Raw genomic sequence first — 57,671 nt, forward strand, 5'->3', positions numbered from 1 at the left:
GCGTTGATCAGCATGGGCACGGTCAACCTGATCGCGGTCAAGGCGTTCGGTGAGTTCGAGTTCTGGTTCGCCCTGATCAAGATCGTCACCATCATCGCCATGGTGATCGGCGGCGTCGGTATCATCGCGTTCGGCTTCGGCAATGACGGTGTGGCGCTGGGGATTTCCAACCTGTGGGCTCACGGCGGCTTCATGCCCAATGGTGTGCAGGGCGTGTTGATGTCCCTGCAAATGGTGATGTTCGCCTACCTGGGCGTGGAAATGATCGGCCTGACCGCCGGTGAAGCGAAGAACCCGCAGAAGACCATCCCGAATGCCATCGGCTCGGTGTTCTGGCGCATTCTGCTGTTCTACGTCGGCGCGTTGTTCGTGATTCTGTCGATCTACCCATGGAATGAAATCGGTACCCAGGGCAGCCCGTTCGTGATGACCTTCGAGCGTCTGGGCATCAAGACCGCTGCCGGTATCATCAACTTCGTGGTGATCACCGCCGCGTTGTCGTCCTGCAACGGCGGCATCTTCAGCACCGGGCGCATGCTCTACAGCCTGGCGCAGAACGGCCAGGCCCCGGCAACCTTCGGCACCACCTCGCGCAACGGCGTACCGCGCAATGCGTTGCTGCTGTCGATCGCTGCGCTGCTGCTGGGCGTGTTGCTCAACTACCTGGTGCCGGAGAAAGTCTTTGTGTGGGTCACCTCGATTGCCACCTTCGGCGCGATCTGGACCTGGGTGATGATCCTGCTCGCGCAGCTCAAGTTCCGTAAGAGCCTGAGCCCGGCGGAACAGGCGGGCCTGAAGTACCGCATGTGGCTGTACCCGATCAGTTCCTACCTGGCCCTGGCGTTTCTGGTGCTGGTGGTGGGCCTGATGGCGTACTTCCCGGACACCCGCGTCGCGCTGTATGTCGGCCCGGTATTCCTGGTGCTGCTGACGGTGCTGTTCTATACGTTCAAGTTGCAACCGACCCAGGTTGCCCAAGGCGTCGCGCGCTCGGCGTAACGCTTGTTCAGGGCGGCCTGTGGCGCACAGGTCGCCCTGATGCGCTCAATCGCGCTGCAACGCGTGAAGGGCGGCGTCCGTCAACTGGCCGATGAGGCGGTTGCGCTCGGCGGTCTGCGTGTCGATCAGCGCTTGCAGCTGGTCGAGGTGTTCGTCGGAGTGTTTGTCCGGCAGCTCCTTTTGCAAGAGCCCGATCTTGTAGCGGGTCACGTCCTTGATGGTTAAAAACGGCTCGGGGAAGCGTCGTTCGAGGTAGTCGAGCCAGAAGTCGCGGGTTCTATAGGAGTTCGCCAGCCCTGGTGAGTTCTCCAGCCCATGCAGTATTTGACGGGCCTGCTGGACATCGTTTTCGACCACGCCATATCCCTCCACGGAATACAACATTTGCTCGACCTGGACCGGCAGGTTGAATTCGTCGCGCAACCTCACCCGATAGAACAGGGTGATTTCGGCCGGGTCCGGCGAACGTCCTTGCACGGTCAAGCGGCTGATGTGATCGTCGGCGAACTGGTCGAGCTGCTCCAGGTAATACACCTGTTTGGCCAGGCCGAGCAGTTCGCGGTCGATCCGCTGTTTGTCGTACCGAGCGAGGGTCTGATGCACGCGGTGCATGAGTTCCATGTTGCTGAACAGCAGTATGGCCCCGTCGCCACAGGTGCCTGCGGCACTGGTGTTGAGGAACACTTTTTCGCGCAGCTCGGTGGACTCGCCCATGCCGTTGAGCAACCGCCAGACACGACGCGTCAGTGTTTTGCGTGTTGCGCCGCCCTGCTGGTAGTCCAACGATTTAGTCAGGTCTGCCAACACTCTGAAGGTGTCATCCGGCCGGGCGCCTTCCTGGCTTGATAGCGCGTCCCACAGTTGTTTCGCCGGCGCGTGTTGAGCGCTGTCGAGGGCGCCCAGCCAGGGCGCGACGTTACGTTCTGTCGCGGGCGAGTGAGTGATGCCTGGCACGGTTCTGACCATGATAATGCCGCTGTCGTTGCGGTATTGCTCCAGACGCTCCAGGGCTTGCGCGGACAGCGGGTTGCCATGCAGATAGATACGGCGGTTTCGCATGCGCGCCCTGATGTGAGTAAAGACTTGTTCGGGAATGCTGCTGATCTGATTTTCCTGCAAATACAGCGTGTTCAGATTCCCGTGCTCTGCGGCGCCTATCGGCCATTCATGGAGATCGGTGCCCCTTAGTCTCACGCTTGTGAGTTGGACCATCCGGGTAAGGTCCGGGGTGATGCCCAGGGGGTTGCCGCTCAGATTAAGACTGCGCAGATTGACCAGGTTGGTGAGTCGCCCGGCCGACGCTTCAGTTAAGCGGAGCCTGTTGAATTGCAGGTCCAGGTGGGTCAGTTGCGTCATGTCGGTGATAGCCGTGGGCAGTTCGGTCAGCTGACAGTCGATGTGTAAGGCGCGCACGTTAGGGAAAAGGGCGAGGAACGCGTGGCCTGCGGCGGGGAAGGTGTTCCCGGCGATACTCAAGTGCTCGATGTGTTCGAACCCGGTGAACCCCGTACCAAAGGCGTCTGTGGGGAGGTCATTGTCGTCCAGTCGCAACGTCAGCGAGTGGACGTCGAACAAGCCGGCAACATAATGCAACATCGACTCATCCCGTCGCCACGCCCTGCGCAGTTGGTTCGCGATATAGCGGCGTTGACCCAGATGCACGCCTAACGGGTCGGTCTGGGGGGCGTCGATGGCGCGAGGGGTGTCGCTCCAGCGTGTCAGTTCAGTGTCCATGAAGCTGAATTCGGCCTGGCGTCGGTCCAGTTCGATCAGGGCGGCGGGTTCTTCCAGGCCGAGTCGGTGGATGAAGGCGCGGGCGGCATCGTTGTCAAACCGAGGGTAGAGCTCCTGCACCCGGCTCCTCAGGCTCGGCGCACGATTACCGCCGAATGGCCAGAGCCAGTTCCAGACGGGGTACGCCAGGAACGAGCGATCCAGGCCCATGGGTGGTTGCAGCCAGGGTTGCAGGTGAGGCAGGTCCAACAGACTCTTTATTTGCACACGTTGGGACAAGGCCAGGTTGGCTATCTGCTCGCGCAGTGGCGTGAGGTCGTATTCGGCAGTGATTCCCAACGAGGTCCGTTCGGCAGGGCTCAAGGTCTGGATGATGGCCGGCAGCAGGTGGCTGCCCCTGCCGTCGGGAGTGGCGAGTGCTGTGCCTTGAGGATCATAAGCGTGGTAAACCCGGTGTTGTTTGACCAACACTTTCCGGTTCGTCCCGGCCGGGTTGCCGGCGCCTTCTATGCTGGGGCCGTTGAAATGTCGGTCGCGCACCTCTATTCGAAGGTCCGTTGGCCAGCCGCTGACGGATTGAAGCAGGTGCAGGATGATCCGGTCGCTGTCCGGGTTGATCAGGTTGTCCAGGTACAAGCCCTCGAAGGCTCGATTCAGACGCACCTCGTGGGCGGTCAATCGGGCTTTTTCGCCCAGGCGCAGGCTTACCTTGTCATGCTCGTGCAACTGCTTGAGCTCGTGGGGCGTGGCGTGGCCGAGGATGCCGTCGACCGTGCTGTTGGGTAATTCCGGATGAGCGACCTTGAACCGTTCGCGTAACGCATTGGGGCCGCCGTGCTCGCTCTCCCGGTAGAGTGAGGTGAACAGATCGTTGGTTTCTTTCTCGGCAAACTCGATGATTTTTTTCACCAGTTTGAACAAGCGTTCTTCAGCAGATGCAGGTAACTCTCCGAGCAAGGCGTTGATCAGCGCATCGTGGCGGGCGAGTTGGTTCAGCAGCCGGGCCTCCTTGTACTGCGACTCGGTCACGCGGATCGTTTCAACATGCGGCCCCGAAGTGGCCGGGTGTTGATAGCGCACTTCATTGTGCGGCCCGATGATCTGCAGCCGGTGGCTGTCCGGCCATTCCGGAAACCCGGAGATCACCAGCAATTGCAGGTCTGGATCGGCATCTTGCGTATTGGGGGCCTCCCGCAATGCTGCGATGAAGCGCTGGATCTGTTGTTCGATCTTGAAGCGTTTACAGGTGTCGGCGAGCAACGGCGGGGCCGGGTGACCGGCGCGGTGAACCTGGCGCAATACGTGGTCCGGTGTATCGGTCAGGGCGAGGATTCGATCGGCCTGTTGCCGGGTGAACGCGTAGTCCTTATGGCCCAGTCGATGGAGCAATTGATGGGCGTCCCAGGTCATGGGGTTCTCGCTGGCCAGCCGCCAGGCACCCTGGCCGTTGTGTTCCAGGAGTGGGGTGTCGACGCCGATGTTTTTCGGGTGTTTGAGCCGCCACTTGAGCCGCTTTTTGTCGAAGACGATCCGGTACAGGCTGCCGGACAGCGGTAGGTATTCGTTGCCCTCAATGCTGAAGATGCCGTCGGCCCTGGGTTTTAGGTGCGGTGGCAGCATCAGGTTGTGTTCGTAGGGCGCCAGTGAGCCATTGACCAGGCTGACGAACCCCTCTGGGTTGCGGCGCGCGCTCATGTTATCCCCCAGGGTTTTGCGCAGGCCCTTGGCGTCGGTGGCGCCGTTCATGCCCAGCAGCTGACGTTCGTGAGGGTGGAGCACCGAGGCGATGGCCAGGTAGAAGCTGTCTTGGACGGGGGAGACGGGGATTTCGCCAGCGTTGCGGATGTCGTAGGCGCAGTAACGACCGCCTGGGTATAGGCGCAGGTTTACGGTGAGGTCGTCCGGACCGCTGGGCACGAAGGTCTGCCCCTGGCTGACATCGGTGACCACAAACGGCCGCTTGAGGCTGTCGCGTATCAGCGCGCCGGCGAATTCCCTGGCCCAGAGGTCGGTGTCGGCATTGAAGTCGCGGGGGTTGTACAGGCTGTCGATCACTGCATCGATGCGCAACGCGGTACGTTGATGATCGAGTCGTTCAACAAACGCCACCGGCAGGGTGCCTCCGCTCAGAAACGCCTCCTGCTGGCGTGCTGTCAGCGGGTGCTCGGCGAGTAGTCGCGTCAGGTTGGCGGCGGTCAGGGGCGGGTTCAGGTCGCGCAGTTTTTTCAGCAAGGGCGTGACGGTAATCAAGGCCGGTGAGACCTTGACCGGCAGAAACCGTCTGGCTGCCGGCGCGGCGGCGAGTTCGCCTTTTTCGTAGCCCCAATAATCGAACAGCGCCGAAAACAGCGCGTGGCGCTCGGTGTTTGCCAATGCGCCAACCTGTCGGCGCACGCTGCTGACGCGCGCGTCCTCGGAGGCGTTGGGTTGGTCCTCTTTGCCCAGGGCCGAGTCGCGTGGTTGCTGGCGGATGATCAGTTGAAGCAGGTGCTCGTTGCCCTCGGGGCCGCTGCCGTCGTCGTTGAGGTCTGTGTAGCTGCCATCCTCGTGGCGCTTGAGGTTGATGGCATGGGGGCGTGGGGGTGGTTGCTCGGTTTTGCCGTAGGTCTCCAGCCGCGTGCCTTGTGCATCGTGGATATGCAGCAGGGTGTCGGTCGGCCAGCCGTTGAGTTGGGTCAGCAGGCAGAAGACCGTGCTGTCGGCATGCGCCGGCAGTTGGCCGGGTTGGGGGAACCGCTCGATGATTTGCTGGATGACCTGATCGACCTGCAGACGCCTGGCGCCTTCGATCAGGTTCAACGGTGCCGGTTGGGCCTGCCACACGCGATCCAGTGTATCGCGTGTGGTGGCGGTGCTGCGTAGCATGTGTTCAAGGTCAGCCGACGGGATCGTCGACGCCCCGTCAGGCAGCATGCGTTGCAGCAACTCCTGGTTGGACAGGAGATGGGCGTTGTGCAAATCGAAGGTCCAGGCCTGGAGTTCTGGGACGAATATGATCGCTGGGGTGTAGCCGTCTTTACCCTGTGTGAGTACATAGCGTTTGTGCGCGTCGTCGAATTTGACTTCGACCAGCACGTCCGTCTCGCCCTGGCGCAGTTTGGCGTAGAGGTGCCCCTGGTGCGTGTAAATGCCCAACGCATTGGGGCTGATACCGTTGACCAGGCGCTGGTTGTCGTGGGCATACGGTTGGGCGTCGGCTTTCCAGAGCCCATGGCTGCCGTCGACGCGCGTGATCTTGTACGGGTTGCCGAGTTTTTCCAGGTACTCGTGCATGCGTCGGCGATGAGCCCTTCCGGCGGTTGAGATCAACTTGCCGCTGACTGCCAGGTCGGTGACATCGGCCAGCGCCGAGGCAAATCCGCTGGCTTCGCCCCTGGCCAACTCATTTACGCCCTGGGCGGCGCTGTAGGTCAGGCTGCCCATGGCCGTGAGCTGCATGACCCGGTTCATGCCGGTCACGCCGCCGGGCAGCGGCATAAGCAGCATTTGCAGCACTTCACCGGCAATCGCCGCCGTTGCATCCTTGAGGGCTTGCCAGTCTTTTTCCGCGCGGGTTTGCGCCAGGGTGTCCAGGTCTGACTGAAAGCGCTGGATCTGGCGATAGACACACGCCTGGACCAGGGTGGTTTCACGCCCGGATTTGATGTCGGTGCTGAAGCGGATGTTGTCGAGGGTTTTTGGCGGGAAGGCCAGGTGAAAGCCGTCGTACACATACGCGCCTAACCAACTGAACCCCTTCAGGTGCTGCTCTTTATCGATCAGTGATTTGAACACCGACAGCCCGATCAAGGGTAATTGCCGGGAGAACCAGCCCAAGTCTTTTTTCGCGTGACTGTCAGTGAGTTGTGTGCGAAACGCGCACTCGGCGGCTTGAGCATCGTTGTGGTATTTCAACGCCCCTCCGGGGCGGAAGGGGAAGTAGGACAGCACGCCCAGGCTGGCCACGCGAATCAGTATCAAGGGCACGGGGATGCAGGTATCCCAGGGGACGAAGGGCACCGAGATCAGGGGGGTGATACCGGAGCTCAGGTTCAGCGTGTCGAACGGCAATTGCGCGCCAGTGCCTTCGATGGCGGCGTTGAGCCGCGTGTAGATCTCCAGGGTGACGCCGGTGGTGGCGCGGTTGCGATAGGCTTCGATCACGTCGAACAACAGGCTGGCCTTGGCCGACGCCTCGAACAATGGGCGCAACGCCCCATCCGGCGCCATGGCGGTACGGGTTTTGTCACGCAACTGAGCACCCAGGTCCAGCGCGCGGGCGGCGTCGATGAAGGTGGACGTGCTCAAGCTGCGGTCGTTGTCCGGCCCCACGATATAGCTGGCTTCCACCAGGCTGAAACCCGAGTCGCCGGGGATGGAGTGGGTGAAGCCATAGTTGAGGCAGGCGGCCTCCCACAGTGACAGGTGCTTGAGGTGGTGAATGTAGTGAAAGTCGTATTCGGCTCGTCGCGTGCGATTGGCGCCCTCGGGAATGGGCACATAGCCGATCGGGGTAAGCGGGTCCGACGGGTCCCAGGGAAAGCCCTGCTCTCGTTTTTCCTTGAAACGGGTGAAAAGGGTGTACTGCTCGGGATCGCGCCCGCCGAGCTTTTCCCGCAATTGCGCAAGGCCTTGGGTCTTGAAGTCGCGGGTCAGCGCTTGCTGAGCGGTTTCCAGCGCCGCCAGGGCTTTCAGTGCTTCGCGTTGTAAGCTGACGTAGCGGGCGGTTTGCGCTGGGTTCAAGCTGTTCATGGCTTGAATGACGTTGTGCTGGATCTGCTCAAGGGCTTGTTGGTGTGACCAGGCGTTGCTGGACTGCAAGTTCCCTGACAAACCGTTGAGCAGTTGATAAGTCGACATATGCCATGACCTTTCACGATAAGTGGAAGGGCATGGAAGCACCGCCGCGAAACCTGCCGGGGCTAACTATTTAATGACGCGGTGGGCAGCGCGCGTCGCTCTTGCAACGAGCCGTCCAGGCGCTTGTTGAATTCCAGCCAGCTCGCCAGAAGCGCCATCAACACCATGCCTGCCATCGCGCTGAACAGTTGCATGGCCAACGCATCGCCGGCCAGGGCATTGAGCATGTCCGCCAGCGGCGCCAGCAGCACGCCGAGGCAGAACACCTCCAGGGAATAGCGGCCCATGCGGCAACTCTGTTGCGCCAGCCAATGGCGGGTCCAGCCGGCATGCGGCAAGAGTTTGGCGGTGACATAGGCCAGCGCCAGGAAGTGCACCAGGCGCACCGGCGACAGGTCGGTCTTGCTGATGGGGTACAGCAGGTCGCTGAGCCACGCCGGCATCAGCGCGTCATGCACTTCGGGCCAGCGCCAGGCGAGCGTGATGATCGCCGCCAGCAGCGAGTAGGCCGCCGCCGCGACAAACAGCGGCTGGCGCAGCAGCCCACGGGTTTGTGCCGGGCGTGGCCGGCCGGCATGAATCGCCGCCGCGCCGCCGAGCACAAACAGCAACTGCCAGGTGACGGGGTTGAAGTACCACACGCCATCGGCGATCGCCCGCAGGTTCCAGCCCATCCACGGCGCCAGCAGGTACACGCTCAACGACACGCCCACCACCGCCCAGGTCTGGCGCAGCAGCAATGGCAGCATCAGCGCCAGCCCGCCGAGCAGCACGATGTACAGCGGCAGCGGGTCCATCAGGTTGGGCTTGAAGCGCAGCAGCAATTCATCGGTGAGCGCCTGCTGCGGCTGGGTGACGAAGTGCGTCAGGCCCATTTCCTCGACCAGATCACGGGTTTGCACATGGCTGTTGGCGAAAAACACGATGCCCATCAGCAGCGCTAGCAAAAAGATATGCACCACGTACAGCACCCAGGCGCGCCGCAGGATTTTCAGCGCGGCGATCCAGTAGCCGTCGCGTTGCAGGATCTTGCCGTAGGCCAGCACGGCGGCGTAACCGGCGAGGAACACAAAGACCTCCGCCGCATCGCTGAAACCTAAGTTGCGCAGGGTGATCTGGCCGAGAGGGTTGTGGGGCACGTGATCCCAGAAAATGAAGATCAACGCCAGGCCCCGAAAAAAATCGATGCGTGGGTCGCGTCCGTTCAGCATGGCAGCGGGCTCTTGTACGAAAGGTTTAGTAATGACGGACGAGCGCGGCGGTTGTCTTACGCCGCACGTCGGGCGGGCGCAGGTTGGCGGTATTTATAAGCAATTGCAAAGGCTGGGTATTACTGAATGTCTCAATGGCGCGGCGGCGCTACCTGTTAATTCTGACAGTAGACGGAGCGCGGGCGCCGTGGCTTGCTGGAGCCAGTCGCAACGGGACAACGCTATGGCCAGACTGTGGAAGGGATTCTCCAGCTACACGGTGATTGGCATCGCTAATACGGTGATCCATTGGCAGCTGTTTTTTGTGTTTCGAGCGGTCTTTGAGCTGAGCCAGGCGGTCAGTAACCTCCTGGCTTTCTGCGTGGCGGCGAGCTTTTCCTTCTATGTGAATGCGATCTACACCTTTGCGATGCCGGCCTCGTTGCCGCGCTATGGCCTGTTCATGCTGTGCATGGGTGGCTTGAGCCTGGGCGTGGGCTGGCTGGCGGATCGTTGGCTGGTGCCGGGGATTGTCACCGTGGCGGCGTTTTCGCTGATCAGCCTGGTGTGCGGGTTTTTGCTGTCGCGGTGCGTGGTGTTTCGCGAGCGTGGGCAATGAGGCTCTCGCTGGTGGTGCCGGTGTATAACGAAGAGCAGGCGGTCGGCGTGTTTTACCGCCGCGTGCGTCAAGAGGCTGCGTTGCGCGAGCATACGGTCGAGATCGTGTTTATCAACGATGGCAGTTCCGACCGCACCGCCGAGTATGCCCAGGCGCTCGCCTTGGCCGATAGCCGCGTGGTGCTGATCAACTTCTCGCGTAACTTCGGTAAAGAAGCGGCGCTGTTCGCCGGGCTCGAATATGCCACCGGAGATGCGGTGGTCCCGATGGATGTCGACCTGCAAGACCCGGTCGAGGTCATCGCGCAGTTGTTGACCGAATGGCAAAAAGGCGCCGATGTGGTGCTGGCCAAGCGCAGGGATCGTTCCAGCGATGGCTACCTCAAGCGCCACAGCGCGTCGCTGTTCTATCACCTGCTCAATCGAATTTCCTACACCCACATCGAAGAAAACGTCGGCGACTTCCGGTTGATGGACCGCAAGGTGGTGGACGTGATCAAAGCCTTGCCCGAGCAGCAATTGTTCATGAAAGGCGTGCTGTCCTGGGCGGGGTTTAACGTCGCCATCGTCGAGTACGACCGCGCCCCCCGCGCGGTCGGCCAGAGCAAGTTCAACGCCTGGAAACTGTGGAACCTGGCCCTGGATGGCATCACCTCGTTCAGCACTTTGCCGCTGCGGTTGTGGAGCTATATCGGCGGCGGTATTTCGCTGCTGGCGCTGGTGTACGCCGGGTATCTGGTGGTGGACAAGGTGTTGTTTGGCAATGCGGTGCCGGGGTATCCGTCGTTGATGACGGCGATCTTGTTTTTGGGTGGGGTGCAGCTGATTGGGATCGGGATATTGGGCGAGTATGTGGGGCGCATTTATATGGAGGCCAAGCATCGGCCGAGGTATGTGGTGAGGGAGATCATCAAGGTGAACGGCCATACTGAAGCACATAAAACTGGAGCTGATAATGAATAGATTCGAGTTTTATGAAACAGGACGGCTTGCAGGATGGCTGTCGATCATCGCCTTGGCGGCGGGCGTTCGCTTTTACGCGATCACCGATGCCTATGTTTGGTACGACGAAGCCTTCAGTGTCGGGATAAGTGCGTTATCGCCTGAGGCAATCTGGTTTCATACGGGTAGAGACGTACATCCGCCACTGTATTACTTGTTGCTTCATGGTTGGATGGAGTTGTTCGGAAAAGGGCCATTGGCGATCAGGAGCCTGAGCGCCATTGCCGGCATACTGACCGTCGCTTTGGGTATGGTGATGGCGCGCAGCATTTTCAACTATCGAACTGCGTGGGTCGCCGGGCTGTTTCTGGCGTTGTTGCCGGTGTCTGTTCGATTCAGCCAGGAAGCAAGGATGTATGCATTGTTAGGGTTGTTTCTGATGGGGGCAACACTGGCATTGATCTATTGGATGAAAAAGTCGGAGTGTTACCGTTATTGCCTCATTTACATCGGCTGTATGACCGCGGCGCTCTATACGCATTACTACGCAATACTAGCGGCTATGGCTCATTGGCTATACTTGATTGTGCTTCGACTTCATCCCGCTGTCAGGGCGCGACACGTTACAGGAACGGTGTGGTGGACCTGTAATGTCCTGATCGCGATTGCTTATATTCCTTGGCTGTTCAGCCTGGTGGATTTGCTGAAGAACTACTCAAAAATCCAGGCGGTCGGCAGTGTGGCCTGGTTGTCGCGGGCCAGTCCGTACTCTTTGCCTGATACGGTGTGGCGTTTTTTTACGTTGAACTCTCCGAAGTCGTTTTCAATGGTGGGGTATTGGTTGGTACCCGTTGTTCTATTGGTCATTACGGGATGGATAGTGTCGCTAGACAGAACAAAGTATCGATTTTCTATATTGCTGATGTTTTTTGCGTTTGTTCCTATGTTATCGCTGTTTGTTGTTTCATTGTTTATTCCCGCTTACTTGGTGCGATATGTAGCGTTCTCCGCTCTTGTGCTTCCGTTGATACTGGGCGCTGCGGTGACTTATCTGAGCAGCAGACAGGTTGCAGCAACACTGTTGTTCTTCGCGGTTATCGGGTTGGAGCTATTTGGGTTGCAAGCCAACTATCGTCAGGAAAGTGACATGAGCTATGTAAAAAGCACTGAGGTGGTTCGCATGAGACAGGCGATTGACTACATCTCGGCTCATCGACAAGCAGCAGATATTGTTGTGGTGGGCGGCGGATTTCTTTACTTTAGTGCGGTTTTTTACATGGGTTCTGATCGGAATATGTATCTAGTCGATCAGTCACTCGACCAGCATTCATCGAGTCGGCCAAATGGGTATGGCGCCACTACACTCATGTACGACACTTGGGATGAGCATTTTCTTGCTGATCCAGATCGTTTTCCTGAAGGGGTTCGAAGGGTGTGGTGGGTGACAGGGCGTTCAAGCACGGACCTCTATTACCCATATCAAGGAAAGTGGCGGGAGATTGATTACCTCGCGGCGGGCGAGCTTGAACTTCGTCTTTACCAGGCGCCATAGCACTGTGCGCCGAGACAGAGGTCAACACTCGCCTCGTCAACGCCACTAACCAGGCGCACGGATTTCCAGCTACCGGGCAACTGCCCCGGCTCAGAACGCATTCATCAGCAGCACCCTGCAGGGCTTGGCTTGGTGTTCATTGATCTGCGGCACCAGCCGGGTGAAGTGTTCGGTCTGGCAATGGGTATCGAGTGCCGCCTGATCGGGCCATTGCTCGACAAAGATAAAGTGCCCCGGGTCTTTCTGATCGACAAACAGATCGTAGGCGATGCACAGCGGTTCCTGGCGGGTTTTTTCCACCAGTTCGGCGTACCACGGGCGCACCGTGTCCAGGTGTTCGGGCTTGATGAAATCTTCCGCGATGACTTTCAACATCTGATGACTCCCTTACGCCGCAACGACTTCCTGCGGCTCAAAACTATCCGCCCGCGCCATCTGCCACATGCGCGAATAAAACTCGCCGTTCACTCCCCCGGTCAGCAATTCCCCAGGCTTGAGGAACACATGCAACTGTGAGAACAGCTTGATCTCGGTCGCCGACATGCGTCGCACCAGATGCTTGGCCGACAGTTGCGACGGGTGCTCCAGGCCCGCTGCCGCGAGCATTTCGGCCAGGGCCTTGAGGGTGTTGCGGTGGAAGTTGAACACGCGCTGGGCTTTGTCCGGCACGACCAGGGCGCGTTGGCGCAGGGGGTCCTGGGTGGCGACGCCGGTCGGGCATTTGTTGGTGTGGCAGCTTTGCGACTGGATGCAGCCGATGGCGAACATAAAGCCGCGTGCCGAGTTGGCCCAGTCGGCGCCGATGGCCAGGACGCTGGCGATGTCGAAGGCGCTGACGATCTTGCCGCTGGCGCCGAGTTTGATCTTGTCGCGCAGGTTCAAGCCCACCAGGGTGTTGTGGACGAACAGCAGGCCGTCGCGCATCGGCACGCCGATGTGGTCGGTGAACTCCACGGGTGCGGCGCCGGTGCCGCCTTCCTTGCCGTCGACCACGATAAAGTCGGGGAGGATGCCGGTTTCGAGCATGGCCTTGGCGATGCCCATGAATTCCCACGGATGACCGAGGCAGAACTTGAAGCCCACCGGCTTGCCGCCGGACAACTCGCGCAATTGGGCGATGAAGTGCATCAACTCGATCGGCGTGGAAAACGCACTGTGGCGCGACGGCGAGACGCAATCTTCGCCCATCAGAATGCCGCGTGTCTCGGCGATTTCCTGGGTGACCTTGTGCTTGGGCAGGATGCCGCCATGGCCAGGCTTGGCGCCCTGGCTCATTTTGATTTCGATCATGCGCACTTGCGGGTTCTGCGCCTGCTCGGCGAAGCGCTCCGGGTCGAAACGGCCGTCGCGGGTGCGGCAGCCGAAGTAGCCGCTGCCCAGTTCCCAGGTCAGGTCACCGCCATTTTCACGGTGGTAGGGGCTGATGCTGCCTTCGCCGGTGTCATGGGCGAAGTTGCCCAGCTTGGCGCCCTGGTTGAGCGCGCGGATCGCGTTGGCGCTCAGAGAGCCGAAGCTCATGGCCGAGATATTGAAGACCGAGGCCGAGTACGGCCGCTTGCATTGCGGGCCGCCGACCATCACGCGAAACGAACTCGGGTCGGTCAACGGAGCGGGGCGCATGGAGTGGCCGATGAATTCAAAACCCGACTGGTACACGTCGATCAAGGTGCCGAAGGGTTTGTCGGCGGTTTCGTTCTTGGCGCGCGAGTAGACCAATGAGCGTTGCGCCCGGGAAAAGGGCAGGGCGTCGCTGTCGGATTCCAGCAGGTACTGGCGGATCTCCGGGCGAATGCCCTCGACCAGATAACGGATATTGCCCAGGATCGGGTAGTTGCGACGTATCGCGTGAGGGCTTTGCAGCAGGTCGAAGAGGCCGAGCAGGCTGAGGATGCCGGTGACCAGGGTAATGGGCCATAACCATTCATGTTCGATAAAGGGCAGGCTGGCGAGGGTGAACATCACGCATACGGCAAACACCGCGTAACGGCTTAGCAAGGACAGGCTCATACGGTTACCTTGGGTCGGACTCTTCTGGTCGGTGCGACATTCTGCGCCAGTAAGGAAACCCTGAACAACCTGTAGGTGCATTCGCTTGGGTCGCATAGACACGGCGGACTGGCCCGATATAGACAGTTGGCGGCGCGCCGTGATGCTAAAAAAGCCGGCGGGTTGGCTGTCGATTCTGCCCCACGCTACGTCACTTCAGGGGCACTAAGTGTTTGGCGAATGGGCAGCACCACCCGGAACGTGGTGCCTTTGCCCAGTTCGCTGCTGACGGAGATTTCCCCATGGTGTTTCTTGACGATGCCGTAGGAGAGTGACAGCCCCAACCCCGTGCCTTCGCCCACTGGCTTGGTGGTGAAGAACGGGTCGAAGATATTCTGCAGGGCGTCCGGGGCAATTCCGCAGCCGTTGTCCGCGACTTCCAGCCAGATGCTCTCGCCTTCCACGCCGTTGCTGATGGTAATGGTGCCGCGCTCCGGCCCGATGGCTTGTGCTGCGTTGATCACCAGGTTCATCACCACCTGGTTGAGCTGCGAGGCCAGGCACTCGATTTCCGGCAAGGGCGCATAGTGCTTGATCACGTCGGCTTTGTACTTGAGCTCGCTGGCGACGATGTTCAGGGTCGAATCGATGCCTTGTTGCAGGTTGGCCCACTGCCAGGTCTGGTCGTTGTTCACCCGCGAAAAGTCTTTCAAGTCCTTGACGATTTGCGCCACACGGCCGATGCCTTCCTTGGTTTCGCGAATCAGCGTCGGAATATCTTCCCTGAGAAAGTCCAGGTCCAGGCGACGGCGCAGGGCTTCGAGCTGATCATCGCCGATCGCGGCTTCAGCCTGGCGGTAGGCATCGAGCATCTGCTCCAACTGTTTGAAATAGCTGTCGAGGGTGCCGAGGTTGGAGGAGATGAACCCCACCGGGTTGTTGATCTCGTGCGCCACGCCCGCGGCCAGTTGCCCCAGGGACGCCAGTTTTTCCGATTGCACCAGTTGGCTTTCCAGCTGTTTGCGCTCGTCGATCTCCAGTTGCAGGGCCTGGCTGGCGTGGGTCAGCGCTTGGGTACGTTGTTCCACCAACAGTTCCAGTTGGCTGGTTTGCAAAGACGCGCGCCGGGCCATGTCCCATTTGGCGGTCAGGGTGTTGGCCATTTGCTGGACTTCGATGTTGTCGAATGGCTTTTTCAGGATCAGCAGCCGGTCATGGGCGTGTAGGCGAAACAGCAGATCCTCCCAGGAATAATCCGAGTACGCGGTACACACCACCACTTGCAGGTTCGGGTCGACTTTCCACAGTTCTTCGATGGTTTGCGCACCGTCCCAGCCCTGGGGCATACGCATGTCGACGAAGGCCAGGGCGTAGGGCAGTTGCGCGGCCATGGCCGCCTTGAGCAGGTGTAAACCTTCCTCGCCACCGTAGGCGGAGTCCAGCTCGAACAGCGGGCCTTGCGGTTTGTCGCGGGTGCCGAACAGCGTCGCTTCCATATCGTCCAGGGCCTGGTTCTGTTCCAGGGGCGGCTTGAGGATCTTACGGAAATCTTCGTGAATCGAGGGCGTGTCATCGATCAGCAGAATCCGCCGGTTCGGTGGTTGGTTCATGCGGGGCCTGCTGCATCGTTGAGGGGGATTTGCAAAGTGAACAGCGCACCCTTGCCCGGGCCGTCGCTATGGGCGGTCAGCCGGCCATTCATTTCAATGGCGGCCAGGGCGCAGCTGTGCAGGCCGAAGCCATGGCCTTCTTTGCGCGTGGTGAAGCCGTGGGTGAAGATCCGCGTCATGTTTTCGGCGGGAATGCCTTCACCTTCGTCTTTGACGCTGATTTGCAGGATGCTGTCCTCCACGGTCTTGATCGACAACGTAATCTGCCGAGGCCGGTCGCTCAGGTTGGACATGGCGTACTTGGCGTTGCTGATCAGGTTGACCATGATCAGCAGCAACCGGTGTTTGTCGGCCATGATCTCAGGCACCTGGGCGTATTCCTTGACCACCGTCACATGGTGGCGATTCAGTGCGCCGGAATTCATGCGCAGCGCGTCGTCCATCAGGGCGCTGACCTGCAAGGGCTCCAGCACGCTGGAAACCCCGGCGTAGGATTGCTGGGTGGAGACGATGTCCTTGATGTGGTCGACGCTTTTGCTCAACTGCGCCAACTCATCGCTCATGCCCTGTTGCTCGACGGCGATGGCTTCCACCAATTGGTTGAGGTAGCCGGGCAGCAGTTTGCCTTTTTCGTCTTCGCGCAGGTAAGTGCCCAGGTCATCAGGGTGCTCGTTGATCAACTGCATGGCCTTGCCCAACCCCGATGCTTTGCTGGTGCGCAGCTTGCGCGCGACCAGTTCGGCGGAGATGTTCACGCTGTTGAGCACGTTGCCCACGTTGTGCAACACATTGGTCGCGATCTCCGCCATGCCGGCCTGGCGGGCGCTGTCGAGCAGTTCGCTTTGCGCATCCTTGAGCTGGCGGGTGCGTTTTTCCACGCGCTGCTCCAGGCTGGCGTTGGCGGTGTGCAGGGCGCGGTTGACCCGGTTGATCTCGGCGAAACTGCGCAACAGCCTGATGGCCAGGTACAGCAGCAGCGCCACCAGCAGGGTGGAGAACACCAGTAAGTAGTTGTGATACATCTGGTCGATCAGGTCGGAGGCCTGCTGATCCTGATTGAGGTGGGTGGTCAGCTCGTCCAGGCGCTCGGCCACGGGAACTGCGGCGATCTGTTCCAGCAGGGTGTTGACCAGCGGCTGTTCGCGCAGGATCAGCGCGATGTGGTTGCTGAGAATGTCCACCGGCAGGTGGAAGTCAGCCGGCAAGCGTTCTTTGTTCACGGCCAGCAGGCTCAGGCCCAACTGGATTTCGGCCGCGCGGTCTTCGCTGGCGACCTGGGCGAATTCCATGCTGCTGAGCAATAGGTCATAGGTGTCGGTGGCGACGCCTTGCAGTGACAGTCGGCCCTCGTCGTCGAGCTGGGAGAACTGGGCGAACTGGGCCTGGATATCGTCTTCGGCGGTCGGCAGGAACGCCAGGGAGTTGCGCAGCACCGCGTTATGGGACTTGAACTGGTCGACCAGCCGCGCTTTGTCCCGGATCGCCGCCTCGCCGGCGTCCAGGCTGGCTTGCCAGCCTGGCAGGTCTTTAGGCGCGTGATATGACGCGTGGTGGTGCAGTTCCTCCCAGAGTCGGGTGATCTGCGTCAGTGGCGTCACCAGGGGGTCGTAGTTGTGGGTCAGGGCGATTCTGGCCTTGAGCACTTCACTGTCCCACTGCGCATTGAGCTGCTGCATCTGGCGGATCAGGTCGCGGGACTCGGTGTAGCGGCTGGTCTGGTCGGCGGTTGACTTGATGTACAGGAACACCAGGACCGAGGCCAGCAGCACGGTCGCGGTGGCCAGCAGCAATTGGACGACGTTGTGGCGGGAGAGTCTCATGACCGTTTGCTCATAGAGGTTTGCCCGCCCATTGGCCGGTCAGGGTCTTGAGAAATTTGATGATCTGGTCCTTGTCTTCTGCTGAGGGAACGCGCCCCAGCTGGAATGTGAACATCACATCCACGGCTTCTTCCAGGGTCTTGGCCGAGGCGTTGTGAAAATACGGTGCGGTGACGGCGACGTTACGCAAGCTGGGCACCTTGAACACGTTGCGGTCTTCCTCGTCGTGGGTGACGAGATAGCGGCCCAGGTCGGTCTCGGCGGGGGGACGGTCCTTGAAATAATCCCCCATCACGCCGAATTTCTGGAACATGTTGCCGCCGATATTCATGCCTTGATGGCAGGCGATGCAGCCATATTCCTTGAAGCGTTGGTAGCCGTATTTTTCTTCGCGGGTGAGGATCTCGGTATCGCCTTGCAGGTATTGGTCGAAGCGTGAGTTGGGCGTGAGCAATGTGCGCTCATAAGTCGCCAGGGCATTTTGCACATTGGCCGCCGTTACGCCGTCGGGGTACACCTGGGTGAACTGGGCCTGGTAATGCGGCATGGCCGTGAGGTTGTCGACCACGGTCTTCCAGTCGCTGCCCATTTCCCGCGGGCTGATGACCACCTGTTCGACCTGGGCCTCGAGGGTGTCGACCCGACCATCCCAGAACTGCTTGAAGTTCAGGCTGGCGTTGAACACCGTGGGCGTATTGATCTTGACCGGTTGGCCATCAAAGCCCAGGGAAAACGGCTTGTCGTCGGCCCCGCCCGTCTCCAGTCGATGGCAACCGGCACAGGACAGGCTGCCATTGACCGACAGACGTTTCTCGTTGAACAACTGGCGACCCAGCTCAACCGTTGCCGCATCCAGCAGCGGCACCGGCGGCAGCGGTTTGAGCGGTTCATCCAGCGGCGCGGCCAACACGGGCAGGGCGCCGCCATACCCCAGGACGACGGCAAAGCCGAGTGCCCGAGGGGACAGGCGAGGAGAGCGAGAGGGGAGACGGCTCAAGCGTTCGTTCCTTGATGGACAGTTATAGGTCAGGCATCAGGCTGGGGTGCCCGGCCTGCATCAATTGAGCGAAGTCATCGGCAGCCACGGCTTTGCTGAACAGAAAGCCCTGGCCCTCCTCACAGTGGTGGGCTTTGAGAAAATCCAACTGTTCAAGCGTCTCGACGCCTTCGGCAACGATGTTCAAGTCCAGACTCTTGCCCAGGCTGATGATGGCACTGATCAGTTGCGCATCCTGGCTGTTTTCGCCCAGGCCGCGCACGAAGGATTGATCGATCTTCAGCACATCGATGGGAAACCGTCGCAAGTAACTGAGGCTGGAATAGCCGGTGCCGAAATCGTCGATCGACAGCCGCACGCCCAGGGCCTTGATGCCTCGCAGGGTGACGAGCGTGTCCTCGACGTTTTGCATCAGCACGCTCTCGGTAATTTCCAGTTCAAGCAAACCGGGCGCCAGGCCCGTGCGCTCCAGAATAGCCGCCAGGTTGGCGACAAAATTGCGCTGGCGAAAATCAATCGCCGAAATATTCACCGAGATACACAGCGCAGGCAGGCCGGCGGCGCTCCAGGCATGCGCTTGCTCGCAGGCTTGGCGCAACACCCATTGGCTCAAGGGCACGATCAGGCCGCTGTCTTCGGCCACGGGAATGAAGGCTGACGGGTAGATCCAGCCGTGATCGGGCTGGTGCCAGCGAATCAGAGCTTCGGCGCCGACGATCCGCCCGCTGTTCAAATCCAGTTTCGGTTGGTAGTGCAAAATAAACTCATCGCGCTGCAAGCCCTGCCGGATCGCGCTTTCCAGGCTCTGCTGGGCCTGGGCGCGCAGGTTCATCTCGTTGACGAAGAAACTGAAGTCATTGGGGCCATGGGCTTTGCTGGTGTGCATGGCGGTTTCGGCGTTCTTGATCAGTTCCACCGCGCTGAAACTGTCGTTGGGGTAAATGCTGATGCCCAGGCTTGCGGTGACACTCAAGTCATGCCCGGCCACATAGCGTGTCGCGCTGATGGCACCGAGCAGTTTTTCGGCAATGTACTGGGTTTGCTGAGGGTGCTTGATGTCGTTGAGGACCAGCACGAACTCATCGGAACCGTAGCGAAACACCGAATCCGATGCGCGCACTGTGGCCACCAGGCTTTGGCTGACCTGCTTGAGCATGTCATCGCCGACCGGGTAGCCCAGGGCATTGTTGATGCGCTTGAAGCGGTCCAGGCCGATAAACATCACGGCCAACTCGGTGTCATGGCGCCTGCAGACGGCAATCGCCTGCGTCAACCGATCGCCCAGCAGGGTGCTGTTGGGCAGTTCGGTCAGGGCGTCGTATTGCAGCAGGTGCGAGACCTTGAGCAGTTCCTGCACGCGTTCTTCAATTGTGCGCTCCAGCCCCATCAGTTTGAGCGCTGCGTCCTGGGCCAGCTGCCATTTCCAGGTCAGCGCACTGGCCATCTGGCGGATTTCCAGGTTGTCGAACGGCTTTTTCAGGATCAGCAACTGGTCGCTGTATTGGATGCGCGCTTCGATGGCTTCGAAGGAATAGTCCGAGTAGGCCGTGCACAGGGCGATCTGCAGGTTTGGGTCGACGTTCCACAGCTGTTCGATGGTCTCCAGGCCGTCCCAGCCCGGCGGCATGCGCATATCGATGAACACCAGGGCGTAGGGCGCCTTGTCTGCCACGGCCTGGTTGACCAGGGCCAGCGCTTCCTGGCCCTGGTAGGCAGAGTCCAGCTCAAAGGTCTGGCGCACGGTGGGGGCGGTGCCGAACAGGGTTTCTTCGATGCTGTCCAGGGACAGGCCGCCATTGGCATCGGCGCACAGGATCTTGCGGAAATCCTCGTGGATGGAGGCCGTGTCATCGACGATCAGGATTCGTCGGTTGGCCCGTCCCGAGCACGGGTTCATGACTGACACCGGGGCGCGGGCAACTGGAGACTCTTACGCATCGGGCTTCCTTACCTTGAATGCTTCGGTAAACGGGGCGAGTCATGGCTTCATGCTACTAGCATAGTCGGATCCCTTGAATAAGTACGCCAGTTGGCGTCAAATCAACCCCAATTACCCCGCGAGCATCTAGCGCTCATTGCTTGCGCAAGTACAGCGATGGATCACGCGGGGGTGCAATGAAGCAACTGTGTGCCATTGTCAGGAGGTGTCGCCATGGATGAACAAACAACTGCTACGACGTCCCCTTACAAACCTACTATTTTGCTGGTCGACGATGAAGAGTCGATCCTCAACAGCCTGCGCCGCCTGCTGCGGGGCCAGCCTTATGATGTGCTGCTGGCCGGCAGTGGTGCCCAGGCCCTGGAAATCATGGCTGCCCAGCCCGTCGACCTGATCATGACCGACGCGCGCATGCCGTCGATGGACGGCGCGATGCTGCTGGCCGAGACCCACCGCCTGTACCCGGCCACCACGCGCATCCTGCTGACCGGTTATGCCGACATGACCATGATGATCAAGGCGATCAACGAAGGTCAGATCCACCGCTATATCAGCAAGCCCTGGAACGACGAGGAAATGCTCCTGACGTTGCGCCAGTCCCTGGAGCACCAGCATTCCGAACGCGAGCGCGTGCGTCTTGAGCGCTTGACCCGTGATCAGAACGAGCAGTTGAAGGCGCTCAACGCCACCCTGGAAAAACGCGTCGAAGCCCGCACCAGCGAGTTGCAGCAAACCGCCGACATGCTCGACCTGGCCTACGACGAGCTAAAGCGCAGCTATGTGACCGGCACCGAAGTGTTTTCGCTGCTGGCCAACCTGCGCCTGCCCAAGCATAAGCAGACCAATCGCCAGTTGATCGAGCTGATCCGCGTGTACTGCAAAGCCCAGTCGGTGGACGAAGCCAGCGCCCGTGACCTGGCCATGGCTGCGGCGCTCTACAACATCGGCAAGTTGAGCTGGAGCGACGGCATGATGGCCGCCCCGTCGGATCTGCTGCACAGCAACGACCGCGAACGCTATCGGGTCTACCCGACCCAAAGCGAATCGTTATTGATGACCCTGGAACCGATGAAGGACGCCGCCCGGCTGATCCGCCATCACCAGGAACGCTGGGACGGCACCGGGTTTCCCGATCACCTCAAGGGCGATGCGATTCCCGAAGGCGCGCGGTTGCTCAAACTGGCGGTGGACTTCATCGAACTGCAGAAAGGCCTGATCCTGGAGCGGCAGATGAACAGCGGTGAAGCACTGCTGTACATCCGCAAGTACGCGGGGCGGCTCTATGATCCGGACATGGTCGAAAACTTCGTCCTGGCCTGCGCCACGTTCCTCAGCGACGTGACCCTGGGCGACCCCAACGTCAAAGTGCTGAGCACCCGCGAACTGGCCGAAGGCATGGTCCTGGCGCGCAATCTCAACGCCGATAACGGCATGTTGCTGCTCAATGCCGGCAAGGTGCTCAACCTGCCGCTGGTGGACAAGCTGATCGCGTTTGAAGCGATGGAGGGCGCCAAGTACAGCGTGTTTATCAAGGAGCCGGAAGAGCCGCAGCTTTTAGGCTGAGGCGCTTCATGGGATTATTGTGCCTTTGCATTCAAGGTGATTTTGTCCATGCCAACCACTATCCGTATCGCCGCCGCTCTCTTGATCGGCGGCGACGGCCAGACTTTACTGGTGCGCAAGCGCGGCACCCAGGCATTCATGCAACCGGGCGGCAAGATCGATGCCGGCGAACAACCGGTCGAGGCGCTGGCCCGTGAGCTGCACGAAGAGCTGAACGTGCGCATCGAGCCGAGCCAGGCGGTCTACCTCGGCCGCTTCTCGGCCCCGGCCGCCAACGAGCCGGGCTTCACGGTGCAAGCTGAACTGTTCCGGGTGCAGATCGATGTGCCGGTGACGCCGGCCGCCGAGATCGAAGAAGTGCGCTGGATCGACCCTGCCGGTGACGGCGGCCTGCACCTGGCGCCCTTGACGCGTGAGCTGATCCTGCCGTTTTATCGCCAATCGCTGACCACCACCGCCTGATTGGCGCGCTCCAAGGACTGAGCCGTGCGTCCCTCAACGCACGGCGCTGACCCCATCCAATGTGGAAAACGACGTGTCCTTGGCCGTGAGCAGAAAGTCGCGCATGTACGGCGCGTCCAGCATGTCTGCACGAATCCCCGCATACAGCGTTGCAAACAGACCTTTCTCACCCAGGCGCTTGGCCTTGACGTAACCGCGCGAGCTGTATTCATGCAGCGCCCAATGCGGCATGCCGCACACGCCGCGACCGCTGGCGACCAGTTGCATCATCATCACCGTCAGCTCCGAGGTGCGCACCTGGGCCGGTTCCACATCGGCGGGTTCGAGGAACCGCGTGAAAATGTCCAGGCGGTCGCGTTCCACCGGGTAGGTGATCAGGGTTTCGCTGAGCAGGTCTTGCGGCACGATGTACGACTTGTTCGCCAGCGGGTGCTGGTTGGCCACGGCCAGCATGGCTTCGTAGGTGAACAGCGGCACATACGTGATGCCCGGCAGTTCCAGCGGGTCGGACGTGACCACCAGGTCCAGGTCGCCACGGGCCAGGGCCGGCAGCGGGGCGAAGGCGAAACCGGACGCCAGGTCCAGCTCGACTTCGGGCCAGGCGTCGCGGAACTGGTCGATGGTCGGCATCAGCCATTGGAAGCAACTGTGGCATTCGATGGCCATGTGCAGGCGCCCGGCGGTGCCGCCGGCCAGGCGCGCGATGTCACGCTCGGCGCCGCGCAGCAGGGGCAGGGTGGCGTCGGCCAGTTGCAGCAGGCGTAGGCCGGCGCTGGTGAAACGCACCGGTTTGGTCTTGCGCACGAACAACGGCATGCCCAAGCGCTCTTCCAGCTCTTTGAACTGGTGGGACAGGGCGGATTGGGTCAAATGCAGGCGTTCGGCGGCTTCGACCAGGCTGTCGGCTTCGCGCAAGGCGTGCAGGGTTTTCAGGTGGCGGATTTCCAGCACCGTGGTCTCCATGAGCAATATTGATGAGTAATGCGAATGGGGTGAGTTTGTCTCATGTTGTGCGGGCTGTCGACACGCAGGCCTGGGCGTGATGTTCATATCCGGCCATACATTGCCAAAGGGCGCTGATCCGGAGTCCTGGCGGGCCTCGCGCATGTGGACATAGTCAATTACGCATTTCTTATTTCACCGTAGGGATGAGTGGGTATTTTGGCCGCGAGATTCGTCCCGAAAGGCACTTTATGCGTCGTTGGGACGACACCGTATTTCCATGCCAAGGATGTGCCCCATGACCGCTAGCACCGCTGCCACGCCCTTTATCCCTCGCCTGTACCTTGCCGCACCACCCGTCAATCCGACCCCTTCATCCACGGCATTCGCGACCACCGCCCTGGGCCGCGCCAGCGCCGCCGTGCATCCCTTACCCAGCGCCACAAACCTCGCCGCCCACGCCGTCAGCAGCCAGTTCGCGACGCGGCCCGACGTGTACTCGGTGGTCAGGGACATGCTCGGCGAGGCGATCAAAAGCCTGTACCCCACGCTGGAATTCGACGTCGCGCAGACCTCGGTGGCAGAGCCGATCGCGGAGAACCCGGTTCAATACCGCTTGACCCCGCTGTTGGATGTCGCGCTCAACCACCTGGCCACCGGAGCCGACATCGATTTCACCGACAAGTATTCATGGCCGCAGAAACTGGTCAAACAAGGCACCGGTACCACCCTCAGAGTCCCCGACGCGTCAGGCAACCGGCGCGAAGACATCGACATGTCGGCCATCGAGCTGGTGATCCGCAGCCTTCGGCCCAGCCTCAAAGACGGTTTTGCACGAGCCTTGACGCGGTATTGGGGACAAACTGCTTCCGGGGCGGACAATCGCTGGTTGTGGCTCAGCGGCATGCTCAGCGACAACCTGCGCAGTGCGGCGCTGAAACAGCCCGGCCTTAGCGCTGCGCAACGCGCCACCCTTGACCAGGTGGTCACCTGGCCCGAGCGTGCGCAACGCGTGAGTGCCAACGGTGACGACGCGGCCCGGGTCTTCGTGCTGGACACCAGCGTCCGCTACGCTGGTGGTGCCTCCACGCAGCTCAGCCCGGATCTTTTGATCACCCGCCAGATCGGCGCCAGCACCCAGGTTCTGCATGCCGCTGCCAACGGCCAGATTACCCCTTACGACTCCCTGGAAGCCTTCGGCAAGGCCTGGGGCGAGACGCTGGAAAACGACTTCGTCTTCGACCACTTGACCTGGAAACGCCAGGAGCCGGACGCGAATATCTTCGATGCGCAAGCGGGCATCCTTCTGAACAACCAGTTGCAGGCGATAGACGCCCTCGAACTCCCACAAGCCGGTGGCCTCAACGCTCTGGAGCAGCGCTTGCGCGTGCTCAGCGATCCGAGCCCGTGGTTTGTCGGCGCCTATGCCCCGGATTCCGCACAACTGGCGCGGCTGCAGGAAAAACTGCCGCAGTGGCTGCGCAACGCCGACCCGGCCGATCGCCTTGCCTACCACCGCCACGCCCTCGAACTGGCCAGCGATGTCCAGCGCAATCAGGGGCGTAACTTTTTTTCGGACGTCCCCGATATTCGCACCTATACCCAGCAACAGCTGCAAGCGCAGTTGCAGGACACCGGGCTGCTCGCGGACCACCTCGAAGTCACCTTCAAGGTACCGGTCGGCACGTTGGGCGGCGGCTATATCGAGCGCGTCACGATGAGCCTGACCGACATGGCCTTGCGCAATCTGGCCGGGCTGCCCAAGGGGGAAATCGAAGTGCGTCACTTAGGTCAACCGATCAGCGACCCCGCAATGCCCCAGCGGCTGAAAGACATCGTCAGCCAGGTGGACATCGGCAAACACTACCCCGCGCTACTGCGCACCCACCTGCTTGGCGACAGCGATGAATCACGTCGACGCAGCGCCTTGTTCGCCCAACAGGTCCCGCGCCAACTGGCCATGCGCGCACTGGAACTCAAACTCAAGGGCGAAGCGGGCATCACCGCGCACGGCTACCGGTATGTGGAGGCGGTGCTGACCCCCGGCGCTGGAGCGAAACCGGTCGACGGGCAAGACATCGTCATGCGGCCCCTGGCGTTTTTACGCAAGCCCGGTGCGACACCCGATGTGGTCCAGAATATGTTTGTCATCGAGCCGGCCGATTCGGCTGTCGGCCCGCACCTGCTCTACCGTCCGATGTTGTCTCCGGTGCTGCAGGAGTTTCCCTCTCGCCAAGCGCTGCTGGAGGCGGTGCAACAGCCCGGCCCTTTACAGCAAGGCGTACTGGCCTGGTTGCCCGACGACAGGACGCGCGCGGTGTACGGCAACGGCGGGTTCAAGACCCCCAACATTGCCCGCTACAGCGTCTTCAACGAGTTCGACGCGCCCGCCCAGCCGGCACCGACGGCGCTGGCCGTGGACGGCTATGACGCGGCACGCACATTACGCCAGGACCTGGAACAAGGGCGCCTGATGCAGCACTTGTACCAGAGCAATACCCACAGCCTGGTGAGCCTGGCCGAGGGGCAGTCGGTATCGGACGCACAAAGTCGCTGGGCCTCCTTCAAGGAGCTGGGCGGGTTGTTGTTCAACACCTTGCTACCCGTGTTGCGCGGGCCTGGGGCGATGGCGGGGTGGTTGTTGCAGTTGGCCGGCAGCGAGGACGACATCCGCAAACTGTCCAACCCGAACGCTCAGGACGACAGCACGGCGACCGTGGTGAACCTGTTGCTCAATATGGGCATGGTCTTGACCCACGCCGCGCCCGCCGATATCGCACAACCGCCGCTGACGCTCGACGCGCTCAAAGCCATCCCGAAGCACGATGGACCGACGCGCCGCACGCCAGGCCAGGCGCCGAACGCCCATCGCGCGACCCTGCGCCAAAGCAGAATAGAGCCCTCTGCGGGCGTCGTCGGCGATAATACGAGCATGCTGGATTTTGCGTTCTCCAGCCCGCGCCGGTTGACCCCCGGCCAGCTTGCACTGGTCGAGTCATTCCGGGTACCCGCGCCGGGCGATGTCGGTGCCGCGATTGCCGAGGGGCAAAAACAGGGCTTGTACCTGAGCCAGGGCCGGCTGTACGCCAACATCGACAACCAGTGGTTCCGGGTGGCCAACGACCTCGACGGGGTGTTCATCATCGACGCGAACAACCGTGCGCGTACCGGCCCGCCGATCAGGCGTGACGCACAGGGCCGCTGGAGTTTCGACAGCAGCCCGCGGTTGCGCGGTGGCATGCCGCGCAAGAACGGTGTCGCCGAGCGGGTCAAACAGAATCGGCAGGCGCAACAAGAGCGGGGGGAGCTGTTCAGCCAAGCCGTCGAGGATGCGCTGCAGTTGGAAGTGCCCAGGGTCGAGGCGCATAACCAGTTGGTCGTGAGCATTAATGACTACGTCGAGGCCCGCAAAAAACTGCGCACGCTGTGGGGGCTGTCCACCACCGGTCAGCATCAACAGCGCTTCCTTGCGCCGTACCTGACGCAGCTGGAACTCACGAACAACCTCAGGCAAACCAGCGAACAGCAACTCGTGCAACTCAAGCAACGCACTGAGGCGCACAGTGCGGCCGTTCAGACCGCCATCGACCGCCTGGCGCCGAAAAAACTCGGCGCGGTGGACGATCTTTCCGAGGAAAAACAGGCGCGCTCCAAGCTCTACGGCGCAGTGCTCGACAACTACCGTCAAATCGAACGTTTCTACACCGTGCTGGCCGAAGACAGCAATCAACACGTCTCCAGCGGACGGTCGATGGCGGAAGTGGTCAGCGAGGCGAGGTCTGGTTCGAAAAGCGCCTATATCGAGCTGATGGACAACTACGCCAGGGTCTACAAAAACCTGGAAAACGTGCGCGAAGCGGCCCAGGCCTCCGCCGCCGTACTGGAAAAGTGGACCCGCGATTCATCGTTCGGCAAAACCAAGGCCGCATACTTTCTCAAGCAGCAAGACAAGCAGCCACCTGCGATTACCGCCCTGCGCATGAAGCTCGCCACGCTGTCCAATCTCAAAGAACTGAGCCTTGATCGCTATGTCCGAACGGCTGACCCGGTGGAGTCTTTCTACCTGGAGCGATTCAGTTCAACCAACCTGATCCCGGTCTATAGGGCGCACCTGGACCTGCGGCAGTACACCGGCTACAGCTTGAGCGAACGCAAGGCGACGTTGCAAACCGTCATTGGCACGTACCAGCGAGTGCTCAGCGATAGCCTCGCCTTGCAAGAGTCCAACCCCGGTCTTCAGCGGGCCGAGTATCAGCAGCTGTTTACCGAACGCCTGCGCGCGGTGATCAACGATGCCCAAACCGACCTGGGCGAAGTGATTCGCGAGGAACAAGCACTGGTGCCGGCCACCGTCGCGCAAATCGATCAACAACAAAAGCCGGCGGGCCAGCGCACCTTCAAAACCCGCGACAAGGAAACCTTGATCGGCACCGCGCGTCCTCACGCGGCAGGCACCAGCGCGATCATTGATGTACTGGACCCGCAGTCCGGCCAGCCGGTCGCCAGCTACAGCGAACACCCCAGCGACGGCGAGTGGGTGAAGATCGTTCCCGCGCAACCTGCACGGCCCGCGCAGTCGCCCAAGTCGCTTTCAACGCTCAAGTCCGACGCCAGAAAACTGCTCGAAGAAAGCGCCGGCATTGAACGCACGATCGCGTTCCAGAAACGCAAACTCAACGACCCGCAACGCCGCGAGGGCATCAACCCGCTGGACTGGAACGACATGCTGCAAGCCCAGGCCGAGCGGCTGCGGGCAACGGCCCTGCAAGCTGAAACCAGCCACAGCGGCAGGCCCGAAACCGAACAACTGGTCAAACAGTGGCGCACGGCGGCGGACGAGCTGCTCATCAAGGCCCGCCAGCACTGCGCCGATGGCTACAAGCTCCTCCCCCCCAAACCGGAAAACATCGACTACCTGTGGAAGCACGGGTTCGTCGACATCAACCTGGTCCAGCGAGACACCGCGACCAAAAGCGGCGATGTCTTCACCGAATACGCCGTGCGTGAAAAAGGCAAGGTCGACGTCTTGTGGTATGCCCATTTCCACTACCCGGCCAAAGGTTCGCCGCGCAATCTCTACACGGCGGCGCACCTGAAGATCCCGTCGCAGCGCACCAAGACCCAGAAAGACCTGGTGGCCGAGGCGGGCAATAACCGCGTGGTGGAACAGATCGTCAGAGCGCGGATCGGCCCGCCGCTGGATGAAAAACTGTTTTTGACGCTGTGACCGCAGCGTTCCGCTGACAGCCGCAGGCCTGCGCGACTATTGGGCGACCCAGAGCGGCCGGATATGCGGCAACGCGGCGGACTGCCTGCCAATGTCCGAGAACGGCAGCGAGGGGTCGTCGGCATGGGTCAAGTAGCGATGCTCCGGCAGTTTCAAGTGGGCCTTTTCGAACTCGTCGAAGGTGGCCGTGCGGCGGTTGTAATGAAAGTGCGCGTACCACACGGGGCGCGGTGGGGTGGCGGTCAGGTCCCAGACTTCATACTCCTGCATGAAGTCGCGGTGCCCGTTCGCACGCCGCGCCAGCTCGGTCATCGACGCGGTTCGACGCACCTCGACCACGTGGTGCCTGACCAGATCATCGAGCATGCCGTCGGTGGGTTGGCGGCTGGCCAATGCTTGGCGGGTGCGCAGGGTGCGGCCGGCGGCGCTCAGCTCGGTGGCGGTCGCGCGCAATGGCTGGATGCTCGGCTCCGTGGGGTCAAGGCGCGCGATGCGGTTTGCGCGCAAGGTGAGTTCGGCGGCTTCGCTGACCAGCATGTGTTCAAGGTCCACCGGCAACATGCCCTGGCGGGCGTAGGCTTCGACTTTGGCCTGGTACGCCGGCACGGCGCGCAGGCGGTTCTGGGCTTCGCTCACCATCACCGACTTCACGTTCGCCTCCGCCGGGAACTCCACGGGCGGCGCCGGTTGGCGCTGGGCCCGACCGTTCGGGCGTTGCTCCCAGGTCTCGGTGTGGCCGCTGAGGTTGTCGATGGTATAGCGCGTGGTGTTGGTGCCAGGGTCGGTGCTTTTTATGCCGATCAGCAGCCGGTTGTCTTCGCTTTCAAACACCGTCCCTTGTGGTTCGTCGGGTCGTGGGCGCCGCAGGCGAGCGGGCGTGCCGATGCGCTGACGGGCCAGTTGAGTCATGCGCTCAAGGTTGTTCAGCAAGGCGTCCAGGTTATCCAGGTCAAAATGTTGCGGGTAGCCTGCACTCAAGGTTTTAACGCTGAGGCTGAAACGCGCGTAGGCATCGATACATTCGTTGAGGATTCGCGTGCGTTGGCTGACGGTGGTGGGCGTCTTTGTCAGTGCGAAATGCGTGTTCAGGGCCAGGTGGGCGTCGAGATAGACGCGATTGACCTCACTTTGCAAGTACAACCAGGAAGGATCGGTGACGTGATCGTAGCGGTTGAACGTATCGATGCTGTGGACGGTGCGCAGGTGCGTGCGAAAGTCTTCATCGTAGAGTTCGTTCCAGCGCGCCGCGTCGTCGCGAGCCTCGCCCACCATCGTGCGCGTGTTGTGCAGATCCGCGTCGATCTGTTGCGCGGTCCTGCGGGGGCTTCTGCCCTGCAGGCGCATATCGGCTTCCTGCGCTATAAGGTTGATCTTGGCGCTCCATTCGTTCATGACCAGAAAGATGCGGTCGATCCGGTCGAGTGCCTGCACGATGTTCTGGCTGAGACCTTTGCGGGTTTGCAGAAACTGCAGGATGGCGGCCGGACTCGTCGGCGGCACCTGGAGGTCAGCGAATTGCCCGGTCAATTCCTGCAGCGCGGCCGCGGCGACTTTCAAGCGCTCCACGGCTCGGCTGGTGACAATCAGGGCGGCGCGGCTCTGCATGCCTTTGAGGGCCAGGTGCTCTCTGTTGGGGGTGAAGGCGATCACGTCCTGAACGGCGTTGGCCTGCTCAATCGCCAGCTCGATGTCTTTGGCGTAGGCCTGATCCAGGGTCGGCTGCAAGGTCTTGCGGGTGGCGATGTCGCTTTGGTTGGACAGGTGTTGCAGGTTGCTGGTCGCGGCCAGTTGAGTGTCGAACCGACTGCTCAGCGTATTGATCGCATCGTTGAGCGCCAGTTGGCGGCGCAGCACATGATCGGTCCACCAGATCGGCAGCCGTTGTCGAATCGCCATCGGCCAGAGCGGTTCGAGGGTGTCCGCCAGGTGCCCGAGCACGCCGCCGCCGCCCGCCAGGCCGACCGGTTGCGCGGTGCCGTAGACGCCGAAGTGGGTGTCCCATTGGCCGGCTTCATCCAGGGCAATCGGTTGTTTGTAGGTCTTCAGCGTGTTGCCGCTCAAGCGCCAATGCCCGTTCTGCAGTTCGACCTGATAGACGTTGCCCTGCCGCACAATGAAGTCGCCGTCGGCATGGCGGTAGACGTTGCGATAAACACCGTGGCTCGCCGGGGTCAGATGGGCCAGGGCGATCTCCTTGGCATACTCATACCCGCTGAAGCGCTCGGCGATGCGGCGCGCCTTGCGGCTCATGGGCGGTTGCAGGTAGCGGGCACCCTTGAAGGCATTGCGCAACTGGCGCCCAAACGTGCGCGTGCGCGCTGCATTGGGTGTGATCAGCACCCCGCCGGCCACGTCGATGCCGGCGTCGATCAATGATTGCAGGACTTGGGTGATGGCGTGCATGCCTTGGGCATGATCACCGCGTCGAAACGCAGCCACCGCGTCATTGGCGCTGACCCAGCCATCGTAAAGGCCGATCACGCTGCCCACCACGGGGACCACGCCGAGCGCCATCTTGATATAGCTGAAGGCCTGCACGCCTTTGATGGCATAGCGTTCCAGGTACAGATCGCTGTTGGAACGGGAGCTGGCGCGGTGGGCCTCCTTGACGCGGCCCATTTGCGCGTTGAGCAAATGGCTGGCCAGCGACGTGGTGACGGGCCAGGCGGTGCCGACGCCGATCAGCGCGTCGAAATGCCGGAGTACCGCTTGATTGATCCGGCTGACGTGGTTGGCCACGTTGCCGAGCAAGGCGCGGCCGGCCAGGTAGTTGACCATCGTGGTGTTCAGACACAGGCGGAACAGCGCCAGTCGTGCCGCTTCAAGGCTGTTGTAACTGCGCAGGGCCTGGCCGTCCGGGCTCTCGGGCAGGTAGAGCAGGGTGCTCCCGGTGTTTTTCTGACGGATGAAGGTGACGCCGGACAAGGTGCTTGGGCCGTCCTGGGTGTCTGGCCCGCCGACGCTGAGGTGGGCCGGAAGCAACTCAATGTCATTGCCATCGGCGCGCCAGGCTTGGGCGGTGCTGGCATTCACGGCGATGTTGAAGGTGTTCAGTTCGGTGGCGGTGATGTGCTTTTGCAGGAACGCCAGGCGCCCCTGAAGGGTGAGCAGCAGGCGATGAGGGTCGAGCAGGCATTCGAGGCGATACTCACGGCTGAAGTCCGCTTCGCGGTCCGAGCCTTGGTAAGCCTCGACGATCAGGTCTTCATACGCTTGGGCCAGGTCCAGTTCCGGCACCAGCCGGCGCAGGTAGTTGGCGCTGAGCCCGGCGGTGAGTGCCAGGCCTTCGGTGGCGTCCTGGGTGCTGACCTCGACCTTCATGAACGTCAAGCGCTCGGAGGTTGGCGTATCGATGTTGCTCAGCGCCAGCTCATCCAGGCTCATTTTGACCCGGGTGGCGCTGGGCACCGGGACGGTCTTGGTCGGGGTGCCCGGTGCGCCGGGGGCTTCGACGAAATGCTGTTGCTGCGTGACCGATTCGGGGACGTCGAGCTGAACGTGGAACGGTTGTTTGAGCGAGAAGTCCCGGGACAGCCGTGCGTGCAGGCGTTGTTTGCAAAAGCTGCTGATCAGCGGCAGCTTCAGGTTCAATGCCTCGTCGGCGCGCTGGAACGCGAGGATGTAGCGCTCCAGCAGGGCCTTGAGTTCGGCCCTGTCGGCAGCCGACACCTGGCCGAGCCAGGCCGGCAGTTGCGCGGCCAGGGCGCCGCTCTGGTTCTGCTCCAGAAGCTGCGCATAGGCCAGTTCGCGCACGCTGTGGGTCGATACGCCCAGTTCCTGGATCGCTTGCACGCGCATGGGTTCCAGTTCCCGGGCTTGGCGCTCGGTGTCGTCCGGGGAGCGCCGAAGCATCGCTTCGATCTGGGTGACCCAGCCATCGAGTTGTACGGTGAGGCTGTACTCGAACGGGGTCTGATTGAGCAGGGCCAGTTCCAGCGACGCAGCGTCCGACGGCGTTACGCCAAGCCACTGTTCAAGCGCCTGCAGCGAGGCGAAGTGCTGCAGCCCGCCCTGGCTGCCTGGCCAGTACAGCAACAGGTCCTGAGGCGTTGACGCATCGAGCAGCGCCGCTTCCAGGGTGATCAGCAGCACGCCGTCCAGCTCTTTGCGCTGGATGTTGACCGCGCCGTTGCTGCGCTCGCTGATCGACAGCGTCAAGGTTGCCACCGACACCTTGAGTTCGGGGTCTGGCGCGTTGAGCGGGTCAAGCGCGGTCAGGAGCATGTCGTGCCCGGCCTGGCTGATCTGGTTGAGTTGACGCTGCAGGCTGGCCTCGGCAAGCAGCCCGTTCAGGCGTGCCTGGAGCAAGGTGTGGTAGTCGGGGTTGGCTTGCTGGGACAGCTCCAGCAGTTGGTGCTGGGGTTGATTCCACAGCGCGGTGGCCGCTTCATGGGCCTGCTGTTGCGCCTCGTGCAAGCGGTTGAGTTGGCTGCGCAATGTGGCCAGTTGCTCATCGTTCGGCGGCGGCAGCAGGGCGGACGCGTGCTCGGCACCGAAGAGCGGCTGCTGTTGCCGCGACAGCGCGTGGCGGCGCTGGGCCAGGGGCAGGTCGGCGGTCAGTCCGGCGAAGAGCATGGGTGGGGTGTCGCGGGCGACATCGCTCGCAACGGCAGTCAGTTCGGCAGCCGGCGGCAAGGCGAAAAAACCCTGGCTTTGCTGTTGCCGGTCAACCTGATCGGCCGCATCCAACGCTCTGTGACCATGCTCGGCGAGGTCTCTGCCGTGGGGGTAGGCCAAGCTCGCCTGTTTTTCTTTGAGGCGATGTTCCAGCAGGTGCGTCACGCCGGCTTGCAAGGGGTCGCTGACCTCGCGGTAGTCGATCTGGTGGTCTCGGGTGATCGCCGTCACGCCGGGGAACAGCGTGGGGTGATCGAGCAACCATTGCTCCATGCTGACGCGGCTGTTGAACAGGTTCAGCGCCGGTTCTTCAGAGGGCAGGTACAACAGCTGGAGGACGATCTCGGCATCCAGGGTGATGACCAGCGCACCGGGTATCTCGGCATCGGCCAACCCCGTGCGCTTGAGCAGCAGTTGCTCGGTGTAGATCTTCTGACCGTCGAGCTGCAACGCGCCGCTCGGCGGGTCGAGGACCGTCAGTAACGGTTTCAATTGATCGGCCGTGATCGCCCCGCAGGCGCAGGCCAATTGAGCGGCCGCCTGGAGGTGGCTGCTGTACTGCGCGACCGCGTGATCGCGGCGCGAGACCGACGTGCCGGGTGCGCGCGTGAACCACCAGTAGCGCACCCAGGCGGTTCGCAGGGCCTGTTGCACGTTGAGCTGGGTAAAGGGTTTTAGCAGCTCGAACGGTTGCGCCGCATACTGCGTTTTGCCCGCCGGCAGGCCGATGACCCGGCAGCGTTGCTCGAGCGCGCTGGGGACGGGGATTTGATGAACAAAAGCGCAGGCCTGGGTGAGCGTGACGTGACGTTGCGGCTGGTCGGCGGTTGCCGCGAAATGCAACTGCACGCTGTCGCCGTCCAGTTCCAGTTGCTCTTGGATGAACGCCGTGAGGGCGGCACGAATGCTGGGGGCGGCGGCGGTGAGCGTGAGCATGTGTTCCCGGCTGGCGTGCCAGCGGGCCGTGGCTTCCAGCAGCAGGCTTTCATTCACCGGGCGAACCTGGGCGTGGGCAAGCGGCAGGAAATCGCGCACGGCAAGGGGGGACAGCGGGTTGGATGTATCGGTCATGGGACGGCACTCGAAAAATAGGGGCAGAACGGTGCTTTACCGGTCGGTGCCCTATTTAAAGGTGGAGAACGAGGCGCGCAGGGATAGATAGTTAGTGGGCCGACCGTTGAGCGACATTCATCAAACTGTCACGCAACTGTGGCAGCGCCCTTGAACAAACTTCATCAGACTCGCGCTCTACTGGGGTTCTGCGTTTCGGTGTTTTTCATGCGCGTGTTGCTGTTATTGGCCGCTCTACTGTTCGGCCTGCCGTCTTTTGCGGCTTCTCGATGTGATGTCAATGTCCCGACCCAAACGGTCGACCTGGCTCAGGTAAGCATCGCTTACCAGAGTATCGGCCGTGCGTCCGATCCGGCCTTGCTGCTGGTGATGGGCCTGGGCGGGCAACTGATCCACTGGCCGGATGAGGTCGTTGTTGCGCTGTGCCAGCAAGGTTTCCGGGTGATCCGCTACGACAACCGCGACGTCGGCCTGTCCACCTGGCGCCAGGCCCCGGCCAGCGCCAACCTGACCTTTGAAGTGCTGCGCTACAAACTCGGCCTGCCGGTGGCGGCGCCGTACACGCTGACCGACATGGCCGATGACGCCCTCGGCTTGATGGATGCGTTGCAGGTCCAGCAATTCCACGTCCTCGGCGCGAGCATGGGCGGCATGATTGCCCAGCACTTGGCCGCGATGGCGCCGCAGCGCGTGGAAAGCCTGACGCTGATCATGACCAGCTCCGGCGCCGAAGGCCTGCCGGCGCCGAATGCGGCGCTGGTGCAATTACTGTCGCGGCGCAGCGCCCCCAATCGTCAAGTGGCCCTGGAGCAACAGGCCGATTTGCTGGCCGCGCTGGGCAGCCCGAACGTCAAGGATGATCGTCAGGTGTTGCTGCACCAGGCGGCGCTGTCCTACGACCGCGCATTCAACCCCGACGGCGTGAAGCGCCAGATCATGGCGATCCTCGCCGAACCGAGCCGTGTGCCGTTGCTCAACCAATTGCGCGTGCCGACCCTGGTGGTGCATGGCACGGCTGACCCGTTGTTGCCGGTGATGCATGGTGTACACCTGGCCGCGCATATCCAGGGCAGCCAGTTGAAGCTGATTCCCGGACTGGCCCATCGTTTCCAGGAAGCGTTCAAGGCGCCATTGCTGGCGGCGGTGTTGCCGTACTTGCAAGCCCATCGCGAAGACGCCGCCCATTGGGCGCAGATTGAGCCCCAGGTCTCGGCGAAGGTGTTGTGACATTGGTGTATCGTGCAACCTTTGCGGCGCATTAATGCCAGCGAGGTTGCCTACCATGAGTACTGCCCTGAAAATCGATTTCGTCAGCGACGTGTCCTGCCCCTGGTGCGTCATCGGCTTGCGCGGCCTGACCGAAGCCCTCGACCAGCTCGGCAGCGAGGTGCAGGCCGAGATCCATTTCCAGCCGTTCGAACTGAACCCGAACATGCCCGCCGAAGGCCAGAACATCGTCGAGCACATCACCGAGAAATACGGCTCCACGGCCGAAGAGTCCCAGGCCAACCGTGCGCGTATCCGCGACATGGGCGCCGAGTTGGGCTTTGCGTTCCGCACCGACGGCCAGAGCCGTATCTACAACACTTTCGACGCCCATCGCCTGCTGCATTGGGCTGGGTTGGAAGGCTTGCAGTACAACCTCAAGGAAGCGCTGTTCAAGGCCTACTTCAGCGATGGCCAGGACCCGTCCGATCACGCGACCCTGGTGCGCATCGCCGAGAGCGTCGGCCTGGACCCACAGCGCGCCGCCGCGATTCTCACCACCGATGAATACGCCGCCGACGTGCGCGAGCAGGAACAGCTGTGGGTGTCCCGTGGCGTGAGTTCGGTGCCGACCATTGTGTTCAACGGCCAGTACGCCGTCAGCGGTGGCCAGCCGGTCGAAGCGTTTGTCGGGGCGATTCGCCAGATCATCCGCGAATCCCAATCCTGACGCGGGTCCCATGTGGGAGGGGCTTGCTCCCGATAGCAGTGTGTCAGCCAAAACATGCATGACTGATCCACCGCTATCGGGGGCAAGCCCCCTCCCACATGGGGGCTCATTGTCTTCAAGAGAGTCCCTGGCCCGTCCCTTGCATTGACCCCCTAAAGCCCATCCGCAATCCGGCTGGGTGCTGCCATTAGGGGTGAAACACTACCTTGAATATTCTTGACCTCGACCACAGCCTTACGGGCCAGGCGCCGATTGCCCGGCGTTTGGCCAGTGGTCATGCCACCCGTCTCGACTTGTTGGACCTGGGCCCGAAACTGCGCCTGTGGTCCACCGAAAAAACCTGGAAGCGCTTCACCGAACGCCTGGCGGCACGGCCCCGGCCCACGGATGCGCGGCCGGAAATCCTGTTTGTCGGCTCCGGCGATTATCACCACCTGACGCCGGCATTTCTCGCCGACCTGAAAGAACCCATCAGCCTGATCCACTTCGACAACCACCCCGACTGGGTCCGCTTTGCGCCCAAGCGTCACTGCGGTTCGTGGGTCAACCGCGCGCTGAAGATGCCGGCGGTCAAGCGCATCGTCACCCTTGGCCCGTGCAGCGATGACCTGCATAACCCGCAGTTGCGCGGCGGCAACCTCGGCGCCCTCAAGCGTGGGCAATTGCAGCTGTTCCCGTGGCAGCACCCGCCTTCGAAAGTCTGGGGCCGGGTCGGCGATGGCGCCGGCCACCAGCAGCAGGAAAACCACCTGTACTGGCGCAATCTGGCGGAGCTGGACTGGGCCGCATTCCTTGAGCAAATGATCACCAGCCTGCCCACCGAAGCCATCTGGATCACCATCGACAAAGACGTGCTGGCCAGCGAAGACGCGGCCACCAACTGGGACCAGGGCGGCATGCGCCTGAGCCATCTGCTCCAGGCTCTGCGGGCCTTGGCGGCGCGCAAGCGAATCATTGGCATCGACGTGTGCGGCGAGTTCGCCAAGCCCGTGTTCAGTAACGCCTTCAAGCGTTGGGAGGCCAAGTCCGACCAGCCGCCGGCCGAGCGCTGGAGCGCCGAGGACTTGCAGCGCAATGCCGCGACCAACGAAGCCCTGATCAACCTGTTTGAGGAGCTGTTTCCGTGACGTTGACCGTGGTGTTTCTGGTGGCCTTTTCCATCGTGCTCGATGTGGTCGGCCAGCTGTGTTTCAAGATGGGCCTGGACCGTTTGCCGGAGTTGGAGGGCGGCTTTCGCCTGAACGCCTTCTGGGGCCAGGTGTTCAATGCACCGTTGTTGTGGGCGGGGCTCGGGGCCTACGCCATTGAGTTTTTCGTCTGGCTTGAAGCCTTGTCCCGCGCGCCGCTGAGCCTGTTGTTTCCGGCGGCGGCCCTGGCTTATTGCGGGGTGGTGCTGGCGGGCAAGGTCGTGCTGGGGGAAACCGTCAGCCGCAGGCGTTGGATGGGCACGCTGGTGATTACCTTCGGCGTGATGTTAGTCGCGATTGGAGGGGGTCAGGCATGAGTACGCAGAATATCGACCAGGGCTGGTTGCACGAACGCCTTGGCACCGTGGTGCTGTGGGCGTTGCTGATCTGCACCGAGAGCGCCGGGCAGCTGTTTACCAAGGTCGCCGGGGACCAACTGGGGCAGATGGATTTCAACTGGCTGTGGTTGTCCGAAGTGGCGCGCAACCCGGGGATTCTGGCGGCGATTGCCAGTTACATCGGCGCGTTTTTCGTGTGGATGCTGATCCTGCGGCGCAGCAGCCTGTCCCTGGCGTTTCCGCTGAGTTCGCTGGTGTTTGTGGTGGTGTTGCTCGGTTCGTGGCTGGGGCTGGGGGAACACATCAGCCTGCTGCACTGGGTGGGCGTTGGGGTGATTATCGTCGGGATCGGGTTGTTGGCCGAAGGCGAAGAAAACTGAAAGTATCGCGATGAAATACTGGCTCCATGTGGGAGGGGGCAAGCCCCCTCCCACATGTTGAGCGATGTGCATCAGTCGAACTTGTAGCTGATCGCCGTCTGCACCTGGCCCTGGTTCACTTCGCCGGTCTGCTTGACGATGCTGCTGTCCGCCGCCGAACCCACCAGGTGTACCCAACTGGCACTGGTCAACAGCGACCATTTCGCCGCCAGGGGAAATTCGAAGCTCTGCGTTAACGTCAGGTTCTGGAAACCGCCGCCGGCGTTGTAGGGCCGGAAGCCCGAGGCGGCGGCTTCGCTGTCGCTCACGCCGAAAAACGTGTGGGTCTGGCGTGCGTCGGCAAAATGCGCCATTAGGCCGCTGCTGCCAATGATCCCGCCACCCAGCGGATAGCCCAACTCGCCGCCGACCTTGCCCAGCACGCCGCCTTGGCCCTGCGCGCCACCCACGGCGCGGCCCAGTTGGGCATAGACCCGCCAGAAGTCGGCCGGCGCGTACTGCACGAACCCGCCGACCTCGGCCATGCTCGACACTTCGCGCAACCCCGACAACGCGCCGTTGGCCGTGCGGCCCGAGAGGTAGTTGAGGTACGGGCCGGCGCTGAAACCGTTGGCTTTCAGCGCGCTCCAGGTCAGGCCGTCATCGGTGCCGAGGCTGACGTTGCCCCAGTCCAGGTCGAGGTACGGAATGGCCGCGGTTTCATAGCGGCTGCCGGTGGGTTCCTTGGGCTGGTAGCTGACACCCGCACCTGCTTCACCGGTGATGCCGTCGGCCTGCGCGGCTTGTGAAACGCTCCCCAGCCCCAGTAATCCGGCGAATACAGCGCAGGTGATCCTGAACATGGTCACAGTTCCTTGATTGACTATGCGCGCATGAACGCGCAAAGCGCGGCGTTGGCGCAAGCACTCATCTTGTTTGTAGCAAGCTACAAAAAATGTAGCTCCCACGACACAAAATCCTCTGACATCCGCGCGAAGCCCCAGCCCCATTGGGTGCTGGCCAGTTGGCACAGTCCCTGCTCTAGCACCTTTTGCAAGCGCACACAGCGCGCTCCTCCTCAAGGTAAACGCAGATGATCCACTGGCATATCGTGTGTGACTTCGACGGGACCATTACCCCCACCGATGTCATCGACAACGTCCTCCAACGCTTCGCCGGCCCCGAGTGGGAAACCATCGAGCAGGAATGGCTGGACGGGCATATCGGTTCACGCGAATGCCTGAGCCGCCAACTGGCGCTGATCAAGGCCACACCCGCTGAACTGCTGGCCTATTTCGACAGCGTCGAGATCGACCCGGACTTCCCCGATTTCGTCGATCACGTCATCGGCCTCGGTGCGTCCATCGAAGTGGTCAGCGACGGTATCGAGCAAGGCATCGCGCGGATTCTGTCGCGCAACTACGTGAGCTTGCTGCCGATCCTCGCCAACCGCCTGCGTCAGGTCGACCAGAACAGCTGGCGCATTGATTTCCCGTATGCCAGCGATGCCTGCCGCGCCGCTTCCGGCAACTGCAAGTGCAAATCCACCCCGCGTAACAAGCGCGTGCTGGTGATCGGCGACGGTAAGTCCGACATGTGCGTGGCCTCCACCGCCGACTTCGTTTTCGCCAAGGGCAGCCTCGCCCAGTACTGCGAGGCCAACCACATCCCGCATGCGCGCTTCGACACCTTCGCCGAAGTGAGCGCATTGCTGGCCAGGCTGCCACAGGGCATCGCTGCCAACGCCACCACCTTTGCTGCTACTGACCTCTCTATTGAAAATCAGGAACTCTTCCACCATGTCTGATATCCGCATCGCGAGCGCCGAAGACCAGATTCTTCTGGATAAAGAAGCCAAATACTGCTCCTACGGCGACACCGTTCACTACATCGAGCCACCGCGTATTTTCAGCCGTTGCAAAGGCTCCTACGTGTGGGACACCGAAGACCAGGCCTACCTCGACCTGCAAATGTGGTACTCGGCGGTCAACTTCGGCTATGCCAACCCGCGCTTGAACAATGCGCTGAAACAGCAGATCGACACCCTGCCGCAAATCGCCAGCCAGTACCTGCACAAAGGCAAGATCGAGCTGTCGGAAATGATCGCGGTCGACGCCAAGAAGAAATTCGGCCTCGACGGTCGCGTTCACTTCAACGTCGGCGGTTCGCAGTCCATCGAAGACTCGCTGAAAGTGGTGCGTAACGCTACCAACGGCAAGAGCCTGATGTTCGCCTTCGAAGGCGGCTACCACGGGCGCACCCTCGGCGCCTCGTCGATCACCTCCAGCTACCGCTACCGTCGCCGCTACGGCCACTTCGGCGAGCGTGCGCAGTTCATCCCGTTCCCGTACCACTTCCGCGGCCCTAAAGGCATGACCAAGGAAGAATACGGCAGCCATTGCGTGCAGCAATTCGCGCGCCTGTTCGAGACTGAATACAACGGCGTGTGGGACCCGAAAGTCGGCCAGAGTGAATACGCCGCGTTCTACGTCGAGCCGATCCAGGGCACCGGCGGCTACGTGATCCCGCCGATGAACTTCTACCGCGAGCTCAAGCAGGTGCTGGACCAGCACGGCATCCTGATGGTGTCCGACGAAATCCAGATGGGCTTCTACCGCACCGGCAAGTTGTGGTCGATCGAGCACTTCGACGTACAACCCGACGTGATCGTGTTCGGCAAGGCGCTGACCAACGGCCTCAACCCGCTGGGCGGCATCTGGGCCCGTGAAGAACTGATCAACCCGAAAATCTTCCCGCCAGGTTCGACCCACTCCACCTTCGCCTCCAACCCGTTGGGTACGGCGGTAGGTCTGGAAATGTTCAAAATGACCAACGAAGTCGACTACGGCGCAATGGTCATGGCCAAGGGCAAGTTCTTCCTGGAAGGCCTGCAGGACCTGCAGAAACGCTTCCCGATCATCGGCGACGTCGACGGTCTGGGCCTGGCCCTGCGCTGCGAAATCTGCGGCCCGGATGGTTTCACGCCAGACAAGGCGACCCTGGACTACATGGTCGAAGAAGGCATGAAGGGCGACATGGTCGTGGACGGGCGCAAACTCGGCCTGATCCTCGACGTGGGCGGCTACTACAAGAATGTGATCACCCTGGCGCCGTCCCTGGAAATCAGCTACCCGGAAATCGAGCTGGGCCTGAAGCTGCTCGAGCAACTGCTGGTGCGAGCGACTAAACGGTGAGCAACGTCGGGATCGACCTCGGTGAGGGTGATGCCGGCTTCGTTCTCGGTGAAGGGCCGGTCGGCATCCTGTTGATCCACGGCCTGACAGGCACGCCGACGGAACTGCGCCAGGTCGCCAAGGGCCTGGCCAAGGTGGGTAATTGCACGGTGTACGTGCCCACCCTGGCCGGGCACTGCGGCGACAACAGCGACCTGCAGGCCACCGGCTGGCTGGACTGGTACGAAGGGGTGCGTAAAACCTTCGTCCAGGTCCGTCAGCGCCATGAACAGGTGTTTGTCGGCGGTTTGTCGATGGGCGCGGTGATGTCGATGTACCTGGCCTCGGAACATCCGGGCCAGGTCGCCGGGCTGCTGATGTATTCGACCACCTTGAAATACGACGGCTGGAGCATCAACAAGCTGGCGTTCCTCACGCCGTTGTTGATGAAAATCCCGTTCGGCGTGCATATCTGTCGCTTCGAAGAGAAGCCGCCCTACGGCATCAAGAACGAACGCCTGCGGGCAATCGTCGAGCGGCAGATGAAGGAAGGGCAGAGCAGCGAGGCCGGTCTGTTGACCATGGAAGGCATCACCGTGCGCGAGTTGCACCGGATGAACGCCGTGGTCAAGAAGCGCATGCCTCAGGTGAGGGTGCCGGCGCTGGTACTGCATTCGATTGAGGACGATATCACCAGTCGCTGGAACGCCGATTACGTGGAACGCCACCTCGGCGGGCCGGTGACCAAGGTCCTGCTGGACAACTGCTACCACATGATCACTGTCGACCTGCAATACCGCCGGGTGATCGAGTTGAGTGCCGAGTTTGTCGAGCTGCACGCCGGTCTTTTCAGATCCAAACAGGCTGATGGGGGAGCTGTAGCGCTTAAGCGAGGCGGCGATGCAGGTGTCGCGGTTTATCCGTTACACCGAGGTGATGCCATCACCGCCTCGCAGGGGCTCGAAAGCTCACACAGTTGATCGGCGGCTTGCGATAGAAATAAGGGAAACATGTGATTACCACCCAAGCCTTCCCGACCATCCGGGACATTCGGCGCAGTGCCTGGAACGACTGTTTTCCCGGAGCGTTGGAGGACTGGGACTACTACGTCGCCGTGGAAAACGCCGCCATCGACGATTTTCAATGGCGCTACCTGGCGGTATTTGAAGACGGAGCGCTGGTGGCCGTGGCCGCCGCGTTCATCACCCATTACCGCCTCGACACCACGGTGTCGGGCGCCGGCAAGCGCTTGACCGCACGCCTGGAGCGACTGTGGCCGGGTGTTTTGCAGGTGGGGTTGTACGCCATCGGTTCGCCGGTGGCCGAGCGTTGCGACGCCGGGTTTGCCAGTAGCGTGCCTGAGGGGCACCGCCCGCGGTTGCTCAAACACCTGCTGCTGGCGGCGCGCCAGGACGCCGATGAGTTCGGCATCGGCCTGGTGGCGGTCAAGGATGCGCCGACGCAGGACCGGCACTGGGCCGACAGTTGCCGCGTGTCAGGCTTTCAAAGCATGCCGAGTTTGCCCACGGGCGTATTGCCGCTGCCTTACGGCTCGGTGGACGCCTACCTGGGCTCGCTGGGCAAATCCACACGCAAGGACTTGCGTCGCAAACTGCGTGCGCCTGGCCCACGGGTGGAGTGGCGGCGCAACATCGACGATGTGCTGCCCGAGGTCATGCGCCTGTATGAATCCACGTTGACCCGTGCCGAACTGCAGTTCGAACGCCTGCCCGCCAGCTACTTCACCGGCGTACTTGAACGCCTTGAACAGCGCGCGGTCTGTGCTCTTTACTGGGTGGACGAGCACTTGGTGGCGTTCAACCTGATGCTGGTGGACGAGCATCGGCTGGTCGACAAGTTCTTCGGGCACGACGTGGAGTTTACCCGTGACTACAACCTCTACTTCCGCAGTTGGTTAACCAATGTCGACTACTGTATCCAACACAATATTGCGCTGTATGAGTGCGGACAGGCCGGGTATGCCAGTAAGCTGCGGCTGGGGTGCGAGTTTGAGGGCAACAGCCTGTTCTTCCGCCACCGTAACCGGCTGGTCAACGGCCTGCTCAGACTCGCGAAAATGTTTCTTCGACCGGATCGTTCCGACCCTGCCATGGCTGCTGTGATAAGCGAAACCCGATGATCACCAAGACCCGCCAAAAAGCCCGCCCCTTTGCCATTTCGCGCTGGAGCGTCCAGCGCAAGCTGGTGCTGGCGTTCTGGCTGGTCAGTGTGATTCCGACCATGATCGCGGCCGAGCTGGCCGCCACCACGTTGTCGCAGATTTTCGACAGCAACGTGCGTATCTGGCTGCAGGAGTCGACCAAGATCGTCAAGGACGAGATCGGCGACATCCTGCATGACAACGCGCGCATGGCGCAATTGTTCCTGCGCTACACCGGCCCGGCCTCCAATCGGCAGGCGGCCAAACACGACAGGCTCACCGCCGATATCGCCCAAGCCACGGATATCGACGTGGTGGCACTGATTCGCAGCAGTGATCACAAAGTGGTGTTCAGCACCGCGCCCGATGACATCGTCAAGCAGATCAACCTGACCAGCAACGCCGCATTGCAGACCGTCCAACTGGCGGGGGTGAGTACCGGTATCGTGGTCTCGACCTTCGAGACCAGCCAGGAAAACGTTGACTACGTGCTGCTGGTGGCCACCTACCTGGACAGCAGTTTCCTCACCAGCGTGGCTGATGTGCATTCCCTCGACCTGCGCCTGTACCTGGCCAATCCCGGTGGTTTTTCGGAAATTTTCTCGACCCAGCGCTTCAAGGATCACCCCTCGCACATCCCGAAAAACATCGAAACCGCGATGCGCAGCACCAAGCAGCCCAGCGAACAATTCACCAACGACTACAGCGGTTTGTACTGGCCGATCTTCAACGATGGCGGCGAGCTGCAAGGCGTGATCTTCAGCGGCCTGCTGCGGCATACCAGCCTGGTAGGGCTGGTGAACCAGAGCAACCTGTTCGTGCTGATTTTCCTGGTTAGCTCGGCACTGTCCCTGGCGGCGGGGCTGCTGGTGTCGCGGCGCTTGACCCAGCCGTTGCGCGATCTGTCCCAGGGTGTGAGCGCGGTGATCTCGGGCAATTATGCGCACCGTGTGGTGGTCAGCGGCGGCGATGAACTGGCGCAATTGAGCAGCACCTTCAACCATATGACCGAGCGGCTGGGCGAGTTGCATCACCTCGAAGCCCAACTGCGCCGACGCGACCGCCTGCACGCCCTGGGTGAAGTCGCCATGGGCCTGGCCCACGAAATCCGTAACCCGCTGGGCATCATCAAGACAGCCACCCAACTGCTGCACCGTCGCGCCGACTTACCGGAAGCCGACAAGCGCCACCTGGAATACGTGATCAGCGAAGTCAGCCGGATCAACGACCTGATCACCGAGTTTCTCGACTTCGCCAAACCCAACCCGCCGTTGCGTGTGTTGCTGCCGGCTCGCGCGCTGGTGGACGAAATTCTGGGTTTCTGCGGCCCCGAGCTGGCCAGCCACAACATCGATGCGCACATCGACGACCAGGCGCCCGGCGCGACCATCTACGCCGATGCCAAGCAACTCAAGCAGGCCTGCCTTAACCTGATTCTCAACGCCATCGATGCCATGCCTGAAGGCGGCCGCCTGACCCTGGGCATTCGTTCGGTGGGCGACAATACGGTCATCAGCATCGCCGACACCGGCCAGGGTATTGCGGCGGATATGATCGAGCGCATCTTCACGCCGTTCGTCACCACCAAGGCCTCCGGCACCGGCCTGGGCCTGGCCAAAGTCTATTCGATCATGGAAAGTCACGACGGCAGCATCGAATGTGCCAGCGAGAATGATGCCGGCGCCACGTTCAGCCTGTACATTCCGGCGATTGGCGAAGACGATGAGGACAGTCATGACGCATAACATATTGGTGGTCGACGACGAGCCCAAGCTCTGTGACCTGCTGTCGTCGGCCCTCAGCCAGAACGGCATCCAGGTATTCACTGCGGGGAACGGCCTGCATGCGCTCAAAGTGCTGGAGCAGGAAGACATCGACCTGGTGATCAGTGACTGGCGCATGCCGGGCATGGACGGGCCGGCACTGCTGGCCGAGATCAAGGTGCGCTGTCCCCAGGTGCCGGTGATCGTGATGACCGCCTACAGCACGGTGAAAAACGCCGTGCAGTCGATGCGTAACGGCGCCTATGACTACATCGCCAAGCCGTTCGATATCGACGAGCTGGACATCACCGTGGCCAAGGCCCTGCAGTTTCGCGACATCATGCGCGACAACGCACGCATGCGCGCCGAGCTGGACGAGCAGGCGCAGTTCGACAGCCTGGTGGGCGACAGCCCGGCGTTTCGCAAGGTGCTGCAGGCGGTGGATTCGGTGCGCGACAGCAGTGCAACGATCCTGCTGACCGGCGAAAGCGGCACCGGCAAGGAAATGGTCGCCCGCGCCATCCACAAGCACGGCAGCCGGGCCGACAAGCCATTCGTGGCGGTCAATTGCGCGGCGATCCCCGAAGGGCTGCTCGAAAGCGAAATGTTCGGCCACCGCAAGGGCGCCTTCACCGGCGCCGTGGCCGACCGGGTCGGGCGCTTTATGCAGGCCGACAAGGGCACGCTGTTTCTCGACGAAGTGGGTGACATGCCGCTGGCGCTGCAGGCCAAGATTCTGCGCGCCTTGCAGGAGCGGGTGATCGAGCCGGTGGGCGACCCCCGCGAGCGCAAGGTGGACGTGCGGGTGATCGCCGCCACCAACAAGAACCTGCTGGACGCGGTGGCCAACAAGGAGTTTCGCGAGGACTTGTATTACCGCCTCAACGTGTTCCCGATCCCGCTGCCGCCCTTGCGCGAGCGCGTGGAAGACATCGCGCCCCTGGCCCGGCACTTCGCCCAGACCCTCAGCGCCACCGCCGGCAAACGCATCACCGGTTTCAGCCCAGAGGCCTTGCAGGCCATGACGGCGTATCACTGGCCGGGCAATATCCGCGAGCTGCAGAATTGCGTGGAGCGCGCGACCATCGTGGCGTCGTCGCCTGTGATCGAAGATATCGACCTGCCGGGTTATCTGTTCGCGTCGAAGCCCCGCGAGGGCGGTGTGACGGCGATCCTCAGCGACGGGCCGGGCATTCCCCAGGACCTGGATGCGGCGCTGGCGGAGGTGGAGAAAGCCTACATCCAGGCGGCGTTGCTGGAGAGCAATGGCGTACAGGCGGCCGCAGCGGCGAAGATCGGAATTTCCGAGCGCAGCTTCTGGTATCGCCTGAAAAAGCTGGGGATTCAGATCGACAAAATAGTCCGCTGAGTTGCCTGGCACAGCACTGTTCTAGATGTGGGAGGGGGCTTGCCCCCTCTCACATTTGGATTGTGGTGTGTCAGGTCTGCAGGCGTACCCAGACGCTGACCAGAACAGTCGCTGCCATCAACCACGCTACCGCTGCTACGGCTAAAGAGGCCTCTAGCCGCAGGCGGTCGACCATCACGTAGAGCGTCGCCAGGTACACAAAGTACGGAATGATCGACCACATCCCGAACAGGATGGTGGTCTTCAAGTCGTCCACCGAGCGGCCCTTGCCGACGATGTAATGGGCGATCAGTGCAAAGGTCGGAAATAGCGGCACCAGCCCGGCGATGTAGTAATTGCGGGTCTTGGCCAACGCGGCCAATATCAACACCACCGCCGCGCCCAGGGCGGCCTTCAATACCAGATCCACACGCAGCTCCCTAGTGGCTTAAACCGTATTTCTTGACCTTGTCGAACAGGGTGGTCTTGGCCATTCCCAGTTCCTGGCTGGCCTGTGTCAGGTTGCCGCCGCTGCGTTGCAGGGCGTCGTTGAGCAGGTTGCGTTCGAAGGCTTCCACCGCCTCGGTGAAGGCCACGCCCTGGCTACCGCTGCTGGCGCCGCTTTTCTTGAAGGCCGGCAGGCCCAGGGCGAAGCGTTCGGCGACGTTGCGCAGTTCACGCACGTTGCCCGGCCAGTCGTGGCTCATCAGGTTGGACAAGGTCTGGTTGTCGAGGTCAGGCACGCTGCGGTCGAAGCGCAGGGATGACTGCTGCAGGAAGTGTTCGAACAGTTGCAGGATGTCTTCGCGGCGCTCGCGCAGGGGCGGCAGTTCCAGGGTCACGACGTTGAGGCGGTAGTACAGGTCGCTACGGAACTGGCTGGCGCGGCTCAATTCGTCGAGGTCGGACTTGGTGGCGGCGATCACCCGGCAATCCACCGCCACGCTCTGGTTCGAGCCCAGGCGTTCCAGGGTGCGTTCCTGCAACACGCGCAGCAGCTTGATCTGCAGGTTGATCGGCATGCTTTCCACTTCATCGAGAAACAGCGTGCCTTCGTGGGCGTGTTCGATCTTGCCGATCCGCCGTTTGCCGGCGCCGGTAAAGGCGTTGGCTTCGTGGCCGAAAATCTCGCTTTCGAACAGGTTTTCCGGCAAGCCGCCGCAGTTCAGTGCGACGAACGGGTGGTCGTGGCGTCGGCTGAAATCATGCAGGCAACGCGCGACCAGTTCCTTGCCGGTGCCGGTCTCGCCTTCGATCAGCACGTTGGCCGAAGTATCGGCGACGTTGGCGATCAAATCGCGCAAGTTCTGCATTGCTGGCGAGCGGCCGATGATGCGCCCTTCCAGGGAATCGCGCTCGGCCAACTGGCGGCGCAGCGACCAGACTTCCCGCGCCAGCCCGCGTTGTTCCAGGGCGCGGCGCGCCACTTCGACCAGGCGTTCGGGGGAGAAGGGTTTCTCCATGAAGTCATAGGCGCCGTTGCGCATGGCGCCGACCGCCATGGAAATATCGCCGTGCCCGGTAATCAATACCACCGGCAGGCTTTTATCCAGGCTCTTGAGGCGGGTGAGCAGTTCCAGGCCGTCGATACCCGGCAGGCGGATATCGCTGATGACGATACCGGCAAAGTTCTCGCCGATGCGGTTGAGTGCCTCTTCGGCGCTGCCCACGCCAACGCTGGGGATGTCTTCCAGTGCCAGGGCCTGCTGGCAGCCGAGCAGCACATGGGGGTCGTCTTCGACGATCAGGACGGTGAGGTCAGGGTTTTTTTCTACGTTCATGACGACTCAGCTTTTTGAGCGCCCACCAGTGGCAGGCTCAGGACAAAGGCAGTACCACCGCCGACGGGGTGCTCCACGGCGAGGTTGCCGCCGGTGGCTGCGGCCAGGCTGGCGGACAACGTGAGGCCAAGGCCCAGGCCTTGCTCGCCGGGTTTGGTGGTGAAGAACGGTTCGAATAGATGCTTGCGCGCCTCGGGGTCGATGCCATGGCCATTGTCGCGCACCTGCAGGCGGTACTTGCCATCGGCTTCATGGCCTTCCAGCCACAGCTCCGGCGCCGATTGTGCTTGCATGGCATCGAGGGCGTTGCCGATCAGGTTGACCAGGATCTGCTCCAGGCGCGTCTGGTCGATCTGCAATTGGGCCGGGGCAAAGTCGCGGTGCAGCGTCAGCGGCAGGCTGTCGAGGCGCGCGCCGAGCACTTGGAACGCTGCATCCACGGCCTTGCCCAGGCTGGCTTCGCCCTGGTCGTCGCCGCGTCGCGCGAAGGAGCGCAGGCTGGCGGTGATGCGGCCCATGCGGTCGATCAATTCGTTGATGGTCTTGAGGTTGGCGCTGGCGGTATCCAGGGCACCGCGCTCCAGGAAGCGCACGGTATTGCCGGACAAGGTGCGCAGCGCGGCCAGGGGTTGGTTCAATTCGTGGGCGATGCTGGTGGACATCTGGCCGATGGCCGCCAGCTTGCCCGCCTGCACCAGCTCATCCTGGGCGCGGCGCAGGGTTTCCTCGGCCTGGCGGCGCTCGCGAATCTGCCCCTTGAGGCGCTCGTTGCTGGCGCGCAGGTCGGCGGTGCGTTCGGCAATCCGCCGTTCCAGTTGGCTGTTGGCTTCCTGCAAGGCTTCCCGGGCGGCGAGGCGGGTGGCGATGACTTTGCGTCGTTCGTTCCAGGCAATCAGCAGGAACGCGACCAGGCCAAAGGCGACGGCCACCAGGATGCCCTGGTTGATCGCCGCCCGGCGCAGGTCGTTGAGCGGGGTGAGCAGGGTGAAATTCCACGGTGTGTCGCTCAGGGGCCGGGTCTGCGCCAGGTAGCTGACTTCGCGCTCGTCGGCCACCACTTCGCTGTTGGCCGGAAAGGTCAGTTTTTCCGTACCCTCGTTGAGGCGCTCGCGGGCCAGGGGCTCCAGCTCGTTCAGCGTCGCCCAGTAATATTGCAGGCTGTGTGCCAGGCGGTCCTTGGTCTCGTCGCTCAGGGGGCGCACGGCTTTGAGGCGGCGGGCCGGGTCGCTGGAGAGGATGATGATGCCATTCTCGTCGCTGACAAACGCTTCGAGACGCGCGCGTTTCCAGCGATCTTCCAAGGCTTCGAGGCGGACCTTGACCACGGCGACGCCGATGATCTTGCCGTGTTCTTCCAGGCCATGGGCCAGGTAGTAACCGGGTTCGCCGTTGGTGCTGCCGATGCCATAGAACCGCCCGGGCTGGCCGCGCACGGCGTTTTGGAAATAGGCGCGGAAGGACAGGTCTTCACCCTGGTAACTGTCGGCATCGCGCCAGTTACTGGTGGCCAGCACACGGCCGGTGGTATCCATCACATAGATGGCCCGACTGCGGCTGCGCCGGTTCAGGCCTTCGAGGTAGTCGTTGACGGTCTTGCGGGTGTCCTGGTTCGGCTCGGCCAGCAGCGCGGACACGCTGGATTCCAGTTCCAGCAGGCTGGGCAGGTAGGTGTATTTGCTCAGCTCGCTTTCGACGGTGCGGGCATGCAGCTCCAACTGGCGTTCGCCGGTATCGCTGAGGGTGCGGATGCCATAGTACTCACTGATCCAGAAGCCGATGTAACCCAAGCCGATCATCAGGGCGATGGTCAACGGCGGCAGGAACAGTTGGCGAATCAGACGAGGCTTCACGGCAAGTGATGGCGGCGCGGCGCGATAGAGGTTGGGGTCGCATTTCATCACAGATGCCTTGGGTCAGCTACCGCTCACCCCTTCCTGTAGGAGCGAGCTTGTTCTCGCGAAAAAACCAAGGGCACCGCGTTCATCCAGGATGTGCGCGTCATCGTTGCCGTTTTTCGCGAGCAAGCTCGCTCCTACAGGAGGAGCAAGCTGTGGCTTTTTTAGTGCTGCAGGATTTTCTCGAGGAAGTGCTGCGCGCGTTCGGAGCGGGCGCTGATGTCGCCGAAGAACTCTTCTTTCGGGCAGTCCTCGATGATCTTGCCGGCGTCCATGAAGATCACGCGGTCGGCCACTTTGCGGGCGAAGCCCATTTCGTGGGTCACGCACATCATGGTCATGCCTTCCTGGGCCAGTTGCACCATCACGTCCAGCACTTCGTTGACCATTTCCGGGTCGAGGGCCGAGGTCGGTTCGTCGAACAGCATGACGATCGGGTCCATGGCCAGGGCGCGGGCAATCGCCACACGTTGCTGCTGACCACCGGAAAGCTGGCCAGGGTGCTTGTGGGCGTGCGCCGACAGGCCGACGCGTTCAAGCAGTTGCAGGCCCTTTTTGGTGGCTTCTTCCTTGCTGCGGCCGAGCACCTTGATCTGCGCGATGGTCAGGTTTTCGGTGATGGTCAGGTGCGGGAACAGCTCGAAGTGCTGGAACACCATGCCGACGCGCGAACGCAGTTTCGGCAGGTTGGTCTTCGGGTCGGCGATGGACGTGCCGTCGACGATCACGTCGCCTTTCTGGAACGGTTCCAGCGCGTTGACGCACTTGATCAGGGTGGATTTACCCGAGCCAGACGGCCCGCACACCACGATCACTTCGCCTTTTTTAACCTCGGTGCTGCAATCGGTCAGCACCTGGAAGTCGCCATACCACTTGTTGATGTTCTTGATAGAGATCATACGGCAAACCTTTTTTGCAGACGCTTGACCAGCAGCGAGGCGGAAAAGCTGATGATGAAGTAGACGACACCGGCGAAGATCAGGAACTCATTGGAGCGGCCGATGATGTCGCCGTTGGAGCGGGCGGAGTTGAGGAAGTCCACCAGGCCCACGGTGTAGACCAGCGAGGTGTCCTGGAACAGGATGATGCTCTGTTGCAGCAGCAACGGGGTCATCTTGCGGAACGCCTGGGGCAGGATGATCAGACGCATGGTCTGGCCATACGTCATGCCCATCGCCTGTGCGGCCGCCATCTGGCCCTTGGGGATCGACTGCACGCCGGCCCGCACGATTTCACAGAAGTACGCGGCCTCGAACATCATGAAGGCCACGACGCAGGAAGTGAATGCACCGATCGGCGTGTCTTCGCCGGTGATCCAGCGCAGCACGAAGGGCACCGCCAGGTAGAACCAGGTGATGACCAGCAGCAACGGAATCGAGCGGAAGTAGTTCACGTAGGCGCCGGCCAGGCGCGATAGCAGCTTGCTGGACGACAGGCGCATCAACGCCAGGATCGTGCCGAGGACAATACCGCCGACCACGCCCATGACCATCAACTGCAAGGTCATGACCATGCCGTTCCACAGGCCGGGGATCGCGGGGATGATGCCGCTGAAATCGAGTTCCATTATTTACCCCCCACGGAGATCAGGCCGGGCACGGCGACTTTCTTCTCGACCAGGCGCATCAGCAACATCAGGCTCATGTTCAGGGTGAAGTAGATCAGCGTGGCCAGGGTGAAGGCTTCAAACAGGTTGGCCGAGAATTCGGCGGTCTGCTTGGTTTGCGCCAGCAATTCCATCAAACCGATCAAGGACGCCACGGAGGAGTTCTTGAACACGTTGAGGAATTCCGAGGTGAGCGGCGGAATGATGATCCGGTAGGCCTGGGGCAGCAGCACGTTCCAGTAGATCTGCGGCAGCTTGAAACCCATGGCGCGAGCGGCGGCTTCCTGGCCACGCGGCAGCGCCTGGATGCCGGTGCGTACTTGCTCACAGACACGGGCGGCGGTGAACAGGCCCAGGCACACGACAACGCTCAGGTAGGCCGAGGTGGTCGGGTTCAGGTCTTGCTTGTACCAGTCCTGCAGGTTTTGCGGCAGCAGGTCGGGTATCAGGAAGTACCAGATGAACAGCTGCACCAGCAGCGGCACGTTACGAAACAGTTCCACGTAGCAGGTCGCGATGCCCGATACGAGGCGGTTTGGCACGGTGCGCATGACCCCCAGAATGGAGCCCAGCAGCAAGGCGATAATCCATGCCACGACGGCGATGGCAATGGTCCAGCCCAGGCCGGCGATGTACCAGTCGAGATAAGTCTCGCTGCCAACGCCAGTGGACTTGAAGAACACGCCCCAGTCCCAGTTGTAATTCATTAGGGTCTCCCCTCGAGATCGATCGATGTACAAGCACCCGCTTGGGGAAAATCCATTCCCGCCTGACGGTGAACGCCAGGCACACGCGATCGGCTCGAAAACCGCCCGGTCGAGTGTTCCAAAATAAAGCCAGCAGGTAGTAACAGACGCCTGAGGGAGGGTTGGCTCCCTCAGGAGATAAGGTTAGTCAGGATTTAGATCTTTACTTCCGGAGCCGGCTTGTCGGTCGGGTTCTTGATCAGTGCCTTGACCTTGTCGCTCATTGGGAAGCTCAGGTTCAGGCCTTTGGGTGGGATCGGGCTTTCGAACCACTTGCTGTAGATCTTGTTGATTTCGCCGGATTTGTACAGGCCAACGATGGCGTCATCCACGGCTTTCTTGAAGGCAGGGTCATCTTTGCGAACCATGCAGGCGTAGGCTTCAAAGGACTGTGGAGTGCCGGTAATGACCCAGTCATTCGGCTTCTTGGCCTTGGCTTCTTCACCGGCCAGCAGGGCGTCGTCCATCATGAAGGCAACGGCGCGGCCGCTTTCCAGCATCTGGAAGGACTCGCCGTGGTCTTTGGCGGAGATGACGTTCATGCCCATCTGCTTGTCGGCGTTCATCGCCTTGATGATGCGCTCGGACGTGGTGCCGGCGGTGGTCACGACGTTCTTGCCTTTCAGGTCGGCGAAGTCGCTATAGGACGGCTTGCCATCCTTGTCTTTCTTGACCAGCAGGCGGGTGCCGATTTCGAAGATGTTGGTGGTGAACGCGACTTGCTGGGCGCGTTCGGCGTTGTTGGTGGTGGAACCGCACTCGATGTCCACGGTGCCGTTCTGCACCAGCGGGATACGGGTCTGCGAAGTGACCAGGTTGTACTTGGCCTGCAGTTGAGGTTTGTTCAGGTCTTTTTTCAGGGCTTCGACGATAGCCAACTGAATGTCGTGGGAGTAGCCCACCGGTTTGCCCGAACCATCCGCGATGTAGGAAAACGGGATGGAGCTGTCGCGGTGCCCGAGGGTGATGGTGCCAGAGTCGTTGATTTTCTTCAGCGTGCCGGTGAGTTCGGCAGCGAAAACTGGAGTGCTGATCAGAGCGGCAGCGATAGCTGCGCCCAAGATATGGGGAACGATGCGCATCAATACTTCCTCGACATTTGTTTTTTTTATGAAGCCGGTTAAGCGGCTCTCTTATACAGCGAATGCCCATGACGGCTCCTGAGGCATCTCAGGCAATCGTCCTGAAGTGTAGAGCATGAGTCGTGCCAGACCATGAATAAAGTACTAACTATATGATTTATATAGGTATTAACTTTGTGTGGCGGAATATTTATAACGGCTGGGTCCGGCAAACCGAATCAGGCATTGAGTGGCGTTCGGAAAACCGAATGGGCGAGCCGATATAACAAAGCCCCTGGACCTTACGGCGCAGGGGCTTTTGTGAGAGCGGTCTGTCAGGCCGCCTGGATCTTGCTGCGGCTCAATTCAACCTTGGACAGGTAACGCTGCACGTTGGCCTGTTCTTCCGGGGTGGTGGACAGGCCGAGCTTGGTGCGGCGCCACAGCACGTCCTCGGGCTGGGTCGCCCATTCTTCGGTACACAGGTAGTCGACTTCGCGGGTGTACAGACCGCCACCGAGGTGGTCGCCGAGGTCGGCCAGCGATTGCACGCCTTCCAGCAGGCGCCAGGTGCGGCTGCCGTAGGTGGTGGACCAGCGGCGCGCGATGTCGCTTGGCACCCAGTCGAACCGGGCGCGGATAGCCGCAGCCAGGGCTTCTGGCGTGCTCATGTCTTCGCCGCCCGGCAGGCTGGCGGTGGCGGTCCAGCTTGGGCGCATGTGGGTGAAATAAGGCGCCAGGTGGGCCATCGCCGACTCGGCGAGCTTGCGGTAGGTGGTCAGTTTGCCGCCGAACACCGACAGGATCGGCGCCTCGCCAGTGCCGCCGGAGAGCGACAGGGTGTAGTCGCGGGTGATGGCCGACGGGTTGTCTGACTCGTCGTTGCACAGCGGGCGCACGCCGGAGTAGGTGTGGACGATGTCATCGCGGCTCAGTTGCTTCTTGAAGTGAGCGTTGACCACCTTGAGCATGTAGTCGGTTTCACCTTCGGTAATCGCCACTTTCGCCGGATCGCCGGTGTATTCGCGGTCGGTGGTGCCGATGATGGTCAGGTGGTCCAGGTATGGAATCGTGAAAACGATGCGCTGGTCTTCGTTCTGCAGGATATGCGCGTGGGCGCCTTCGTAGAGTCTTGGCACGATCAGGTGGCTGCCCTGGATCAGACGGATGCCGTAGGGCGAATCCAGCTTCAAGTCTTCCTTGATGAACTTGGCGACCCACGGCCCGGCGGCGTTCACCAGCGCCTTGGCGCGGATCGAGAACAGGCTGCCGTCGGCGCGTTCCATGTTCATTTCCCACAGGCCCTTGCTGCGATGCGCGCTGACGCACCGGGTCTGGGTATGGATGTGTGCGCCTTTTTCGCGGGCGGCCATGGCATTGAGTACCACCAGGCGTGCGTCATCGACCCAGCAGTCGGAATATTCGAAGCCTTTGGTGATTTCGCTTTTCAGCGGGCTATCGGGGCCGAACTTGAGGCTTTTCGAACCGGCGAGTTTTTCGCGCTTGCCCAGGTGGTCATATAGGAACAGGCCTGCGCGGATCATCCACGCAGGCCGCAGGTGCGGGCGGTGCGGCAACACGAAGCGCATCTGCTTGACGATGTGCGGGGCCTTGGCCAGCAGCACTTCGCGTTCGGCCAGGGCTTCGCGCACCAGGCGGAATTCGTAATGTTCGAGGTAACGCAGGCCACCGTGGATCAACTTGCTGCTGGCGGAGGACGTGTGGCTGGCCAAGTCGTCCTTTTCGCAAAGGAATACCGACAAACCGCGACCGGCTGCGTCTGCTGCAATGCCGACGCCATTGATCCCGCCACCGATCACGGCAACGTCATAGACTTCGGCAAGCGGTGGAGCAGGCAAGGTAGAAGGGTTCATCGGCTGGCCTCGTGATCTTTTCGTATTGGAATTCGAACATTAATGTTCATTTTCGAAAATGGTAGCTGATAAACGCGCCTACAGCCACCCGAATTCGATTGAAAAAACTCATCGAAGGGTGAGGAAAGGAAAATTTGTGAACATGTGCCTGGGGAAGGCTCAAGGAAATGGGGGTTGGATCAATCGCTATCGGGGGCAAGCCCCCTCCCACATTTGAATGGGTTCACACATCAAAGTGTGGGAGGGGGCTTGCCCCCGATAGCGTCAGTGCAGGCGCTAGACGACTTCCAGCCGAACCTTATGCTGGTTCAACAACTGCACCAACGCCGGCACCGGCTGCTGGTCTGTCACCAGGCAGTCCACCAGGCTGATCGGCCCCAGGCGAATCATGGCATTGCGCCCGAATTTGCTCGAGTCGGCCGCCAGAATCACCTTGCGCGCATTGGCGATGATCGCCTGGGAAACCCGCACCTCCTGGTAGTCGAAGTCGAGCAGGCTGCCGTCTTCATCGATGCCGCTGATGCCGACCAGGGCGAAATCGACCTTGAACTGGTTGATAAAGTCGACGCTGGCCTGGCCCACCACGCCGCCATCACGCCGCACATTGCCGCCGGTCAGCAGCACGTCAAAGTCGTCCTTGGCGCTGAGCATGGTGGCGACGTTGAGGTTGTTGGTGATGATTTTCAGGTGATTGTGGTTGAGCAACGCACGGGCGATGGATTCGGTGGTGGTGCCGATGTTGATGAACAGCGAGGCGTGGTCGGGGATTTGTGCGGCGATCGCTTCGCCGATGCGCTGTTTCTCGTCGCGCATCTGGTCGGCCCGCATGGCGTATGCGGTGTTTTCGACGCTGGAATCATAAGCCGCGCCGCCGTGGTAGCGGCGCAACAGATTGGCGTCCGCCAACTGGTTGATATCGCGGCGGATGGTTTGTGGGGTGACAACGAACAACTGCGCCATTTCCTCGATACTGACGTAGCCGCGTTCGCGGACCAGTTCGAGGATTTGTTGCTGGCGGGGAGGCAGATTCATGGGGCGTCCTTTGGGCTGCCATACAAAAGTGGCCCATGATGACGCAGGAATCTGCTCCCTGCCAGTTACAACCCTAAGTGGTTCCGGCGGATGGCTTATTCAGCGCCTTCGTGAGGTTCCCAATCACGGGTGCGGCTCACCGCTTTTTGCCAGCCGGCGTAGAGTTTCTCCTTGGCCGTTTCTTCGAGCTGGGGTTCGAAGAAGCGCTCGATTACCGCCTTGCCACGCAATTCCTCCAGGCTGCCCCAGAAGCCGCAGGCCAGGCCTGCCAGGTAGGCGGCGCCGAGTGCTGTGGTTTCGCGCATTTGCGGGCGCTCGACCTGGGTGCCGAGGATGTCGGCCTGGAACTGCATCAGGAAGTTGTTGGCCACCGCACCGCCGTCCACGCGCAGGGATTTGAGGCGTTCGCCGGAATCCTGCTGCATGGCGTCCAATACGTCGCGGGTCTGGTAGGCAATCGACTCCAGGGCTGCGCGAATAATGTGATCCACGCGCACGCCACGGGTCAGGCCGAACAGTGCGCCACGGGCATACGGGTCCCAATACGGCGCGCCCAGGCCGGTGAACGCGGGCACCAGGTACACGCCGTTGCTGTCCTTGACCTTGCCGGCGAAGTATTCGGTGTCATGGGCGTCGTTGATGATTTTCAGCTCGTCGCGCAGCCACTGTACGGTGGAGCCACCGTTGAACACAGCGCCTTCCAGGGCGTAGGCCACTTCGCCACGCGGGCCGCAGGCGATGGTGGTGAGCATGCCGTGCTTGGATTTCACCGCTTTGTCGCCGGTGTTCATCAACAGGAAACAGCCGGTGCCGTAGGTGTTCTTGGCCTGGCCCGGTTCCACGCACATCTGGCCGAACAGCGCCGCTTGCTGGTCACCGGCGATGCCGCCGATGGCAATGCCGCTTTTGGTGCGGCCGTAGATTTCCGACGAAGATTTTACTTCTGGCAGCATTTCGCGCGGCACGTCGAGGATGTCCAGCATCTTCGCGTCCCACTCCAGGGTGTGGATGTTGAAGAGCATGGTGCGCGAGGCGTTGGTGTAGTCGGTGACGTGGGTCTTGCCGCCGGTAAATTTCCAGATCAGCCAACTGTCGATGGTGCCGAACAGCAGCTCGCCGTTGCGCGCACGTTCGCGGCTGCCTTCGACGTTATCGAGAATCCACTTGAGCTTGGTGCCGGAGAAGTACGGGTCGGTGACCAGGCCGGTGGTGTCGCTGATGTATTGCTCGTGGCCATCACGCTTGAGCTGCTGGCAGATTTCGGTGCTGCGGCGGCACTGCCAAACGATGGCGTTGTAGATCG

39 protein-coding genes (2 of these 39 only partly in view) are annotated in these 57,671 nt (G+C 61.5%); 18 read left to right on the forward strand and 21 right to left on the reverse strand.

Translation table 11 applies throughout. From position 1 onward, the window contains the following. Positions 1-999 carry the 3' portion of an amino acid permease gene (locus J2Y83_RS05055; protein ID WP_253393564.1) on the forward strand. The gene continues 420 nt to the left of window position 1, outside the view, so the window shows 999 of its 1,419 coding nt (coding positions 421-1,419); its start codon lies beyond the left edge, outside the window; its stop codon occupies positions 997-999. A 45-nt stretch (positions 1,000-1,044) separates the two neighbouring features. Here the strand turns inward: J2Y83_RS05055 and J2Y83_RS05060 are convergent, their stop codons facing one another. Both J2Y83_RS05060 and J2Y83_RS05065 read right to left on the reverse strand, forming a co-directional pair. Beyond that, a complete protein-coding gene (locus J2Y83_RS05060; protein WP_253393565.1) occupies positions 1,045-7,572 on the reverse strand; it encodes an NEL-type E3 ubiquitin ligase domain-containing protein in 6,528 nt (2,175 codons plus the stop codon). Positions 7,573-7,634: 62 nt separating this feature from the next. Beyond that, complete coding sequence (locus tag J2Y83_RS05065; RefSeq protein ID WP_253393566.1) at positions 7,635-8,783, reverse strand: OpgC family protein; 1,149 nt, start codon at positions 8,781-8,783, stop codon at positions 7,635-7,637. A 223-nt stretch (positions 8,784-9,006) separates the two neighbouring features. Here J2Y83_RS05065 and J2Y83_RS05070 point away from each other — a divergent pair, with 223 nt between their 5' ends. From J2Y83_RS05070 to J2Y83_RS05080, 3 genes are read left to right on the forward strand one after another with little or no spacing between them, the layout of a single operon-like run. Then, positions 9,007-9,381: a GtrA family protein gene (locus J2Y83_RS05070; protein ID WP_253393567.1), complete on the forward strand. Its 375-nt coding sequence runs from the start codon at positions 9,007-9,009 to the stop codon at positions 9,379-9,381. Beyond that, positions 9,378-10,343 (forward strand): glycosyltransferase family 2 protein, encoded by a 966-nt coding sequence (locus tag J2Y83_RS05075; protein WP_253393568.1) that lies wholly within the window; start codon positions 9,378-9,380, stop codon positions 10,341-10,343. Before J2Y83_RS05070 ends, J2Y83_RS05075 begins: the two co-directional genes overlap by 4 nt. Then, the gene (locus J2Y83_RS05080) at positions 10,336-11,874 is read left to right on the forward strand and encodes a glycosyltransferase family 39 protein (RefSeq protein ID WP_253393569.1); all 1,539 of its coding nucleotides are present in this window, start codon (positions 10,336-10,338) and stop codon (positions 11,872-11,874) included. The genes J2Y83_RS05075 and J2Y83_RS05080 overlap by 8 nt, the downstream gene beginning before the upstream one ends. A 90-nt stretch (positions 11,875-11,964) precedes the next feature. Here J2Y83_RS05080 and J2Y83_RS05085 read toward each other — a convergent pair whose 3' ends face one another. The 6 genes from J2Y83_RS05085 to J2Y83_RS05110 all read right to left on the reverse strand — a co-directional run bounded on the left by J2Y83_RS05085 (position 11,965) and on the right by J2Y83_RS05110 (position 20,184). Next, a complete protein-coding gene (locus tag J2Y83_RS05085; RefSeq protein WP_253393570.1) occupies positions 11,965-12,249 on the reverse strand; it encodes a putative quinol monooxygenase in 285 nt (94 codons plus the stop codon). Positions 12,250-12,261: 12 nt separating this feature from the next. Then, positions 12,262-13,881: an FMN-binding glutamate synthase family protein gene (locus tag J2Y83_RS05090; protein WP_253393571.1), complete on the reverse strand. Its 1,620-nt coding sequence runs from the start codon at positions 13,879-13,881 to the stop codon at positions 12,262-12,264. A gap of 185 nt (positions 13,882-14,066) precedes the next feature. Next, the gene (locus tag J2Y83_RS05095) at positions 14,067-15,470 is read right to left on the reverse strand and encodes an ATP-binding protein (RefSeq protein ID WP_253393572.1); all 1,404 of its coding nucleotides are present in this window, start codon (positions 15,468-15,470) and stop codon (positions 14,067-14,069) included. After that, positions 15,467-17,290 carry a DAHL domain-containing protein gene (locus J2Y83_RS05100; RefSeq protein ID WP_253393573.1) on the reverse strand — a complete coding sequence of 608 codons (1,824 nt, stop codon included), beginning with the start codon at positions 17,288-17,290 and terminating at the stop codon, positions 15,467-15,469. The genes J2Y83_RS05095 and J2Y83_RS05100 overlap by 4 nt, the downstream gene beginning before the upstream one ends. Positions 17,291-17,300: 10 nt before the next feature. Then, entirely contained in the window at positions 17,301-18,257 is a 957-nt protein-coding gene (locus J2Y83_RS05105; RefSeq protein ID WP_373423735.1) for a cytochrome-c peroxidase, read from the reverse strand. 52 nt (positions 18,258-18,309) lie between these two features. After that, positions 18,310-20,184 (reverse strand): putative bifunctional diguanylate cyclase/phosphodiesterase, encoded by a 1,875-nt coding sequence (locus J2Y83_RS05110; RefSeq protein WP_253393575.1) that lies wholly within the window; start codon positions 20,182-20,184, stop codon positions 18,310-18,312. A gap of 255 nt (positions 20,185-20,439) precedes the next feature. Here J2Y83_RS05110 and J2Y83_RS05115 point away from each other — a divergent pair, with 255 nt between their 5' ends. Beyond that, positions 20,440-21,789 carry an HD domain-containing phosphohydrolase gene (locus J2Y83_RS05115; protein WP_253393576.1) on the forward strand — a complete coding sequence of 450 codons (1,350 nt, stop codon included), beginning with the start codon at positions 20,440-20,442 and terminating at the stop codon, positions 21,787-21,789. A gap of 48 nt (positions 21,790-21,837) precedes the next feature. Beyond that, on the forward strand, positions 21,838-22,251 hold the full coding sequence (locus J2Y83_RS05120) for an NUDIX hydrolase (RefSeq protein ID WP_253393577.1): 414 nt from the start codon (positions 21,838-21,840) through the stop codon (positions 22,249-22,251). A 33-nt stretch (positions 22,252-22,284) separates the two neighbouring features. Here J2Y83_RS05120 and metR read toward each other — a convergent pair whose 3' ends face one another. Then, a complete protein-coding gene (gene metR, locus J2Y83_RS05125; RefSeq protein ID WP_017844590.1) occupies positions 22,285-23,202 on the reverse strand; it encodes a transcriptional regulator MetR in 918 nt (305 codons plus the stop codon). A 289-nt stretch (positions 23,203-23,491) separates the two neighbouring features. Here metR and J2Y83_RS05130 point away from each other — a divergent pair, with 289 nt between their 5' ends. Beyond that, positions 23,492-28,420: a dermonecrotic toxin domain-containing protein gene (locus J2Y83_RS05130; RefSeq protein ID WP_253393578.1), complete on the forward strand. Its 4,929-nt coding sequence runs from the start codon at positions 23,492-23,494 to the stop codon at positions 28,418-28,420. Positions 28,421-28,456: 36 nt separating this feature from the next. Here the strand turns inward: J2Y83_RS05130 and J2Y83_RS05135 are convergent, their stop codons facing one another. Continuing rightward, complete coding sequence (locus J2Y83_RS05135; RefSeq protein ID WP_253393580.1) at positions 28,457-34,108, reverse strand: dermonecrotic toxin domain-containing protein; 5,652 nt, start codon at positions 34,106-34,108, stop codon at positions 28,457-28,459. Positions 34,109-34,315: 207 nt separating this feature from the next. Here J2Y83_RS05135 and J2Y83_RS05140 point away from each other — a divergent pair, with 207 nt between their 5' ends. The 5 genes from J2Y83_RS05140 to J2Y83_RS05160 all read left to right on the forward strand — a co-directional run bounded on the left by J2Y83_RS05140 (position 34,316) and on the right by J2Y83_RS05160 (position 37,949). Beyond that, positions 34,316-35,335, forward strand: a complete 1,020-nt coding sequence (locus J2Y83_RS05140; protein ID WP_253393582.1) for an alpha/beta fold hydrolase — start codon at positions 34,316-34,318, stop codon at positions 35,333-35,335. Between the two features lie 55 nt (positions 35,336-35,390). Beyond that, a complete protein-coding gene (locus J2Y83_RS05145) occupies positions 35,391-36,044 on the forward strand; it encodes a DsbA family oxidoreductase (protein WP_253393584.1) in 654 nt (217 codons plus the stop codon). Between the two features lie 206 nt (positions 36,045-36,250). Next, on the forward strand, positions 36,251-37,171 hold the full coding sequence (locus tag J2Y83_RS05150) for an arginase (protein ID WP_253393586.1): 921 nt from the start codon (positions 36,251-36,253) through the stop codon (positions 37,169-37,171). Next, positions 37,168-37,548, forward strand: coding sequence for a transporter (locus J2Y83_RS05155; protein ID WP_253393587.1), 381 nt, complete (start codon positions 37,168-37,170; stop codon positions 37,546-37,548). Before J2Y83_RS05150 ends, J2Y83_RS05155 begins: the two co-directional genes overlap by 4 nt. Next, entirely contained in the window at positions 37,545-37,949 is a 405-nt protein-coding gene (locus J2Y83_RS05160; protein WP_253393588.1) for an EamA family transporter, read from the forward strand. The genes J2Y83_RS05155 and J2Y83_RS05160 overlap by 4 nt, the downstream gene beginning before the upstream one ends. Before the next feature lie 71 nt (positions 37,950-38,020). Here the strand turns inward: J2Y83_RS05160 and J2Y83_RS05165 are convergent, their stop codons facing one another. Continuing rightward, a complete protein-coding gene (locus J2Y83_RS05165) occupies positions 38,021-38,791 on the reverse strand; it encodes a MipA/OmpV family protein (RefSeq protein ID WP_253393589.1) in 771 nt (256 codons plus the stop codon). Positions 38,792-39,021: 230 nt separating this feature from the next. Here J2Y83_RS05165 and J2Y83_RS05170 point away from each other — a divergent pair, with 230 nt between their 5' ends. Genes J2Y83_RS05170 through J2Y83_RS05195 form a run of 6 tightly spaced genes read left to right on the forward strand, consistent with a single transcriptional unit; the run spans position 39,022 to position 46,394 of the window. After that, positions 39,022-39,735 (forward strand): MtnX-like HAD-IB family phosphatase, encoded by a 714-nt coding sequence (locus J2Y83_RS05170; protein ID WP_253393590.1) that lies wholly within the window; start codon positions 39,022-39,024, stop codon positions 39,733-39,735. Next, on the forward strand, positions 39,728-41,122 hold the full coding sequence (locus tag J2Y83_RS05175) for an aspartate aminotransferase family protein (protein ID WP_253393591.1): 1,395 nt from the start codon (positions 39,728-39,730) through the stop codon (positions 41,120-41,122). Before J2Y83_RS05170 ends, J2Y83_RS05175 begins: the two co-directional genes overlap by 8 nt. Further along, on the forward strand, positions 41,119-42,081 hold the full coding sequence (locus tag J2Y83_RS05180; protein WP_253393592.1) for an alpha/beta hydrolase: 963 nt from the start codon (positions 41,119-41,121) through the stop codon (positions 42,079-42,081). The genes J2Y83_RS05175 and J2Y83_RS05180 overlap by 4 nt, the downstream gene beginning before the upstream one ends. A gap of 32 nt (positions 42,082-42,113) precedes the next feature. Further along, on the forward strand, positions 42,114-43,241 hold the full coding sequence (locus tag J2Y83_RS05185) for a GNAT family N-acetyltransferase (protein WP_253393594.1): 1,128 nt from the start codon (positions 42,114-42,116) through the stop codon (positions 43,239-43,241). Further along, a complete protein-coding gene (locus tag J2Y83_RS05190) occupies positions 43,238-45,007 on the forward strand; it encodes a sensor histidine kinase (RefSeq protein WP_253393596.1) in 1,770 nt (589 codons plus the stop codon). Before J2Y83_RS05185 ends, J2Y83_RS05190 begins: the two co-directional genes overlap by 4 nt. After that, on the forward strand, positions 44,997-46,394 hold the full coding sequence (locus tag J2Y83_RS05195; protein ID WP_253393598.1) for a sigma-54-dependent transcriptional regulator: 1,398 nt from the start codon (positions 44,997-44,999) through the stop codon (positions 46,392-46,394). The genes J2Y83_RS05190 and J2Y83_RS05195 overlap by 11 nt, the downstream gene beginning before the upstream one ends. A 70-nt stretch (positions 46,395-46,464) precedes the next feature. Here the strand turns inward: J2Y83_RS05195 and J2Y83_RS05200 are convergent, their stop codons facing one another. The 10 genes from J2Y83_RS05200 to glpK form a co-directional block, all read right to left on the reverse strand. Further along, entirely contained in the window at positions 46,465-46,803 is a 339-nt protein-coding gene (locus tag J2Y83_RS05200) for a GlpM family protein (protein WP_253393600.1), read from the reverse strand. A gap of 10 nt (positions 46,804-46,813) precedes the next feature. Further along, positions 46,814-48,154, reverse strand: a complete 1,341-nt coding sequence (locus J2Y83_RS05205; protein ID WP_301294898.1) for a sigma-54-dependent transcriptional regulator — start codon at positions 48,152-48,154, stop codon at positions 46,814-46,816. Continuing rightward, positions 48,151-50,052 (reverse strand): sensor histidine kinase, encoded by a 1,902-nt coding sequence (locus J2Y83_RS05210; protein ID WP_253393602.1) that lies wholly within the window; start codon positions 50,050-50,052, stop codon positions 48,151-48,153. Before J2Y83_RS05210 ends, J2Y83_RS05205 begins: the two co-directional genes overlap by 4 nt. Before the next feature lie 161 nt (positions 50,053-50,213). Continuing rightward, positions 50,214-50,948 (reverse strand): amino acid ABC transporter ATP-binding protein, encoded by a 735-nt coding sequence (locus J2Y83_RS05215; protein WP_065926530.1) that lies wholly within the window; start codon positions 50,946-50,948, stop codon positions 50,214-50,216. Beyond that, positions 50,945-51,616 (reverse strand): amino acid ABC transporter permease, encoded by a 672-nt coding sequence (locus tag J2Y83_RS05220; RefSeq protein WP_253393604.1) that lies wholly within the window; start codon positions 51,614-51,616, stop codon positions 50,945-50,947. The genes J2Y83_RS05215 and J2Y83_RS05220 overlap by 4 nt, the downstream gene beginning before the upstream one ends. Further along, positions 51,616-52,362 (reverse strand): amino acid ABC transporter permease, encoded by a 747-nt coding sequence (locus tag J2Y83_RS05225; protein WP_247396318.1) that lies wholly within the window; start codon positions 52,360-52,362, stop codon positions 51,616-51,618. Before J2Y83_RS05225 ends, J2Y83_RS05220 begins: the two co-directional genes overlap by 1 nt. A gap of 194 nt (positions 52,363-52,556) precedes the next feature. Next, positions 52,557-53,483 carry a glutamate/aspartate ABC transporter substrate-binding protein gene (locus J2Y83_RS05230; protein WP_253393606.1) on the reverse strand — a complete coding sequence of 309 codons (927 nt, stop codon included), beginning with the start codon at positions 53,481-53,483 and terminating at the stop codon, positions 52,557-52,559. 314 nt (positions 53,484-53,797) lie between these two features. Beyond that, positions 53,798-55,336 carry a glycerol-3-phosphate dehydrogenase gene (gene glpD / locus J2Y83_RS05235; RefSeq protein WP_253393608.1) on the reverse strand — a complete coding sequence of 513 codons (1,539 nt, stop codon included), beginning with the start codon at positions 55,334-55,336 and terminating at the stop codon, positions 53,798-53,800. A gap of 276 nt (positions 55,337-55,612) precedes the next feature. Further along, positions 55,613-56,368, reverse strand: coding sequence for a DeoR/GlpR family transcriptional regulator (locus J2Y83_RS05240; RefSeq protein WP_247396312.1), 756 nt, complete (start codon positions 56,366-56,368; stop codon positions 55,613-55,615). Positions 56,369-56,463: 95 nt separating this feature from the next. Beyond that, positions 56,464-57,671, reverse strand: partial view of a glycerol kinase GlpK gene (gene glpK, locus J2Y83_RS05245; protein ID WP_247396310.1) — the 3' portion only. 298 nt of this gene lie beyond the right edge of the window; the window shows 1,208 of its 1,506 coding nt (coding positions 299-1,506); its start codon lies off the right edge, out of view; its stop codon occupies positions 56,464-56,466.

The organism is Pseudomonas marginalis (assembly GCF_024169655.1).
In the GTDB taxonomy this organism is placed as follows: domain Bacteria; phylum Pseudomonadota; class Gammaproteobacteria; order Pseudomonadales; family Pseudomonadaceae; genus Aquipseudomonas; species Aquipseudomonas paraveronii.

What these genes read in the sequence shown, in the direction of transcription:
- J2Y83_RS05060 (WP_253393565.1), bottom strand. Translation starts at nt 7,572, where the DNA reads ATGTCGACTTATCAACTGCTCAACGGTTTGTCAGGGAACTTGCAGTCC.
- J2Y83_RS05065 (WP_253393566.1), bottom strand. Translation starts at nt 8,783, where the DNA reads ATGCTGAACGGACGCGACCCACGCATCGATTTTTTTCGGGGCCTGGCG.
- J2Y83_RS05070 (WP_253393567.1), top strand. Translation starts at nt 9,007, where the DNA reads ATGGCCAGACTGTGGAAGGGATTCTCCAGCTACACGGTGATTGGCATC.
- J2Y83_RS05075 (WP_253393568.1), top strand. Translation starts at nt 9,378, where the DNA reads ATGAGGCTCTCGCTGGTGGTGCCGGTGTATAACGAAGAGCAGGCGGTC.
- J2Y83_RS05080 (WP_253393569.1), top strand. Translation starts at nt 10,336, where the DNA reads ATGAATAGATTCGAGTTTTATGAAACAGGACGGCTTGCAGGATGGCTG.
- J2Y83_RS05085 (WP_253393570.1), bottom strand. Translation starts at nt 12,249, where the DNA reads ATGTTGAAAGTCATCGCGGAAGATTTCATCAAGCCCGAACACCTGGAC.
- J2Y83_RS05090 (WP_253393571.1), bottom strand. Translation starts at nt 13,881, where the DNA reads ATGAGCCTGTCCTTGCTAAGCCGTTACGCGGTGTTTGCCGTATGCGTG.
- J2Y83_RS05095 (WP_253393572.1), bottom strand. Translation starts at nt 15,470, where the DNA reads ATGAACCAACCACCGAACCGGCGGATTCTGCTGATCGATGACACGCCC.
- J2Y83_RS05100 (WP_253393573.1), bottom strand. Translation starts at nt 17,290, where the DNA reads ATGAGACTCTCCCGCCACAACGTCGTCCAATTGCTGCTGGCCACCGCG.
- J2Y83_RS05110 (WP_253393575.1), bottom strand. Translation starts at nt 20,184, where the DNA reads ATGAACCCGTGCTCGGGACGGGCCAACCGACGAATCCTGATCGTCGAT.
- J2Y83_RS05115 (WP_253393576.1), top strand. Translation starts at nt 20,440, where the DNA reads ATGGATGAACAAACAACTGCTACGACGTCCCCTTACAAACCTACTATT.
- J2Y83_RS05120 (WP_253393577.1), top strand. Translation starts at nt 21,838, where the DNA reads ATGCCAACCACTATCCGTATCGCCGCCGCTCTCTTGATCGGCGGCGAC.
- J2Y83_RS05130 (WP_253393578.1), top strand. Translation starts at nt 23,492, where the DNA reads ATGACCGCTAGCACCGCTGCCACGCCCTTTATCCCTCGCCTGTACCTT.
- J2Y83_RS05135 (WP_253393580.1), bottom strand. Translation starts at nt 34,108, where the DNA reads ATGACCGATACATCCAACCCGCTGTCCCCCCTTGCCGTGCGCGATTTC.
- J2Y83_RS05140 (WP_253393582.1), top strand. Translation starts at nt 34,316, where the DNA reads ATGCGCGTGTTGCTGTTATTGGCCGCTCTACTGTTCGGCCTGCCGTCT.
- J2Y83_RS05145 (WP_253393584.1), top strand. Translation starts at nt 35,391, where the DNA reads ATGAGTACTGCCCTGAAAATCGATTTCGTCAGCGACGTGTCCTGCCCC.
- J2Y83_RS05160 (WP_253393588.1), top strand. Translation starts at nt 37,545, where the DNA reads ATGAGTACGCAGAATATCGACCAGGGCTGGTTGCACGAACGCCTTGGC.
- J2Y83_RS05165 (WP_253393589.1), bottom strand. Translation starts at nt 38,791, where the DNA reads ATGTTCAGGATCACCTGCGCTGTATTCGCCGGATTACTGGGGCTGGGG.
- J2Y83_RS05170 (WP_253393590.1), top strand. Translation starts at nt 39,022, where the DNA reads ATGATCCACTGGCATATCGTGTGTGACTTCGACGGGACCATTACCCCC.
- J2Y83_RS05175 (WP_253393591.1), top strand. Translation starts at nt 39,728, where the DNA reads ATGTCTGATATCCGCATCGCGAGCGCCGAAGACCAGATTCTTCTGGAT.
- J2Y83_RS05190 (WP_253393596.1), top strand. Translation starts at nt 43,238, where the DNA reads ATGATCACCAAGACCCGCCAAAAAGCCCGCCCCTTTGCCATTTCGCGC.
- J2Y83_RS05195 (WP_253393598.1), top strand. Translation starts at nt 44,997, where the DNA reads ATGACGCATAACATATTGGTGGTCGACGACGAGCCCAAGCTCTGTGAC.
- J2Y83_RS05205 (WP_301294898.1), bottom strand. Translation starts at nt 48,154, where the DNA reads ATGAACGTAGAAAAAAACCCTGACCTCACCGTCCTGATCGTCGAAGAC.
- J2Y83_RS05210 (WP_253393602.1), bottom strand. Translation starts at nt 50,052, where the DNA reads ATGAAATGCGACCCCAACCTCTATCGCGCCGCGCCGCCATCACTTGCC.
- J2Y83_RS05215 (WP_065926530.1), bottom strand. Translation starts at nt 50,948, where the DNA reads ATGATCTCTATCAAGAACATCAACAAGTGGTATGGCGACTTCCAGGTG.
- J2Y83_RS05220 (WP_253393604.1), bottom strand. Translation starts at nt 51,616, where the DNA reads ATGGAACTCGATTTCAGCGGCATCATCCCCGCGATCCCCGGCCTGTGG.
- J2Y83_RS05225 (WP_247396318.1), bottom strand. Translation starts at nt 52,362, where the DNA reads ATGAATTACAACTGGGACTGGGGCGTGTTCTTCAAGTCCACTGGCGTT.
- J2Y83_RS05230 (WP_253393606.1), bottom strand. Translation starts at nt 53,483, where the DNA reads ATGCGCATCGTTCCCCATATCTTGGGCGCAGCTATCGCTGCCGCTCTG.
- glpD (WP_253393608.1), bottom strand. Translation starts at nt 55,336, where the DNA reads ATGAACCCTTCTACCTTGCCTGCTCCACCGCTTGCCGAAGTCTATGAC.
- J2Y83_RS05240 (WP_247396312.1), bottom strand. Translation starts at nt 56,368, where the DNA reads ATGAATCTGCCTCCCCGCCAGCAACAAATCCTCGAACTGGTCCGCGAA.